Here is a 45,618-nt window from a genome sequence, read left to right as displayed (position 1 = left end):
CGGCATGGTGTTCCAAGAACGGCCAGAAAGCTGCGGGACATCATCCTGCACTCCGACCTGCCCCAGTGGGTAAAGGACGCCCCCTGCCACATCAAGCAGAACGCGGTCGTCGAGGCGTGGTTGGCGTTTCGCCGAAGCAAAGACGCGAGGTTTCGCAGTGTGCGGGACAGGTCGCATACGCTGCAATTCAACGCCGGCAACTTTCGCAATGGGACGTGGTATCCGAAACTCACCCGAGGTTTGGCGTTCCGTGCATCCGAGGAGATGCCCAGAGAGTGGGTACGTGGAACTGAGCTAATGCGGGTGAAAGACAGATGGTATGCCATCTTTCCTGAGCCCGTGAACGAGCAGTGTTCGTTAGCAAAGGGGGTGATCGCACTTGATCCTGGAGTAAGAAGCTTCCTTACAGGGTTTGATGGGGCGGGCTTTGTAGATATCGCCAAGGGGGACTTTGGTAGAATCGCTCGGCTGTGCTACCACCTAGACGATCTGCAATCTAGGCTGAGTAAAGCACCGAGACCCAAGCGTAGGCGAATGCGGCAAGCGGCGTTTCGTCTGCGGGAGAGAATCAGGAACCTGGTGGACGAGTGCCATCGCAAGGTAGCGGCGTTCCTAACGGATAACTACCGATTGATATTCCTCCCCACTTTCGAGTCAGCCAAGATGGTTGCCAAGGCAGGGAGGAAGTTTGGTAGCAAGACAGCAAGGGCGATGCTCACCTGGGCGCACTATCGGTTCCAGCAGTTCCTGAAGTTTCAAGCCAAGAAGAAAAACGTGGTCGTCGTGGAAGTATCGGAAGCGTACACCAGCAAAACCTGCACTAAGTGCGGGCACATCCACACGAGGTTAGGTGGCGCAAAGGTGTTTAGATGCCCAAAGTGCAACCATAGGCTACCACGAGATTGGCAAGGCGCTCTGGGTGTTATGCTCAGGGCTTTGCGGGATACCGCCTTTCTGTTTGGACTCCGTCCGAGTAGCGCGGTCGCGTCAGCGTCGCGTAGCGACAACGGAAACGGACAGAATGCTATCGCTTCACCGCTGAGCAGTAATGCTTAGCAGTGTTCAGCGTAAATGTATCAGGAACTGCCTATGAGATCCCTTTTCCCTCTCTGCCTGGCCGGAGCGCTGCTCTGGGGATCCTCGCTGCCCGCCCAGACCCAGGGGATTAGGCCCCTCTTTCCCGAACCTTCCCAAACCCCGCTGCCCCCCAGTCCCGATATTCCCACCCTGCCCATTGTGCCGGATCCCCGGCCTGTGCCGGCAACCCCTGCTCCCCAGCGACCGCTGCCCAGGGGGAGTTTTGAGGAGATCAGCCGCTACCTCCGGGATCTCAACCGCGCCAAAAACCTGGCCCGCCAAGCTGCCGAGATCGCCAATGGGGGCCTACAGCGCTATCGCGCCGAAGCTTCCATGCACGGGGCAGCCATTGACTCGCCGTTTGAAGAGTTTGAAGACGCCTGGATCTTCACCTTCCGGGGGGGAGAGCCCGGCTTCGTCCAGCCCAGCATTGAAACCCAGGTGCGGGTGGACAGGCGCACCTTTCAAACCACCATCCTCTACAACGGCCCCATCCGCTCTCTGCGCTAAGGGATCCCTGGCATAATCAAAAAAAGGCAAGGGATCCAAGCTATGACCAAGTTTGTCTTCGTCACGGGCGGAGTGGTCTCCAGCATCGGCAAAGGCATTGTGGCGGCTAGCTTGGGTCGCCTGCTCAAATCCCGCAACTACACGGTGTCGATTTTGAAGCTGGATCCCTATATCAATGTGGATCCCGGCACCATGAGCCCCTACCAGCATGGGGAAGTGTTTGTTACCGACGATGGCGCCGAGACGGACTTGGACTTGGGCCACTACGAGCGCTTCACCGACACCAACATGTCCAAGCTCAACAACGTTACCACCGGCTCCATCTACCAGGCCGTGATCCACAAAGAGCGGCGCGGCGATTACCAGGGCAGCACGGTGCAGGTGATCCCCCACGTCACCCAAGAGATCAAAGAGCGGATCCGGCGAGTGGCCCGCGAGACCAACCCCGATGTGGTGCTGGTGGAGGTGGGGGGCACGGTGGGAGATATCGAGTCTTTGCCCTTTTTGGAGGCCATCCGCCAATTTCGCAAGGATGTGGGCCGGGCCAACGTGGCCTATGTGCATGTTACCCTGGTGCCTTTGATCAAGGCGGCAGGGGAGATGAAAACCAAGCCTACCCAGCACTCGGTCAAGGAGTTGCGCTCCATTGGCATCCAGCCAGATGTGTTGGTGTGCCGCTGCGAGCAGCCCCTGCCCCGCAGCATCAAAGAGAAGATCTCCGAGTTTTGTGACGTGCCGGTAGAATGCGTCATCCAGGCGCAGGATGCCCCCAGCATCTACGACGTGCCTCTGGTGCTAGAGCAGGAGGGGTTGGCGCAGCGGGTTCTGGAGATTCTCAACTTGGATCCGCAGCAGCCAGATCTACGGGAGTGGGAGCTCCTGGTGCAGCGGCTGCACCACCCCCAAGAGCAGGTGGAGATTGCCATTGTCGGCAAATACGTGCGCCTTACAGATGCCTATCTTTCCGTGGCCGAGGCCCTGCGCCATGCTGGGCTAGCCCTCAATGCCGGTGTCACCCTGCGCTGGATCTCTTCTGAGGAAGTCGAGGAGCGGGGGCCGGAAGCCCTACTGGCTGGTGTGGATGGGGTAGTGGTGCCGGGGGGGTTTGGCAATCGCGGCATCGAGGGCAAGGTGGCTACCATCCGCTACGTGCGCGAGCAAGGCATTCCCTTCCTAGGGCTGTGTCTGGGCATGCAGTGCGCGGTGATCGACTGGGGATGTCACATTGCCCACCTGGAGCGGGCCAATAGCTATGAGTTTGATCCCGATACCCCCCACCCTGTCATCAGCCTGCTGCCGGAGCAGAAAGATGTGGAAGATCTGGGAGGAACCCTGCGGCTGGGCCTCTATCCCTGTCGCATCATGCCCAATACCCTAGCGGCCAAGCTGTATGGCGAGACCATCATCTACGAGCGCCACCGCCATCGCTACGAGTTTAATAACGCCTACCGCAGCCTTTTTCTAGACTCCGGCTATGTTATCAGCGGCGTCTCGCCGGATAACCGCTTGGTGGAGATTATCGAGCTGCCCAGCCACCCCTTTTTCATCGCCACCCAGTTCCATCCGGAGTTTCGCTCCCGCCCCAACCGCCCCCACCCCCTCTTTTTGGGGTTGATCGAAGCTGCCCTGCGCAGCCGCCCTCAGCCTCACCCCCTGCAGTTGCAGAAGATGGGCTAGTTGACAGATCCCTTGTCCAAAAGTGGGGGCACGCCTCTGGTCCTGGTTCTGCAGAGCTTTGCTGAACATAAACTGCTGCGGAATCCTGGGTTTCGCCTGTGGAGCAGCCGTGGCCTACTGCCTAAAACGAGGTCATCCAATCTGCCAAAATTTCCTGTCGGCGTGGATGGCGCAGTTTGCGCATGGCTCGTGCTTGAATTTGTCGGACGCGCTCCCGAGAGAGGCCGAAAAGCTGACCAATTTCGGAGAGAGTGTGTAGGTGGCCATCTTTCAGCCCATAGCGGAGCTTGAGAATCTCTTGCTCTCGGGGGCTGAGCTGCTCCAGCATCTCTTCCAGTTGGGCAGACAGCAGGTACAAGTCCATTTGCGATTCGGGAGTGGGGCCGTTGGCGGCCTCGATAAGCTGCATCAGCTCCCTATCCTCCTCTTTGCCAACTGGAGTATGTAGCGAAAGGGTTTGGCGACCGGCTTCCAAGAGGGTTAAGAGAGCGTCCAGCTTGTCGGGGGAAATCTCCAGAGCTTTGGCAATCTCTGCTTGGGTGGGGCGACGGTTTAGGGTCTCGGTCAGATCTCGCCGGATCCGCTTCACCTGGTTGAGCTTTTCTACCATGTGCACCGGGATCCGCACCAGGCGCCCCTGATTGGCAACGGCGCGGGTGATCCCTTGGCGAATCCACCAGTAGGCGTAGGTGGAAAACTTGTAGCCGCGTTCGCACTCAAATTTTTCTGCGGCCCGGATCAGGCCGATGGTGCCTTCTTGAATCAAATCCAGAAACGGCACACCGCGATTCAAATACTTTTTGGCAATCGAGACCACCAAGCGCAGGTTGGCCCTGACCAATTCCCGTTTCGCCCGTTCCCTGGCAGCTCCCCCCTCTGCAATCAGCCGTCCCAATTTCACTTCCTGCTCGGCATTGAGGAGTGGGTAGCGAGCCATTTCCCGCAAAAATACGCCCACTGAGTCTTCCGAAAGCGAGGCTTGGGTCGCTCGGTTGCCGGGTTTGCTGAGCCGTACCTCAACCCGCTTCAGTGGAGGAGGAGAGTTCTGAACAGCTACATTCGTCCCATTTGGTTGAGATTTCATACAAACTCAAGCTCAAGTTCACAAGCGGGTGTTAAGAACTTTACTCAGTACAGGATGGAGGCGGCTAACCTTTCAGCAAACCCAACTTCCTTCAGGGATCCCTGCAGACACAGGGCAGAGATCTCGCCGGATTTCAAGAGGCTACTCGATTTCTCTAGGTTCAGACTTCAGCTTTTGCTAAGGTGGGGCGCAGACTAAACACTTCCGTGATGGTAACGGTCAGCATCCGGTAGGATTGTTAAACTGACTACAGAGTTGACCTTGTTTTGCAGTGCACCATGCCACGCCAACGGAAGAAATCGGATTTGCCCAGCAAGATTTGTCTCACCTGTCAGCGACCCTTCACCTGGCGCAAAAAGTGGGCCGACTGTTGGTCGGAGGTGAAATACTGTTCTGAGCGGTGTCGCAATCATCGCCCCAAGGGATCCCTGCCTGCTTCCCGGCAAGACGGTTGGGACGGATAATGTTGTCTCAGGATCAGGACATAAGGGTTTGGATCTGTCGGGGTTGGCGATGCGGTTTCTCAAGTGGCTGTTGCACAATCCCCACGAGACAGAAGAGGAGGATCCCTTTTTGCGGGCCATTGCCCGCATCGAAAGCCTGATCTCGAAGCTGCTTTCAATTTTGATGATCGGGCTAATCACAGTAGCAGTGGTGGACTTGGCCCGGTTCTTGGTGGCAGATTTGTTGATGGAGCCAACTGGGTTTTTCTCCACCACTTTGATCGAGATCTTCGGCCTCTTTTTAAATATTTTGATTGCGCTGGAAATTCTGGAGAACATCACCGCCTACTTGCAAAAGCAGGTGGTGCAGGTGGAGCTGGTGATCGTCACCTCTTTGATTGCGGTGGCCCGCAAGATCATCATTTTCGATTTCGAGAAGCTAGGGGGGTTGGAGCTCATTGGCTTGGGGGCAGCGACGTTGGCCCTCTCGGTGAGTTATTGGCTGGTGCGGCGAGCCAAGCCTCCATCCAAGTCCGGGGAAAATTAGGCTAGGACAGAATCCTGGTAGGATAGGGGTGGAGCTTTCCTGCAAGAATTGTGCGTGCGCGATCTAAGTTGGCCAGCCTGGTGAAGTTAGCTGTGCTGATGGTGGTGCTTTGGGTGGGGTTGAGTGCTCTCCCTGTTTTGGCCCGCCCGCATTCTTCTCGCGATTTGCTCCTGGCACAACACTTGGGCAAACCCGTGAAAACCTACAACAATCCCCCCCCGATGGTGATCGACCCGGCCAAGTCCTACACGGCCACGATGGAGACCACCGCCGGCACAATGGTTCTGGAGCTGTTTCCTCAGGAAGCTCCCCTGGCCGTGAACAATTTCGTCTTTCTGGCCAACGATCACTTTTACGATGGCGTCATCTTTCACCGCGTGATCCGCGGCTTCATGATCCAGGGCGGGGATCCCACGGGTACGGGGCGGGGTGGGCCGGGGTACCGCTTTCCCGATGAGCCGGTGCAACGTCCCTACAGCCGCGGCACTTTGGCTATGGCCAACGCCGGCCCCAACACCAATGGCAGCCAGTTCTTCATCATGCATGCCGACTACCCGCTGCCGCCCAACTACACGATCTTCGGGCAATTGATCGAGGGAGAGGATGTGTTGGATAAAATTGCAACTGCGCCCACCGGCCCTCAGGATCGCCCCCTGAAACCGGTGGAGATCAAGTCGGTTCGCATCTTGGAATCCAATTAGGTTGGGCCAATCGGGTGGAACAGTTTGGTTAAATTAACTTGGCCTCTGGCCCCATTTTTGCAACTTGCCCCCAGGGGGACTCAGGTATGGAGTTCGCTAGGCCCCGGCGAATGTCCCCCCGCATTCTGGTTCTGGATTTTGATGGTGTGCTCTGCGATGGGCGGGCGGAGTATTTTGCCTCTTCCTGCCGCGTTTGTGCTCAGGTGTGGGGCTTGGCTCCTGCTCAGCTAGAGCCGCTGCGTCCTGCTTTTGACCGTCTGCGCCCGCTGATCGAGACCGGCTGGGAGATGCCTCTGTTGTTGTGGGGGCTACAGGAAGGGATCCGGGAGGAAGACTTGCGCCAAGACTGGCCGGGCTGGCGTCAGCAGTTGTTGCAGCAGTCAGGGATCCCTGCCCTCTCTCTAATCCAAGCGTTGGATCGGGTGCGGGATCGCTGGATTGCAGAGGATCTGCAGGGGTGGCTGGGGCTGCACCGGTTTTATCCGGGGGTGGCGGCCTGGATGCGCCAGCTTCAGGCTGCCGGGGAGCCGCGCTTGGCCATCCTCAGCACCAAAGAGGGACGGTTCATCCAGCAGCTCTTGGGCCGAGCAGGGATCCAACTGCCACGCCACCGCATTCTGGGCAAGGAGGTGCGCGCCCCCAAGGCCACCACTTTACAGCGGCTACTGGCTGCCGCCCAACTGCCGGCTGAGGAGCTGTGGTTTGTGGAGGATCGCCTGCAAACGCTGCGCCAGGTGCAGAGGGTGCCGGAGCTGGAGCAGGTTCTCCTGTTTTTGGCCGACTGGGGCTACAACCTGCCGGAGGAAAGGGAAGAGGCCGCTCGGGATCCCCGTCTCCATTTGCTCAGCCTGGAACAGCTTTGTCAGCCCTTTGACCGTTGGATTGCTTCTCCTCCCCCGCCGCGCCTTTCGATTAGTCCCGCCAGCTCGGAAGACTTGAGCCAGACTCGGCCCACCCCTGGCCGGAAACGCCCGGAAGCCGGTTTGGCCTCTCTGGTGCTGACCTTGGTAGAGCTGTTGCGGCAGTTGATGGAGGCGCAGGTGGTGCGGCAAATGGAGGCCGAGCGCCTTTCTGCAGAGCAGATTGAGCGGGCCGGCAGCAGCCTACAAGCCTTGCGGGAGCAAATTCGACACATCTGCAGCCTGTTGGAGATTGACCCGGCGGATTTGAACCTGGAGCTCGGAGATCTGGGCACCCTCCTGCCCCGCCAGGGGGACTACTACCCCGGACAACCCCACCGCGAGGGATCCCTGCTGGAACTCTTGGATCGGCTGATCCACACCGGCATCGTCATCGATGGGGAGATCGACCTGGGGCTGGCGGACTTGGATCTGATCCACGCCCGCCTGAAGCTGGTGCTCACCTCCAGCGCCAAGCTCTACTGAGCCCGTGGATTGAGAGTGCTGATGGAGACGATTGGGAGAAGAGATGCCTGAAGCGGGGAGAGAGACCAGAAATCGCGGTATGCTGGCTGTGGATCCCCTTAATCTCTCTTCATAGTCTTCTCCTATGGATGTCTTTGCCCCAACCGGAAACCTGTATGCCGGTGCCATTTGGCCAGAAGTGGTGGTTACCCTCACCCTCTTGCTCGTCTTGGTGGTGGATTTGGTCGGTGGTTCGGCGGCGCGCAAAAGTCTTCCGGCCCTCTCCATCTTTGGCTTGATCGGGGCCTTGGTGACCTTGGTGTTGCAATGGCAGCAGCCCCAGTTGGAGAGCTTCTTGGGCAGCTTTGCAGCGGATCCCGTCAGCATTCTCTTCCGTGGCCTGGTGGTGGGGACGGCGATACTGACCGTGATGATGGCGGAGCGCTACATCTCTCAGTCCGGAGCGCCCACAGGCGAGTTTTATGTGTTGCTGCTCACGGCCACCTTGGGGGGCATGTTCCTCTCCGGGGCGACGGACTTGATCCTGGTGTTTGTATCTCTGGAAACCCTGGGCATTGCCAGCTACCTGATGGCCGGCTACACCAAGCGGGATCCCCGTTCTTCCGAGGCAGCCCTGAAATATCTCTTGATCGGGGCCAGCAGCACAGCCATTTTTCTCTACGGCATGTCGCTGCTCTACGGCCTTTCGGGTGGGCAAACGAAGCTGGAAGCCATTGCCTCCTCTATGGGGGATGCCGGCTTGGCAGGGATCATCGCTTTGGTGCTCTGCATTGGTGGTATCGGGTTTAAGTTGGCGGCAGTGCCCTTTCACCAGTGGACTCCTGATGTCTACGAGGGATCCCCAACGCCGGTGGTGGCCTTTTTGTCAGTGGGATCCAAAGCAGCAGGCTTTGCCTTGGCGGTGCGCTTTCTGGCCACCGTATTTCCGGCCATGACGGAAGAGTGGCGGGCGGTGCTCTCGGTGCTGGCCATTTTGACCATGGTGCTGGGGAACGTGGTGGCCATTGCCCAAACCCGCCTCAAGCGGCTGCTGGCCTATTCTTCCATTGGACAGGCGGGCTTCGTTTTGATTGGCTTGGTGGCGGGCACCGAGGCAGGCTATGCCAGCTTGATCTTTTACTTGATGGTCTATTTGGCCATGAACCTGGGGGCCTTTTTGTGCATCACCCTGTTCAGCCTGAAGACCGGCACCGATGAAATTAGCGAGTACAGCGGCCTCTACCAGAAGGATCCCTTCCTCACCCTTTGCTTGAGCATTTGTCTGCTTTCGTTGGGTGGGTTGCCCCCTCTAGCAGGCTTCTTCGGCAAGTTGTACCTGTTCTGGGCCGGTTGGCAGGCAGGGGCCTATACCCTAGTGTTGGTGGGGTTGGTCACCAGCGTCATCTCCATCTACTACTACGTGCGGGTGGTGAAAACCATCGTGGTGAAAGAGCCGCAAGAGATGTCGGTTTCGGTGCAAAATTACCCCGAGACCAACTGGCAGGCAGAAGGTATGCCTGCTCTGCGGGTCGGTATGGTGTTGACTCTGGTGGCCACCATCTTTGCCGGGATTCTCTCCAACCCCTTGTTTACCTTGTCCATCCAGGCGGTGGAGCAAAGCCCGTTCTTAGGGTTCCCGACAGCACAAGCGCCCATTCCAGAGTCCGCGAGTCTTCAGGTGGCAGTCGATGGATCTTTGGGTTCATTGACTCAGCCCAGCCAAGGGTAGTCTGTAGTTTTTCAGGGATCCACCAAGCTGACCACAATGCGTCGGTTTTGCTTGCCTTTGCTTTCGATCTTGCTCACCACCAACTTGCCAATTTCTCCTGTCGCCCGTACATGAGTGCCGCCGCAGGGTTGCAAGTCCACATTCTCAATTTCCAGCAAGCGCACTTGCCCCTGTCCGGTGGGGGGCTTGACCGACATGGTGCGCACCAGGCTGGGATTGGCTTTTAGTTCTTCATCGCTAACCCAGCGGGGGTTCACGGCGTGGTTACCTTGTACCAAAGCATTGAGACGCACCCGTCAGGGTTTCTTTGTCGGGTTTTTCTCCAGGGATGTTAAAGTCCAATCGGCTTTTGCTTTCACCCACCTGACCCCCCGTAACGCCACCTTCTACCACTGCACAGAGCAGGTGTAGAGCCGTATGCATGCGCATGTGCCGATAGCGACGTTCCCAGTCGATGCTGGCGCTGACTGACTCCCCCAGACTGAGGGGTGGGGATCCCTCTGCCGGGATGTGGAGGATGCCCGTTTCCCCCTTTTGGGTATCGACAATCGGGATGACACGACCGTCCGATGTAATCAGGGATCCCGTATCGCCGGGTTGTCCACCGCCGGTGGGATAGAATACCGTCCGATCCAACTGGATCCCGTTATCCACAAGGGCAATTACCCGAGCCTGGCAGGTGGTGAGATAGGCCTCCGCCCGAAACAGTTCTTCCGTCATGAGTCATACAGTTGTGCTGTTGCAAACTGCCCTTCACCGTAGCCTATCCGGATCCCTGGGCTAAGTCAGGGCTTGCCGGGCCTTGGCGGAGATCCACTCGCTGATGAACACAGAAACGAAGATCACAAGCAGGATCATGCTCACCTGATTCCAGCGCAGGGTGTTGATGGAAGCATCTAGCTGTAGGCCAATTCCACCGGCACCGACCAATCCAACCACCGTAGACTCTCGCAAATTGATATCCCAACGGTAAATTGTTACCCCGAGGATGTTGGTGATCACCTGCGGCCAAATGGCATAGCTCAGTACCTGGGCACCGCTAGCCCCCGTGGAACGGATCGCTTCTACTGGTTCTTCGTTAATCTCTTCGATGCCTTCATAGATCAGCTTGCCCATAAATCCGACAGAGCGTAGGGCAATGGCTAAGGTTCCGGACAAGACCCCTGGCCCAAGAACAACCACCAGGATCAAAGCCCAAATCAGGGAGTTAACCGAACGGGTGCCGACGATGATGAACAGGGCGATGTAGCGCACCAGCAAATTGGGAGTGGTGTTGCGGGCTGCCAAAAAGGCCACCGGCACCGAAATCACAAAGGAAAGGGCCGTACCCAATGTGGCAATGGTGAGGGTATCCCAAAGGGGGCGCCAAAGCTGTGACATGTAGTCCCAACGGGGCGGTACCCCCCGCGAGAGCATTTCTCTTCCCTGGCGCGGTGCATCCAGCACAAAGCCCCAGGTGGTACGGTCTGCAATGAACTTAGCGCAGGCAAACATCAGTAACAGCAGAGCCAACCAGAAGGCATACTCAAGCAAAGTTTGCTTTTGATTGCGCCACTGCCAGGTCTTGATCCCACTGCTTTCCAGAACAGGCATTATTGCACCCTCTTGCGAATCCAACCAGAACTCAATTCCACCACCATCACCAGAGCGATAATCACAAGGATGATGGCAGAGGCCGTGTCATAGTCGTAGCGACGTAAGGAGGTGTTCAGGGTAGAGCCAATCCCACCGGCACCGACAATCCCCAGAATGGCCGCCTCCCGAATGTTGATGTCGAAACGATACAGAGTCAAGCCGATCATGCGGGGCAACACCTGCGGCACCACCGCGTAGCTGACCATTTGGAGCCAAGAAGCCCCCGTGGAGCGAATCGCCTCCACCTGTACTGCATCAATTTCTTCGATGTCTTCTGCCAAAAGCTTGCTGAAAAAACCCAAACTCCCAAAGGTGAGGGTGAGCACTCCAGCAAAAGGCCCAAAGCCAAACATGACCACAAACAAAATGGCGATGATCACCTCTTGGAAGGTGCGCGACAGGGCAATCAGGCCACGACAAACCAGGTAGACCGGCATTGGCACCAAGTTGCGTGCGGCCCCAAACCCCACCGGAACCGCGACAATAAATCCTGCCACGGTGGAAATGGCGGCCATGGTCACACTTTCCAGCATCCCGGTGACAATCAAGTTGCCGCGGGTGGTGAAATCGGGATGCAAAAAGGCCAACAAGAGACGGCCACTACGCTGCATACCGCGGGCTACCCGGGCTGGATCGAAATTGAGAGTAGAAAGCGCAAAGATCAGGTAAATGACCGCCCCAAGAATCAGTCCCCAGCGAACCCAAGGATTTTTAATCAAAGGTGGTGGCGACCATTGGCGCCCGCTCAGTGTCGTTGCCTGTGCCATGGGTGTGCTCCGCACTACTGACTTCTATTGACTTCTACTGACTTCTGCAAGGGATCCCTTAGTGGGTGGCTACTCCAGCCGAGACGGCTTCGTTTTCTTCGGAGTCTTGGGCTGGGCCAGAAGCATTCCAATCTTCTTCGCCGTAGATTTCGTTTAAGACGCTGGGGGTGAGGCGATTGGGGGGGCCATCATACACCACTTCCCCAAACCGCAAACCGACGATCCGCTGGGCAAACATTTGCGCTAGAGGCACATCGTGAATGTTGATGATCACCGATAGGCCCCGCTCTGAAGCCAGCTCGTTGATCAGGCGCATAATTTGGCGGGAGGTTTTCGGGTCCAAACTGGCGGTCGGTTCATCCACCAATAGCAGCTCTGGGTTTTGCAGGAGAGCCCGGGCGATTCCCACCCGTTGCCGTTGCCCCCCAGACAAAGCATCTGCCCGCTTATCGGGAAAGTCCGACAATCCCACTCGATCCAGTAAGCGGAAGGCTTCGTCGATGGTGGCTTGGGGAAACTTGCGGAACCAGCTTTGCCAAAAATTGACGTAGCCCAACTGACCCGAAAGAACATTTTCCATCACGGTCAGGCGCTCCACGAGGGCATATTCCTGAAAGATCATGCCGATTTTGCGTCGTGCTTGCCGCAACTCCCGGGTGTTCAAGCGAGTGAGGTCGATTCCATTGAGCCAAATGCTGCCACTGGTCGGCTCCACCAAGCGGTTGATGCAACGGAGCAGCGTACTTTTCCCAGCACCCGAAGGACCAATCAAGGCCATCACCTGCCCATCGGGAACTTCTAAGGTCACCCCTTTCAGGGCCATATCGCCTGTGGGGTAACGTTTGCTGAGGGAGTCGATACGTAGCATCTTGATAACCTACTTGAAGTGGACATTTGCAATTGCGGGCCTTCTAGAACCAGATGTTTGCAATCTTGAGAGAATTTTGAAATCAGAAGGGATCCCCTATGGCTTGCCCTGAACAAGGGATCCCGATTCTGTTCAGCCCACCTATTGGGGAGGGGCATTTTCTTGAATCAGCCGGATCACTTCCCAATCTTCCTTGTAGGTGATGGGAGCAAAGGAAGCTCGGTCAAAGGCTTCTGCCAACTTAGTGCCTGCAAAGTCAAAGGTATAGAAGGCCTCGCGGATTTTCTCCTGCAGCTGTGGATCCAAATTGTGAGCATAGCCAAATGGGCCGCTGGGGAAAGTAGCCGATTTGTAGAGGGTACGAAACTGATCGCACTGCACTTGTCCGGCGATGCACATGCGGTTGAGCACATCGTTGGCAATGGGGGCCGCATCGTAGTCTCCGTTGAACACACCCAAAATGGAGTTTTCGTGCCCCCCAGAGAAATTGGCTTCGTAGTCCACACCGTCCTTAAAGCCAGTTTCCGCCTCGATCAAAATACGGGCGCTGATGTAGCCGGAATTGGAGGAGGGCTGGGTGAAAGCAATGCGGCGGCCTTTGATGTCTTCTAGTTTTTCCAAGTCACTATCGATGCGAGTGATCACTTCCATTTCGTAGCCAAAGCTACCATCTTCCTTGGCAAAAACGGCGAAAGGCACATAGCCTGCTTGGTTCACAGCGCGGGGGGTACAGCCGGTGCAGGTGCCCATGATGTGTAAACGTCCGGCCCGCAGTGCCTCGGTTTGGGCGGCCTCGGAATCAACTGGCACAAATTGCACATCTTTACCGGTCACTTGCTTGAGGTAGTCGGTAAATTCCTGCCAGGTTTCTGAATAAACGGCGGGATCCTCGGAAGAAGTGTAGGAGATGAGCAAAGTGTCAGGATTGACAATTTGAGCGGGATCCGTCGGAGTATCCGCCACCAGATCCCCATCGGCATCACAATAGCGCTCATCCATGCCTGCCGGACGAGGGCAAGATTGAGCTTGAGCAGATTGATAACCCACTAGCACAGCAACCAAACCAGCCAGGGCAAGGCTTTTGGATAACAGACGAGCCACAGAGCAAAACGCCAACATTGCAAAAACCCCCGAATGCAAGATGAAGCAAACCGTTATCAGCTAAAAAACACAAAAGTGGGCGAGAAGATCCAGCTAATCAAGAGACTTGATGTGAATTCATAAGCTACAGAATCCAAAGAAGAGCTGCAAAACTCACGTCGCCTAACGAAACTTAATAATATAGTAGCGCTGTTTGACCCCTGTAGAGTTAAGACAGGTTTAATAGGAAGTTAAGAGTGGGTTATCACATACTCGTCGAGATGGGGTATGGACGGAACCAGCCAGTGCGATTTCTCTAGATTCAGCTCTAGATTCAGAACTATGTAAATCAGGGATCCTCTCTGGGCAGGGGATCCCTGAGGACTGCCTAAAGCGTATATTCCACGCCCTCTTCTTCCTGAATGCGACGGATGATCTCCCAGTTTTCTTGATAAGTAATCGGTGCAAAAGCTACCCGGTTAAAAGCTTGTCGCATGGCTGTGCCCTCAAACTCAAAAGTAAAGAAGGCTTCTCGGATCCTTTCTGCCAGCTCAGGGTGGAGATTGTGGGCATGGCCGAAAGAGCCGCTGGGGAAGGTCTCCGATTTGTAGAGGCTGCGGAACTGGCTACAATCCACTTGCTCGTTGAGGCACATGCGATTAAGCACATCGTTGGCAATGGGGGCGGCATCGTAGTCTTCGTTGAACACACCCAAAATGGAGTTTTGGTGGCTGCCAGAAAACTCGGCGATGTAGTCTCCTGCCTCATCATCCAAGCCTGTCTCTTGTTTGATCAAAATGCGAGCACTGATATAACCGGAGTTGGAGGAAGGATGGGTAAAAGCTACACGACGACCGGCAATATCATCGAGGGCTTGAATATCGCTATTCACATGAGTGATCACTTCCATCTCGTAGCCGATGGATCCATCTTCTTGTTGGAAAATGGCAAAGGGCACAAAGCCGGCAACATTCACGGCTACAGGAGTACAGCCTGTGCAGGTACCCATAATGTGTAGACGTCCAGCGCGCATTGCCTCGTACTGAGCAGCCTGAGAATCGGCAGGGACAAATTGCACCCGTCTACCGGTGACTTCCTCTAAGTGAGCGGTGAATTCAGCCCAGGTATTGGCATAGACAGCTGGCTCTTCTGAGGAGGTATAAGACACCAACAGCACTTCCGGATCTACCCACTCCGAGGGATCCTCCGGCAAATCGGCAACCAGATCCCCCACCCGATCACAGTAGCGGGCATCCATTTGAGGAGGGCGGGGACAGTCTAGACGAGCCTGAGAAAGGCTGCTGCCCAACCCCAAGGTGACAGCTCCCGCCAATCCAGCTCCCATCACCAGCTTTCCCAACGGGATCCGAGTTCCAAAAGAAGATAGTGTCATCATGAATAAAAGCTCCCAACTATGGCAATCAACAAGAGCATCTGACGAACCCAGAAGAGGTAAAAATTCCTCCTCTAGGCCCTAGAAGTCTTGCCTGAAAAGCAAAAACCATCTCAAATTCATTGAGATGGTTCATTCATTTGTATTTATGTCATATTACAGTTAATAAATTTTTAAGAAGAGTCTAGGATCTCGTTAAGGTTGCTCCATTAGCGCCCGCCAATCACAGCGATGTAGTTGGTCACCCATTCGTAGTAGGGCACGCAATCCATACGTCCATCGCCACAATCGGCCACAGGAGTTTTCCAGAAGAAGATGCGCTCAAAATTGTCGATGCCATTGGTCTTGCATCCCTCTGGCCCCAGCAGCTCGCTGGCCTGACAAGCGGCGGGCACCACCGGCACCGAGCCAAACCAAGCCGCCAGATCCCCCTGCACCTTCGGGTTCAGAGAATGTTCCATCCACAGGTAGGCACAGTTGGGGTGTTTGGCGGTAGCGCTGAGCATGGTGGTATCTGCCCAGCCGGTGGCTCCCTCTTCCGGTATCACACTGGCGACAGGTTGACCTTCGGATCGCAACAGATTGACCTGGAAGGGCCAAGAGCTGGAGGCCACTACCCCTTCGTTGACAAAGTCATCCACCTGCACCGCCGCATCGTGCCAGTAGCGTCCAACCAGTTGCCGCTGCTGTCGCAATAGAGCTAGAGCAGCATTGAACTGTTCGCGGGTCAGCTCGTAGGGATCCGTGATGCCCAATTCTGGGCGGTGGGCCTTCAGGTAGAGGGCGGCATCGGCAATGTAGATGGAGCCATCGTAGGCTTGGATGCGGCCCTTGTTGGATTTGCCGTCTGGCAGGATTTTTTCTTCAAACACCACATCCCAACTGGTGGGGGGTTCCGGGAAAACCTTTGTGTTGTACATCAACACGTTGGATCCCCATTGATAGGGCACGCCGTAATGCTTGCCATCCACGGTATGCCAGGGAGCATCCCGCAGGCGCGGGTCGATGGTCTCCCAACTGGGGATCAGGCGGGGGTTAATCTGCTGTACCCGTTCCCCTTTGATCAGGCGTAGGGTGGCATCGCCGGAGGCCGTCACCAGATCAAAGCCGCCCTCATTCATCAGGGCTACCATCTCATCGGAGGTTGCCGCCACCTTAACGCTGACTTGGCAGCCGGTTTCTTTCTCAAACTCGGTCACCCAGTCATAGGCGGGATCCGTTTCTCCCCGTTCGATATAGCCTGCCCAGGCCACAATCGAGACCGCCCCCTCTGGGCGGCCCAAGCGATACAGGGGCCCGCGAGCAGCATGGGCGGAATGGGAGGTCAGCAGCAGCGTGAGCAAGGCCAAGCCCAATGAGAGCAGAAGAGTTAGCCAGAGGCGAAACAGAATAGACCCCAGCTTCTTGGCCTGTAGGGGAATGAAGGGGTTCAGGTTGGCCATCACAGGCTTCTCCCAGGCAACAACTGCGCTGGCATCAAGGGTAGATCATTCCTCGAAGAGATCCCGCTACATTGAAAACAATCTCGACAACTCTCTATTCGACTCCACAGTTCTGGATCCCCCTCAATGGTTTCACTGTTGCCCAAGGATGGGATTCCGTCTCGCTCAAGCGACCAGCAGGGCGGGGTCAAAGCAATGGCACCGCAGGGAATCAAATGCCCTCTAGGCTGACGTTGAGAAAGCGGGCGATCTCGGCTGCTTGGTTTTCGATCTCCATCAGGGGGGGAGGCTGGCCCACTCCGGTGAGGGGGATGTCACCGCGTCCTTTCACCCGCAAGTAAATGGCTCGGCGGGGGTTAAGCCCCTCTCTCAGCTCCACCCGCAGGCTCTGCACCTCGGCAAAGTCATACTCCAGGCGGACTTCACGGTTTTTGCCCGGAAAGCCTCGCCGTACCAGAGTTATCTTCTGCGTGCGCCGGTCGAACTCGTTGTAGCCGCCCCCCAGGTTCCAATACAAACTCAACCATTGGTACAGTCCCGCCAGGGATCCCAGCACCCCGTAAAAGAGCATGGCAATGCCTTGGGGAATAAACACCAGGCTGGCGGGATCGGAAAAGGGGAGCAAATTGCGGTGGAGATAGCTGGAAAGGCCAGCCAAGGTAAAGCCCAGCCCTCCCCCCGTCAGCGCCACCGCCCAAAAGTACACGCTGGGCCGCCGCGACCCAATCACGGTGTAGCGCAGCAAATCGGCAGAACGGATTTCAGGAACAATGGCGGACACAGTTGGGATCCCTGCGGGTTTTCCAAGGTTGGCTTCTCTCATTTTATTAGGTGGCAAGGGCTCTCCCCGGCAGAGGGGCGCTCAGGGGACTGTCAAGAGCTAGAGCCGCCTGGGGAATGGGGGCGGAAGTCCTCTGCGCTGTACAGCCCCTCTCCCGAAGGGAGTTAGGGATAGTTTTTATTGTTATGGCTCCTTTTGCTCCTTGTAAGAGCCGTAGCAGGGATCCCTGCTGGAGCTCTGAGGTGTTCCATCTGCTGATAAAACCTGGACAGTATACGCCGATGGGATCCTCGCTCACTTCAGGGTTAGGGCTTACCCGGCGTGACGATCCTACCCTCTCCTGGGGCGACTTCCGGGGGGTTGGGTCGGGTCTGCCCAGGGGGCTCATCAACGGCATCCGAGGGAGAGGCAGGGGTGGGATCCGGCTCAGGAGAGGCCGTTTGTTGCGGTTCTGCGGCAGGGGGAGAAGGCTGAGGCTCAGGGGTTGGGTCTGGCAGGGCTGGCGGCTGGGGTAGGGCGTCTTGGGCTGTTCGTTCCCCAAAAGCCGATAAGGCAATGGCAGCTTCCCCGCGGCTGACCGGCTCGAAGGGGTTGAAGGTGCGGATGGGGCCAAAGGTGCGCAGCACGGTGGAGGCATTCTCCAGACTGCGATCCGCTACCAGAGCAGGAACAACCTCAGGAGGAATTTGCGCCGCATCGGTAAACCCCCAGCGCTCCTCCAGCTCTGCTCGGGATCCCTTGATCTGGCCGGGAGGTAAGTCCAGGGGCACCTTCATGCGGATTAACTCCGCCCGGGACAGCAGGCTGTTGGGGCGAAACTCTCGATTGGCATCTCCGGCAATTATGCCGGCAGCTCCCAGGGCTTGAATGTAGCGAAAGTTGGGATCCTCTTCCGGCACATCCAAAAAGAGGGGGCGTTCCGAGGGGGATCCCAGGCGGATCTGCCGACTGGGCTCGTCGGCGTGGATGGCGTTGTTGGCCAGCACCAGCCAACGGGCAAATTCTCCGCGACGAACGCTGCGCTGCGGCTGAAATTCGCTGCCGGGGATATCGGCAAAAACTCCCAACCGATCTAGGTATCCCACCGAACGGGCCACCAGAGATCCGGGCTCCAAGTCTGTAAAGCGGCTGCTGTCCGGGCTGGGCAGAGGTGAAGAGGGGGCGGGAGCAGTGGGGATCGAGATAGAGGGTGGGATGGATCCCGGCAAAGGTTGAGGCGAGGGAGATGCCGGCAGCTCAGGTTGGGCTGTGGGCAGACCTACTGGGCGTACAGCGCGCTCTAGCTGTTCTCCCCACTCGGTTCCCTGACAGGCCGACAACAGCCAGAGCAGCGGAATAAGGCTGCCGAGCTTGAGCCAGGGGCCAGGCCGCATAGGTTTAGACTGATGATGCACCGCTCTACCTTTCTCTATTGGTCTCTATTGAGCCCATTTGCGGCTAAACTCCTCCAGCACGTCCAGCAGGTTAAGCAGGCTTTGCATCGGCAGGAGATCGGCCAGGGGCAATTCTTTGCGCCCACCCCCCACTTTCACCGGGATCCCTTGCAAGATCTCTGTGACGGCGTCCTCATCCACCTTGCCTGCCATCACCTGGGGTGCCAGTCGCTCCGCCAAAAGGGTATGCAGGTGGGCATCGCGCAGGTAAAGATGCCAGCGGGCCACATCGATGTAAACTTCTTTACCAATGGCAGCGGCCAATTGCTCAATGTCTGGGTTGCTGGGCACTTTGGCCATCCCTCAGCTCCGTTGGTGGTTGCGTCTGCCCCTCCCTCAGATCATAACCCGAACCCAAGGACTCCTCAGGGAGGGCTGGCAGCAGAGCGATTGGGTAGAGGTAGGGCGAAGTTCTCTTGCAGCTGCCGCAGCATCAACAGGTGTTCCAGAGCTAGGCGATCCCGTTCTGTCCGCAACTGGCTCAGTTGGGCCTGAATTTGGCGGATATCGGCCTCGTTGGAGTCCCAGGTTTGCAAAAGGCGGTAGAGGCGCTCTTGTTGGTCGGCAATTTGCCGGTTTAGGCGGGCTAGGCGGCGGCTGAACTCCACATCCATTTCCTCTGCCAGCTCGGAATCCGGCAGCAGGGCCAGGCGATCCCAATGGATGCCCAGGTCGGCCAAGCTTGGCGGGGACGGATCCAACTCCTTGAGGAGGGGGAAATCCGGAAAAAGCAATGGATCTGTTTGATCGGGGGCGGGGGGTTGAGAGCGAGCCACCGGAGGGGTGAGACGGGATCCGGGTGAAGGCAGGTTCGTGGGTTGGGGGGCAGGCTCCTGTCCACTGGGAGAGGAGTGCAACTGCTTCGGACTCCGTCCCGCCGGCGCGGACGGCGTTGCCAGATGGCTACTGCTGGGATCTGCCTGGGCCGACAGGGATCCCAGACTGCATAGCCAAAGGCAGACTCCTAGCCCACAAGCCCAGCGAACTGCTTTTTCCACCCTGCGCTCCTCAGTCTTTCTCAAGCCTGCTCAGGTCATTCCCAGCCCACCTCGGCCCTGGTCGCGTTGGCGGGGCGAGATCCACGGTCGGGCATTGCCTCAAACAAAATCGAGTAGGCATCTTGCTTTTGCCCCGGCTCGAAAAGATAGCGTTGGGCAACACGAGCAGAGGCAGGCACGATGGCCACACGCACCGGCGGATCTTCCAGCGATACCAAAGGCTGGGGATGAGACCAACGCCATCCCGCCCAGCCCGCCCCTGCCAAGGCCACTACAGCCGCTGCCACCCGTCCCCAAGGGGTGCCCTTGCGTCGCCGCCAGCCCAGGTCGAGCATTGGCCTCCGATCCAGCTCATCGAACACACGGCTAATCAACAGCTCCGTCTGGATGGGATCCAAGGTGGGGGCCTTGAGGTTGGCCAAACCGGCCTGTAAAGCTGCCAGTTGGCTGTACAGTTGCCGCGCTTGGGGATCGCTGGCCAGCCAATCTTCCACCTGCCGCGCCTCTTGAGACGACAATTCCCCATCCAAGTAGGCGCTCAACTGTTCAAAGCGCTCATCCACCACCGGCAGCTCTTGCTGGGGATCCCTGGGGTCGGGGTTGGGGTTGCCGCGAACCATGGTCATTCACCATTAAGGTAGGGTTTTAGGGTGGATTGTAGGCGGGCGCGGGCGCGCGCAATGCGAGACTTAACAGTGCCCAAAGACACCCCTGTGATCTCGGCAATTTCCTCATAAGCCATTCCCTGAATTTCCCGCAGCAGGATTGTCTGGCGAAAGGCCTGCGGCAAGTCGCGGACGGCTTGGTGCAATCGCTCGTAGAACTCGCAGGTGGCGAGGTGCTCATGGGGACTGGGGCTCTCGCTGGGCAGCTCCCATTCCATCTCGCTATCCCGCATCTGAATCGGCGCATCCAGAGAAAGGGGCTGCTGCTGTCGTTTGCGCTTGCGCAGCTCGTCGTAAAACAGGTTGGTGGCGATCCGCCCCAGCCAGCTGCGAAATTTCGCCGGCTCCTGTAGGCGTTTCAGGTGGCGGTAGGCCCGGATCCAAACTTCCTGGGCCAAGTCATGCCGGTCCTGCCAGTCCGGGGCAAGATGATAGAGCACCTTGTCCACATGGGCCTGATGGCGACGCATCAACTCGGCAAAAGCCTCCCGATGGGGCTGGGATCCCTGCTGACAGATCAGCACCAGATCCACATCAGCGAGCTTTTCGGGCCGCACAGGCACGTTCTTCACCAAGACGGACCAGCGCTGGCCACTGATGTCGCTGAGGGCAGCATCCATAGGCATCCATAGGTTGTAACAACAGCAACAGCGGAGGGATCCCCTCCCAGACAGAACCTCTGTTGCCCAGACGAAATGGCAGAGTTTGGGTTCCCCCCACCCTCAACCGCAGGGTAGCTCTAGAGGCTCTGAGGGCCATACCGGCAAGACCACCTCCTCATTGGATCTTGGCGCACATGGCAGGACGGTGGACACAGGAGCACTTTTGCAGGATAGCTCTTGAGTTGATAACTGGGCTACAGTGGGCTTGCGGTATGGTAAAACCCCGACCCGGCATGACTTCCGATGCTCCTGTTGCCGTCCTCTCCGAGCTCAAGGCGGTGCCCATGTTGGCCGAACTTTCGGCGACGTCCTTGCAATGGTTGGGATCCCAGGTCAAGCTGCGGGATATCCCGGCGGGACAGGTCCTCTTCATGCAAGATGCCTGGGGCAGCGTAGTTTATCTGATCCTCGCCGGCTGGGCTAAGGTGCGGCGGGCTTTGCGGGCGCAAGACAGCACCAAAACCCTTGCCTTGCTGGGGCCGGGCGCTTGGGTGGGGGAAATGGCGGTACTGGACGAAGCTCCCCGCTCGCGAGATGTGCTGGCCCTAACCCCGCTGCGGGTGGCCGGGATCCCGGCGGCAACCTTCAAAGCACTGATGCTGCAGGAGCCGCAACTGTGCTACCAACTGGCCTGCAGCCTCTCCCGTCGCCTGCGCCTGGCCAACTTGCAGGCGGATCTCGACCAGCAGAGCCCCCCAGTGCGGGTGGTGCATACACTGGTGCAACTGGCGGAAGCTTTTGGCGAGAAGACCGCCCAGGGGATGCGCATTGTCTACCCTCCCCCCCAGGATTTGGCCGATATCAGCCAAGTTAGCCGGGAGACAGCCCTGGCGGTACTGAGCCGTCTGCAGCAGCAGGGGGTTATTCAGCCGCTGCCGGAGCAACAGTCTTTGCTGCTGATCCGGTACGCCAAACTGCTGGAGGCCACCCGTCTGCTTTAGATATTGAAGATATTGACCCATGTCTCCCCAACCGATTTCTCCCCATCCAGGACAAGAATCTGTCTGGGACTATCCGCGCCCACCTCGTCTGGAGCCCACCACAGAACTGGTGGAAGTTCTCTTCAATGGCGAGCTCATTGCCCAAAGCCGCCGTTGCTACCGCGTCCTGGAAACCAGCCACCCGCCTACCTACTACATTCCTCCCACCGACGTTCGACTGCAGTATCTCCGCCCCAGCTCTCGCACCTCTTTCTGTGAGTTCAAAGGGGCTGCCTGCTACTGGACAGTTCAGGTCGGATCCCAAACAGCCGTAGATGCCGCCTGGAGCTATCCGGATCCCAGCCCGGCGTTTTTGCCCATCCGCGACTACCTTGCCTTTTATCCAGGCCGTGTGCAGGAGTGCCGGGTAGGTGGAGAACGAGTCCGGCCTCAACCCGGAGATTTCTACGGCGGTTGGATCACCTCAAAGGTCGTAGGCCCTTTCAAAGGAGAGCCGGGTAGCTGGAACTGGTAGGGGCGGAGCAGCGATTCCCGAGGGGGGATCCCTTTTACCCACGAAAAGGACTACAGTTAAGTCGATGCGGGTAAGTTGTCCAAGGACTCCGTCCCGCTGGCACGAACAGGAGAGCGCGGACAAAAACCATGACGGTGCGGGTGCCCCTCGACTATTATCGGGTTTTGATGCTGTCGGCACGGGCAGATGAGCATCAGATTGAACAGGCATACCGGGAGCGGATCGATCTCAAGCCGGGCGAGCGCTCCTGGCTGTCGGGGTTCTCGCCACAGGCTGTGGAAGCTCGCGCCCAGATGATCCAAGAGGCGGCTTCTGTGCTGCTGAACCCTGAGGCACGACGAAACTACGACGAACACCTCATGCCAACGGATCCCACCTTGACGGTGGAGGAGGCGCACCTACCGGGAGTGCTGTGCTTGTATTGCGAAGCCGGAGAGTACCAGGCTGCGTTGGACTTGGCTCAACACCTGTTGGAGCAGGGCCACCCTGCTCGTTCCGATGCCATTTTGGCGCGGGCCATCGCTCGTCTGGAACTGGGTCGAGAAGCCTGGCAACAGGGATCCTATGAAGAGGCGGCGCGTTCCCTACAGGCGGGCTTGGCGGAGCTGGAGGAGTATCAGGCCTTTCCGCAGATGCAAGCGGAGATCCGCATCGATTTGGGCAAGCTGCGTCCCTATCGCATTTTGCAACTCCTCAGCCAAAGTGCTCCCGCCCAAGCTGGAAGACACACCGCTGATGGGAACGGGGAGCGACAGCAGGGACTGGCTCTCCTCAAAGCCATGCTGGACGAACGGGGCGGCATCGAGGGGATGGGGCAAGATGGCTCTGGCCTCAGCACCGAAGATTTCCTGCGCTTTATCCAACGGGTACGTCGCCACCTCACCCTCAAAGAACAGCAGGAGTTGTTCGAGCGGGAGGCTGAGCGTCCCTCGATGGTGGCCGCCTACTTGGCCGTGCAGGTGTTGCTGGCGGCAGGTTATCTGGAAAACCGCCCGGCTCTGGTGCGGCGTGCTCGCGGCTACCTGGCTCGTCTGGCGCAGCGGCAGGATGTGCATCTGGAGCAGGCCATCTGTAGTCTGTTGCTGGGGCAGACCGAAGACGCGCTCGCCCATCTGCGCTCCACCCAAGAAGTAGAGGCCTTGCAGTTTATCGAAGAACACTCCGCCGGTTCTCCCGACCATCTGCCGGGTCTGTGCCGCTTCACAGAAAAATGGTTTCAGGAGGAGGTGTTCCCGGAATTTCGCGGTCTGGAAGCCGCCCAAGTGACGTTGCAAGCCTACTTCGACAACCCCCAAGTACAAGCTTACCTGGACGAAATGCCCAGCCGCGAAGACCCGCCGGCAGGGATGCTCTCTCCCAGTGCTCCGCACCGCTGTCGCGAACAAGTCCCCCATCCCCCACCTCATTTGCCTGCCGTGGTGGGTCCTGAGCCAACCCAGGAATTGTATCGCCCACCCGCCCCTTGGCAACAGGGGGTGCCAGAACCCCCGCGCCTCTCGGATTTGCCCTCTTACCGCAGCACCCCCAAAGCAGGCGTCTCTGCTCTTGCGGATGAGAGTTCTAGTGCTCCGCACCGCTGTCGCGAACGCGCCCAAGACCGTTCCCCTCAGCGGGAGGGAGCTGGCGCGATCGGTTTGCAGGAAGTGGAACGTTACCGCCGCAGCCGCTTGGGATCCCGTAAGCGTCCTGCCCTTCCCGCCGTGGGCTTCGCACCGCTGACGCGAGTGGCCGGGGTGGTCGGTGTGGGCATTCTCTCCCTGCTGGTCATCTGGCAAATGCTGCGGGGCCTCTTCACGCCGCCGCCGGCACCACCGCTGGAGCAACCCCAGGTGCAAATTGAGCAGCCGCCGGTTGACATATCGCTACGCGACGCCTCCGCGAACGACAATCCCGGCCAGACAGAACCCGCTCCCCCGCCTGAGCTAACTGGCCCTCTGGCGGAGTGGCAAGGAGTACAACAGGTGCGGGTGGTCTCCAACGATGGCCTCAACATTCGCCAGCAACCCAGCCTGACGGGAGCCATTGTCGGGACAGCCCCACGCCAAGCCCTGCTGCGGGTGGTGGAGGTGCAGGCTGGGGAGGGACAGGTGCCCGTCTGGCTGCGCATTGAGCGAGATGGCGCGCCCGGGGGATGGGTCGCCGCCCAGTCGGGCTCCACCCGTCTGGTGGAACGGCTCTAGCTCTGATACATTTACGCTGAACACTGCTGAACATCACTGTTCAACTATGCAGCGATAGCATTCTGTTTGTTTCCAAACAGAATGGCGGTATCCCGCAAAGCTTTGAGTAGAATACCCAAAGCGCAGTTTCCGTGTCGTCTTACTACCAATTTTCTGCTTTGCTTTGGCTACCATGTTGGCAGACTCGAAAGTAAACAGAAAGATCAACTGGTAGTAATCCGTACTGAACATATTATACATTATTTTCAGTATAGTTGAGCTTATTATTGACTAGAGTCATGCTCCCTTGCTGCCAGCTGTTATTGCTCCGCAACGCTGCTGCGACCGCGCTACGGGGACGGAGTTCTCGGTCCCGCCCTTTTAAGGGGTATAGTCTGCTTCCTTCTCAACTGTTGTGGATATTCTGCGCAATGCCCCGCTGGGGATTTATCTGGAAGAGCCTCGCACCTGGCTACATTGCCTGGATCCGCGGGTTAAGCTGGCCTGGCTGCTCAGCTTTCTCCTCAGCCCCATTTTGGCCGGCAATGGTTGGCGCTTGGCCGTGGTGGTGGCTCTTCTGCTGCTAACTGTGGCGGCCCGTCTGCCGCGCCGGGTTTGGTCGGGCCAACTCTCCCTGGTGCTGGCCCTGAGCCTGCTCACCTTTGGGATCACCAGCTTGGCGCCGGATGGATTGGGGGTTTTTCCCCAACCGCAACGGCAGGATATGCAGGTGGTGGGCTATGGGCTGACCGGGATCCCCGCTGTTCCCGTTAGCGGTGCAGGGCACTTCGACTTGGCCGTAGAACAGGGATCCCCAGACCGTGCCTGGCGGGCGCAAACCCGTGCCTGGCAAACTCCTTATCGCTACCGCCTGGTTCAGTTTTCCCTATTGGGACGAACCTTTCAGGTCTCCCGCCGTTCTCTATCGGTGGCGCTGCGGCTGGGCACCCTCATTTTTACGTTGCTCTACGCTACCCATTTGTTTCTGTTGACCACGGCCCCCGAAGAAATTGCCGAGGGGATCGGCCAATGGTTGCAGCCTCTCAAGCGTTGGAGATGGCCGATTGCCGAAGTAATTCTCACCCTCACCTTGGCGCTGCGCTTTCTGCCTTTGGTGATGGAAGAGGTGCAAAACTTGGCGCGGGCGGTGCGAACTCGGGATGTGCGCTGGGGATCCCTGAGTTTCCGGGGCGGGATGCAAACCCTGCTGGCCTTGGTGGAGCGCTTTTTTGAAAACTTGCTCCTGCGTGCCGAACAGACGGCTATGGCAATGCAGGCCCGTGGGCTGACCGGCCCAGACCATCCCCTGCGCTGGCACCGCCTACAACTGCGGCGGCTGGATCGCGGCCTACTGGCTCTACTGCCCCTGTTTTGGCTGCTCAGAACCTTGTCCCCCTAAGGTGACCGGCAACACAGCTTTTTCCTACCCAGGGGGATGGGGCTCGTCGCTGCCCATCGGCAGGAGCAGCCGAGAGACACAACGCCCATCGGAAGAGAGGTAAAAGGAGAGCTGGCCCCCCATCCGCTGCACCACCCGTTGACACAGGCTGAGTTCCAGACCAGGACTCACCGATAGAGGCGACTTGAGCAGAGGATCTGCGTAGATCACCTGCTCTGGCCCCAACTGAAGGGCGGCCATCAGGTGAGGGTCGAAGCTGCCCTGATCCACCACCAGCAGCTCTGCATACCCAAAGTGCTCCGCACCGCTGTCGCGAACGCTGGCTTGGCTCCACAGATCCAGCCGCCCCCCTTCCGGGCTGCGCAAAATAGCGGCTGTCAACACCTCCCAGAGCACCATCTCCAGTCGTTCGGGATCCCCCTGGATGGTAAGGCTCATGTCCCCATGGGCCCGCGGCCACAGCTTGCGTTTTTGGGTCAGGGCCTCCACTCGGCGTAGGCTTTTGCGCACCAAGGTTGCCAAGGGCACCGACCGCGACTGCGGCTGCACCTGCCAAGTTTCCGACTGCAACAACGGCCTTGTGGAGACGGTCAGATCCCGCAGCCCTCTGCCAATTTCCACTACTTTTTGCCAGCGGGTGGCTTCGTCTCCGGGGATCTCCGGCACCTGACCCAGGCGGTGCAGGCTGTCCAGAAGGGCATTCTGCATATCCAGCAGGCGGCGGTGCTTGTACCAGTTCAACTCCCTGAGCACCTCCTGCCGCTCTTGCAAAGTTTGCATCCAGAGCAAGCGCCGCAGCGTCCAGCCGCAGGTCTGGGCGATCAGCATCACAGCCGCCCGCTCGTCGGGATCCCAAACCTTGCCCGCTTCTGCCCCCAAGATCAAAACTCCCAAAGCTCCCGCCTGCGAGGAGTTTGTCTCCCCCAGCGCCACCAGCAGCCAGGATCCCAGGCCGGCAGCAAAGTGCTCCGCACCGCTGACGCGACTGAGCCAAGTGCGGCTGGCAGGGGGGATCTGCTCCTGGGTGAGCGGCAGAGGTTCTGCCGACTGCAGCGCGTAGGCCAGTAGGGGATCTTGCAGGTCGATCTCGGTGGAGCCGGTCTCCGTCCCGGCAGCGGTAGTAAAAGGCCCCTGGAGCTGAGCCCGGCTTTCCCCCGGCTGCCAACTGACCACCAGCGCCAGAGGGATCCCCAGCAATTGGGCCGTCTGTCGGACGGTGGTGGTGTACAGATCTGACAAGGTGGCCGAGTTTTGCAAGGTTAAACAAGTGGTGATCAGGCCCTTGAGCAACTGCTCTTGTCGTTGCCGGCGTTGTTCTGACCGAATTTGCCGCAGGATCACCCCCACCTGTTGGGCGATCCCCCGCAGCAGTTGCCGCTCTTCCCGGCTCCAGGTCCGTAGCTGGGGATGCAACACCAAGAGCAGCCCTTCCACAGGTGTGGTGGCGGTACCGCCGACCCCGGTGTGGGTCAGCATCAAGGAACGAACCCCTGCCAGTTCCTGCCGCCAAGAGAGCAGGCGCAGATCTTGGTCGTAGTTTTCTGCCACGACCACCTCGCTGCGCATGAGATCCTGCCAGTCCTGGTCGCTCAGAGGGCTGAGCTGCTGTGGCAAAGTCTGCTTGCCTTCCCTGCGGTACTCGTAGAAGAGGCGGGGGATGGGGCTGTCGGGATCCACCGTCAACACGGCCACTGCACCGACTTTCAGGCGCTGGGCCAGGCCGACAACGGCTTGCTGGAGAGCCTGTTGCAGCTCCGCCGGGTTGTAAAGCGAGCGGCCCACCTGTTGCACAAACTCTTGGTCATCGGCCAACTGGCGAATGCGGCGATCCAGATTTTCTAGGGGGGCAGCCAAGGCCAACCCATTGGCGGCAGCAGCTACCAACTGTCGCTCAGCGGCTTGCCAGGTACGGGGCACATCCGATTGCACCCAGATGAACCCCAGCAGATCCTTTTCCAGCAAAATCGGGGCCGCCAAAACGGCCTGGGCCCGCAACTGCTGCATCAGCTTGGGGGGAACCTCAGAGCGAGTCGTCCCTGTGCCGCCCACCACCACCTGGCCATCGGCGAGGGTGTAGTACATGTCCCCCAATTCCCGCAGCGAAAGGCTGACCTCCCCTGTTGGCCCTGCTCCGACTTTAGCCCCTTTGGGAACAGGGGGCTGAGAGGACTCCGTCCCCCCGCTGTTGCCAACAGCTTTGGGGGCGCTTCCATGGGGGACGAACTGCCCCTGGCTGCGCTCGTGCCAATACACCTGAATGTGGACAGCGCCCAGAAAAGACTGTAACTCCTGCCTCACCAGGCTGACCCGTTCCTGCAGGGATCCCACCTGGCGCATCGCCGTTCCCAACCTCAGGAGTGGATCCTCAAGGCGCTTTTCGGTCTGCTGCTGCCAAGCGTTTTCCAACTCCTGCAGAGAGGCTGCCAACTGCCCCAGCAAAATTCCCAAGAGAGCCTTTTCGTCCTCATGGGTGGTAACCCCCCACATTTGGGATCCCAGCATCAGGATCCCCAAGCAGCGCCGCCGTCCTACTGCCGTTCGCGACAGCGGGCCGTAGGCCGAGAAGGGATAAATGAAACAGCCCTGGATCCCGCCCAGTCGCCTGGCCTCCCGCTGCCAAATGCCCATGCGCGGCTCCTGAGAGAGGTCGGGCAGGCTGATCGGTCGCTGCTCGATCACCACCTGCTCCAGGATCTCCCCCGGCTGTAGAGGATGCACCGCCCGCAGTAGGGTTTGATCCTCAAGAAGGGTCACTCCCCCCTGACCCACCAACTGGTGATTTGGATAGTCGTAAAAGGCCAGCCAGATCAGCGGCGCCCCAAACGCCGCCTTGACATACTCCAGCGTGAGCTGAACGAGGGTGTTGGCATCGCTCTGCTCCCGCATCTGCTGCAAGGTTGCTTGCAGGGCCACCAGGGGAGATATTGGCCCAGCTCTATCGGAATGAGGGGGAACAGACTGAACCATACCTGTGTGGAGCTATTCTGCGGGTTCCTCTGCAAGTCAATGCCCTCTCAGCCAGATCTCCGTCGGATCTGAGCCTTATTTGTTGCTGGGCAACGCTGAGGCAACAGGTGAGAAGAAGAGAGCCCGGACTTGTTGCTGTTTGGAACAACTTTGGCATACTCTCCGCCCCAAGGGGCAGGGATTCTCGACGTCGGGCCCCATCCTCGACGCAGTGAAAGATTTGGTTTTCATCTCTCACCCAGCCCCAGTGTAGTCTGTCTGCAGCCGTCCTTCATGGCTTCCTAACTTCCCTGGGGTTGGTCGCGGAACGCTTGGAGAGTGTCTCAATCTAGTTTGGAATGACTGTAATTTCAGGAAGGCTTCACCACTGGGATCCCGCGCAGCTTGTGAGTATGGGTCACCAAGCTCTGGACAAAGTGTTGAAAGCGCTGTTGTAGCTTCTCGTCTTTGAGATTGCCTTGCTCGTCAAAAGCGCTCCAAGCCCGACCGATGGCGATCTGCTCGGGGATCACCCAGCCATGCACCCAACGCACAATCAAGCGCATCTGGTTCAGGGTATTGCTGTTGCTCTCGCCGCCCAAAACGCTGATTAACCCAAAGACCTTGCCCTCCAGTTGCTCAAAACTCAACAGATCCAGTGCATTTTTCAGGCTGCCGCTGATGCCGCCGTGGTACTCCGGGCTGGCTAGGATGATCCCATCCGCCCGCTTCATGGTTGCTCTTAGGACTGCCACATCGGGATAATCCGCATAGGACTCCGAGCCATCCACAAAGGGCAACTTCATCTGCCGCAGATCGAGGATGTGCAACGGGATCCCCAACTTCTCAAACTCGCGCCGCGCCACCTCCAGCGCCTGGTACGTTAAGGAATTGGGCCGCAGGCTGCCCCCGATTGCCACGAAACGGGCCTCAGAGGCTTCAGCCATGGTGGTTTGAGGATCGACAGTAAGGGCTTGCAGAGGAGACATGAGCCGGGTTCCTGAGCAGACATTAGTTACGTTGCAAACAATCATAACTCATACCAACTCCGAGTTGTAAAGATTTCTTTAACTTTTCTGCTCCCCAACCCTAATGCATTCGCCGAAGCGTTGCATAAGCGATAACAGCCGGATTCCTATCCAAAACTGGGGATCTGGATACCCTTTAGCAAAGGGATCCGGGGCCAACGGATCACCTGCAGCAGGTTGGAAAAGTCATCCCGCCAGACGGGATCCCCGGCCTGGGGCAAAAGGGGCTGCCAGGGATCCAGTTCCTGCAGGACTCCAGAGTTTTGGGCCAAAGGGCTCCGCCCTGCTGAGGCGGTCGTCGAAGCGTCGCGCGGCGATAACAGCACCCAATGGGAAGGAGCCAGCCCCGCCTGGCGTTGCTCAGGGGAGAGATCCCGGTGGTCTTGGTGCCAAGCGTGAAGCTGCAGGGATCCGGCCAGGCCAGCCAACAGCGGGGCCAGGTCGAGGTGGCGGTTGGTGATGTTGAAGAGCAGCCAGCCGTGGGGCTTGAGCTTGCTCAGGTAGAGGGCCAAAGCCTCTTGCGTGAGCAAATGCACCGGCACTGCGTCAGAGCTGAAGGCGTCCATCACCATCAGGTCATAGCTGCCCTCTGGGATCCCCTTGAGGCTGAGCCGGGCATCGCCGAGGATGACCTGCACCCGCGCCCGCGTCTGGGCCCACCGGAGATAGGAAAAATAGCGGCTCGCCCAATCGACCACGGTGGGATCCAACTCGAAAAACGTCCACTCATCCCCTGGCTCGGCATAGGCGGCCAACGTGCCGATCCCCAGCCCCAACACCGCAATGGCGGGCGTGGGATCCACAGTCTGGGCTCTGAACGCCGCAAACACCTGCCCAACCGGCCCAGACCGAGAAAAATAGGTCAGCGGCTCCAGCGCTTTTTCCGGGTCCAAGTTTTGGCTGCCGTGTAGGGTGGTGCCGTGCAGAAGGCCACGAAAGGATCCCTGCTCAGTTTGGTATTCCACGATCCGGTTGAGGCCGAAGGCGCTGCGCTCGCTGTGGATCACCTGCAGTCCCGGCTGCAGCCAGGGTTGCCCCAGCAGCACAACCAACCCCGCCATTGCTCCCACCCAACCGACCTTGGCCTGCCAGCCAGGGGCTCCGCTCTGCTGCTGTGAACGGCTCTCCCCTGACACCAACAGCGCCAGCACCGCCCAGCCCAACGCCAAACCCACCCCAGCGCCCACCTGCAGCAACGCCTGCGGTTGAAAGTGCAACAGCAGCAAAGGCAGGAGCAGCCCCAGCCCCAGCCACAGGCCCACCCGCCCCCCCTGAGCCCCCAGCACGGCCAGCGACATCCCCAGCAACAGGGGATATTCCAGCACTGTCTCAAACACCTGCGGTGCCAAGAGGGCAGAGAACATTCCCCCTAAGCTCCCCCCCAAAGCCAGCCACAGGTAAAACTGCGTCAACTGCTCCACCGGCGGGCGACGGCAAGCCAACCGGCTGTGGCAGCCCCAGCTCACCAGCCCAAAGGTGGTCAGATGCAGCGGCAAAAGCAAAAAACCGGGCCTCACCCAGCCCAAGACCTGTACCCCCACCGCCCCGCAGGCCAGAAGAGCTGTTGTTCCCAAAACCCACTCATTGGGGTGGATCCCCCCGAAAGCCAGCATGAATGTCAGCAGATAGATCCCCAGGGGGATGGCCCACAACAGGGGCACTGCCGCCACGTCGGTGGTCAACAAGGTGGTGACCGCCACCAACAGGCCCGCCGGCAAAAAAGCCAGACCCGCCCAGCGCCAACGCTCTCGCCAGGAAACAGCCCAATTCCCCAGAGCAGCGCCGGATCCCTGGGAATCTGCCCCGCGTTCTTGTGGCTCCGCAACGCTGTTGCGACTGAGCAGCAGACCCACCCCGCTTAGCAGCACCAGGGCTGCCACCAGCTCGTAGGATCCCGTCCACAGGAGAGTTTGCCCAGCCAAAGACAGACGAGGCTCCAACACCAGCGGGTACCCCAGCAGCCCGCCCAAGCTGCCGGCATTGCTGGCCACATAGAGAAAATAGGGATCCAAAGCCTCCCGTTGCCCCGCGACCCCTCTTGCCGCCAACCCCCGTTGCAGCAACGGCGTCGTCGCCGACAGGAGAAACAGCGGCACTCCAGCTCCCAAAGTCAAGTCTGCCAACAGAGCGAGAGGGGGCCACCATCCTTCCGGTTGGCCGGGGATCCCCAGCTGAAAGGGCAGAAGCCTCAGCCCGACCAGCAGCAAGATCCCGTGGATCAGCACCCCCATCCTGGGATTGAGGCCGCGCCCCAGCCGATCTGCCCACAGGTAGCCCAAAAGCAGGGTGGCCTGAAAAAAGGCCAGGCAGGTATTCCACACCAGGGGGGATCCCCCCCACAGCAGCAGCAGCAACTTGCCCACCAACAACTGTCCCCAGAAGAGGCAAAAAGCGCTACTAAACAAGCTGAGGCCAACTAGCCAAATCAAAGCCGACCCACCGCAAAACCCTCAACTGCCAGTATTCCCCACTTTCTCCCGGAAGCTTGAGATGGGATTCACAGTCATTTCAGGTTAGCTAGACCGCCGAGAAGCCCCGCACTCTATGCGTCAGCATGAGTGCAGAAGTATGTCACGATCGCAACGCTGACGCAAACCCAAACTGCACTCCCAATGTTGCCATACAGCGCTAACGCGAACACAGAGCATCGCTGGCTCTGGCGTAACCAGCCCATTCGCTACCAACAGTCGGGATCCGCAGGCCCAGCCGTGTTGCTCATCCATGGCTTCGGGGCCAGCAGCGACCATTGGCGGAAAAATTTGCCGGAGCTGGGGCAGCACTGTCAGGTGTATGCGGTCGATTTGTTGGGGTTTGGGGGATCCGCCAAGCCCCTGCCGGGATCCCCTTTGCCCTACACCTTTGAGACCTGGGGATCCCTGGTGGCCGATTTTGTGCGGGAGGTGATGGGCCAGCCGGCCTACCTGGTGGGCAACTCGATTGGGGGCATCGTGGCTTTGCAGGCGGCGGTTCTGGATCCAGCCCAGGTTTTAGGGGTAGCGATGTTGGATCCCTCGCTGCGGCTATTGCACGAGCGGAAACGGGGCCAGGTCTCCTGGCTGCGCCGCCAGTTTACCCCTTTGCTGCAATCCCTGCTGGGGTGGCCCCCCTTTGGTCGTTTCTTCTTTGCTCAGGTGGCCCAGGCTAGGGCCATTCGCAATATCCTCCTCCAAGCCTACGGGCGCAAAGAAGCGGTTACCGAGGAGCTGATCCAGCTTTTGCTCAAACCCGCTTTGGAGCCGGGGGCGGCAGAGGTCTTTTTGGCCTTTGTGCGCTACTCTCAGGGGCCTTTGGCAGAAGATCTCTTGCCTCAGATCGTCTGTCCCGTCTTGATCTTGTGGGGGGAAGCGGATCCCTGGGAACCCATTGCTCTGGGGCGGGCCCTGGCAGAGTTTCCTTGCGTGGTGGGGTTCATCCCATTGCCGGGGGTCGGCCATTGCCCCCAGGATGAAGCCCCCGAGCTGGTCAACCCGCTGCTTTTGGATTGGATCCGGGATCCCACCAAAAAACCTGAAAAAGGAGTTCGTTCCGCCGGGATCCCCTCACCCCCCCTGCAAGAGGAGAGCTAGGAAGTGGCGCAGCAGGAGCTTCCCCGTGCTGGGGAATGGCATGGGCTGCCCTTGGAATCCTCGTACCTACGCCCGACCAAGGTGCTCCAGTTGATCCAGGTTGGGGCCCCTCAGCCGGAATGCCTGGCCAAACCCCTGGATGAAGCTACCAGTTTTGGGGACGATCTGACAGAAGTGAAAATCCGCCAAGCCCAGGATCATCTCGGCAATCTCGTACTTGGCGCGGTAGAGGGCTTCAAACCCCTGCGCCTGCGCCTCCTCGCGGCTGAGAAACTGGGCTTCTCCGCTCACCATCACCCGCGGCAGGGCGTGGTTACTGCGGGGATCCCCTGGGGTGGGCGGCTCGTGGATGAGCAGGCTGGCACGGGGATCTGCCCGCAAAGCCTGGGTGTGGCCAGAAAGATCGCTGATGACAATGGCAAAGCGCAAGGGATCCCGCTGCACCACAAAAGGCACCAACGACACCGCCGGGGATCCCTGCTCCAGCACCGCCAAGCTGGCCACCGGCTGGCCATCCAGCAGCATATTTAACTGTTCCAGCACCGACATGGTTGTCCTCCAGTCCCCTTGCTATTATCAGCTCCCCTGTACTGGGACAAGAGCCACAACCCTGCTTACAGGCTGTTCCTGGCCTGGTTGAACTCTGCCCGGCAGCTCGGAACATTGGGCGTCAACAACGTTGTAAATAAAACTTTACAATCCTATGCAAAGCGAGCTACGCTGGTGAAGAAAGCACAAGGAGAACCCTATGACCCGATATCGCTCCGTTGTCGTCGAAGAAGGTGGTCGGCTGAACAACTACGCCATCGAGCCGGAAATGTATGTGGACAGCACCCCCCGCGTGGGCTTCACCGACTATGCAGAGCGCTTGAACGGGCGTTTGGCGATGATCGGCTTTGTTGCCCTGATCCTGTTTGAAGCTCTGTCCGGTACCACCCTGATTGGCTGGCTGCAGTCCCTGGGCCGATAAGCCAAAGAACGCTTCCTAGGAAGAGGGCTGTCTCTAATCGCCGATTGACTGTTCGCGATAGTGGGACGGAGTCCTCACTTTGCTGCACAGTTCTCTACAACCTGATGTGCAAACGCTAGGCAGTTGTGCGAGTGTGCAGAGAGCGGGTGGTTAGGTTTATGTTTCTAGACCCCAGCTACCGTTTGAAATGTACCCCAAGCTCTGGGGGAAGTGACATACTCCCATCACTGACCCTACGGGTACAGTGTGGGCTTCTCGCTTCATTGGGGAGCCTACGCAAGAACCCTCTGCGAGCAGACACGGGATGTCCCACCGCGTAGCTGCACCAGATTCCGGCAAAAGCCGTTTTGTGCAACTACTCTCACCATACACCATGTGGGGGTATCTGTATCCCGACACTGACGCTACGGGTACAGTGCGGGGCTTAGCTAACCCCACACCCCGACAAGCTAACGCCTGTGGAGACTCCTCTGGCGGGGTGGTAGGTCTAAAACCTACCGCTAGTCAAGGGTTGCTGAAGCAGGAAGAAAGCAACAGCGCTGAGCAAAAATCTGTTCTGTTCAGTGCTGTGTAGGTCTTTCAGAGCGGCATCTCCCAGTGCAGCTCGACATGGGTATGGCCTTCCGGGGTGCGGGTGCGGTGCCAAGATCCCTTGGGTAGATAGCGGGCGATGGTGTTCATGGCCTTGCTGCCGTAGCCGCCGCTGAGGCCGGGAGCGTACTCGATACCATCGTTGACCACGGAAAGGCAGCAGTGGCGCTCCGTTTGGGCCAGCGACACTCTGACAAAGGAAGCATTGCCTTTGGGGGGTTGCACGTGGGCAATGACATTGCCGATGGCCTCTCGCAAGAAGCGCAAGATGTCTTCTCGCTGATCAAACCACTCGCCGGTGTTGGGCTCCTGCAGCGGTTGCAGTTGCCGCTCTACAGATAGCGTTAGGCTGCCCGATTGGATCAGTTCATCCAGATAGATCTCGATGCCTCGATGCAGCCCTTCTCGTAAGCTGGGGGAGATGCGCAGCTTGGCAGCTAGAGTGCGCACATCGTTGAGCTGATTCCGGATCCCGCGTCCGATCCTCTCCAGTTGCTCGAGCAGGTGGTCGTAGACGGTGGGATCGGGAGCTTTTCCCTGGTGCTGCTGCCATTGCAAGCTCTCCAAGTTGTCCATCACCACCTTCAGCTCCTGCAGCTCGCGATCGTGAATGTCGGTGGCTACTCGGTAGAGCAGCTTGCGAGCCTGGTCAATGGCGGCCTCCTGTTCGGCTCGGCGCAGGCGCTCCAGTTCCTGTTGCTGGGCCAAGAGCCGTTCTTGATTCTCCACAATGACCAAAGTGAGCAGCAGGCTCACCCCCGTTAGCCCACTGGCCAGGGCCGGCAAGACGAGAGGCCAAACCCAACGCCCCAGTAGAAACTGGGCCACAGCCCACCCTTCGTAAACGGCAAGCCCCACCACAGGCCGCAGGAGAAACTGCTGTTGCTTCCAGCCCCAAGGGCTCAAAAGTGCTCCGCACCGCTGACGCGAACGTAGGGGGGGACGATAAAGCACCAAAAGCAGTCCCGTTCCCACTCCCAGCAGCAAGACCACCGCAGCCGCCACCCCCTCTGGCACAGATTGGTAGACCTCTCCGGTGAGCAGGCTGGAGAGGACTTGCGCCTGCAGCTCCACCGCCGCAATCTGGGATCCATCCGCAGTCCGCACCGGGAAGGTTTCGGGGTAGCCGCCCACAAAACCCACCAGGACAATTTTGTCCCGCAATTGGTCGGCAACTTCGGGATCGAGGGGAGGGATCCCTTCTTGGCCGCGGCAGGCTTGGCTGGGGTTGATCATCGGGGCAACAGACCCGGATCCTGCCTGGAGAACAGCTGGAGGGCAAACCCGTTCGATGGGGATGATGGGGATCCCGTGCTGGGAGCCGAGGGGGTTGAATTGAATCGGCTGCAAACCCCGTTCTCGAAACCAGCGGCTGGCCCGCTCCGGGTCGTATTTGGCAAAAGCCAGAGCCTCGACCGAGGCGAACATCTGCTCCTCTTGGCTGTCGCGGCGCAGGTAGAGCCCCCGCAGCTGGGCCTGGCGCAGGATCCCGGCACTGTCTACCCGATGTTGCACCACCCCCTGCACATGTTCTGGCGGCACCAAGTACTCCAGCCGCAGGGAAGAAAAGGGCAGAAAATGGTTGTAGATGTTAATCTCGGAGCGGCCAAAGCTCTCGCTGCTGCGGGTGGCCAAGACCAAGCGATCTGGGTAGCGCTGTACCACCTGACGTAGAGGGGCATCTAAGTTCTCGTTGCCCAGGTTTTGCGGCACCACAAAGCTGCTGGGCAGGTTCAGCACCACCACCCTGGCCTTGGCTTCTTCCAATAGACGCAAGGTCAGGCCGGCGTAGTTGGCCCGTTCCAGAAGAAAGTCAACCTTTTGGCCAAGGTGCTCTGCACCACTGGTGCGGCCATTGCTTTCCCCCTGTCCGCTGTTCCCGTTAGCGGGAACGTGCTCTGCACCGCTGTCGCGATCGAGTCCTATACGACCATCAATGCCGACGATCACCACCTCTGGAGAAGGCTGCTGGGGACCACGCCAAGCGTACAGCCACTCCTGGGCGTCGCTCTCCATCCGCACCAACAAAGGATGCTGAGCAGAAAGGTTAAGCAGAGCAGCCCAACCCAAGCCCCAAGCCAACGCCCAGCCCAGCCGCCGCCGGGAGGGGGACAGTCGAGCCGGAGAAGTAGGGCTTTGGCCAGCGAGAAAGGGAGGGACGGGATCCGGCATATTGCAAAGGGCTTTGCACCGCTGACGCGACCACACGAACGGCAGTGCAGACGCGAGCCAGCTAAAAAGCGCTCCGCACCGCTGTCGCGATGGAGTTTTCTCTGCCATTTTGGCCGCTGCCGGCGGCTGTCGAGGGGATCCCTGGCCCCCCCGTTGCTGGGGGAAAACCGCAGCCTCAGTGGTGATGGTTGCGCACCCGCGCTGCTTCCTCAGGGCTAATGCCGAGGCGAGTGAGGTTGATGCGGCCTTTGTGATCGATGCTGCGCACCTTGACCACCACCTCATCCTCCACAGCCACCTCATCCTCCACCCTGCCGACGCGGTACTCCGCCAGTTGCGAAATGTGGATCATGCCTTCTTTGCCGGGCAAAAACTCCACAAAAGCGCCGATGGGGATGATGCGGGTCACCTTGCCCAAATACACCTGCCCCTCTTCCACCCGCCGCACCAGATTTTCGATCATCTCCCGAGCGGCTTCGGCTTGCCCCCCCACCGAGGAAGACACGGTGATCGTGCCATCGTCGCTGATGTCCACCTTGGCCCCCGTCGCTTCGGTGATGCCGCGCACCGTCTTGCCGCCAGGGCCGATAATCTTGCCGATATCCTCGGGATCCACCTTGAACGTGAGCAGACGGGGAGCTGTTTTGGCCAACTGGGGTCGAGGGGCGGCAATGGTCTCCAGCATCTTGTCGAGGATGAACTCGCGCCCGGCCTTGGCTTGCCGAATGGCCTGCTCCACCACGTCAACGGTGATGCCGGTGATTTTCATGTCCATTTGCAAAGCAGTGATCCCCGCCCGCGTACCGGCCACCTTGAAGTCCATGTCCCCCAGAAAGTCCTCGATCCCCTGGATGTCGGTGAGGATGCGCACCTCGTCCCCCTCCTTGATAAGACCCATGGCCACCCCGCTGACGGGCGCTTTGATCGGCACCCCAGCATCCATTAGGGAAAGAGTGGAGCCACAGACGGATCCCATCGAGGTGGAACCATTGGAGGAGAGCACTTCCGAGACCACCCTCACCACATAGGGAAACTCCTCTTCCTTGGGCAGCACCGGCACCAAGGCCCGCTCCGCCAGCGCCCCATGACCAATCTCCCGCCGCCCCGGGGAGCGTGAAGGCCGCGTTTCTCCCACTGAAAAGCCCGGAAAATTGTAGTGGTGCATGTAGCGCTTCTCATCCACCGGGTGCAAGTCGTCCAGCTCCTGGGCATCGCCGGGGGTGCCGAGGGTAGTGATGGAAAGGACTTGGGTGAGGCCGCGATTGAACAAGGCACTGCCGTGCACCCTTGGGATCAAACCCACCCGGCAAGAGACCGGTCGCACCTCGTCCAGCTTGCGTCCATCCACCCGCACCCCCTCCTGCAGGATCTGCTGGCGCATCAGCTTCTTGAGCAGAGCCTTGAACTGGTTGTCCAACTCTTTGGGGTTTTCCAGAAGATAGAGCCGCAAGGGATCCCCCTCTGGCCGTTCCTGGATTTGGGCCTCCAGCTTGGCCCTGAGCTCCTCCAGTTGTTGTTCCCGGCTGGTCTTGTCCAAAAACTGCCTGAGAATGGAGCGAATGCCCTCCTGAGCCTGCTCTTCTACAAAGGCAATCAGCTCCTCGTTTTTGGGGGGAGGGGGCAGCTCTACCGGGGTGATGTTGAGATCCGCCAGGACTTGCTGTTGGGCTTTGAGCAGCTCCTGGATGGCCTCAAAACCAAACTCGATGGCCTCCACCACATCCTTTTCCGGCAGTTGGTTGGCCCCGGCTTCCACCATGATCACGCCATCGGCACAGCCGGCCACCACCAGATCCAGATCGCCCGCCTCAATTTCGGCATAGGTGGGGTTGAGGATAAATTCATCCTTGACCAAGCCCACCCGCACCGCCGCCACGGGGCCGTTGAAGGGGATGCGAGCACCGTGAATGGCTAACGAGGCTCCCAAAATACACAACACATCGGGCGGCACCGTATCGTCCACCGAGAGGGTGGTGGCCACCACCTGCACATCATCCCGCAGCCATTCCGGGAACAACGGACGAATGGGTCGGTCTATTAAGCGAGAGATCAAAGTGGCCCGTTCCGGTGGCCGGCCTTCCCGCCGCAAATATCCCCCCGGGATCCGCCCCGCTGCGTAGAGGCGCTCTTCGTAATCCACCAACAGGGGCATAAAATCAACGCCAGGCCGGCCTGGCTGCCGTGTGGCGGTAACCAAAACCGAGGTTTCGCCCGAAGTCAGCCAAACCCCGCACCCTGCCTGGGGGGCCATCAGCCCAATATTGATGTCAATTTCCCGCCCATAAAAGGAAATCGACCGAGTGTATTCTGCCATGTAACGCTTCGCCTTCTTTTTTTCTTGCCGCTATCGTAGCATTCTCCTTTTGCTCCTTTTCAGCCCCCGCTGACCGGAGGGATCAGGACGACTTCGTCTCCCGCCGATAGGGGAGTGTCGGCAGCTACAAAATTGAGGTTGAGACCGAAGCGCGTTTGGGAGCGCCAAGGAGACAAGCTGGGGTAGCGCTGGATCAGTTGATCGCACAGTTGCCCGACGGTGGTACCAGGGCTCACCTGCAGGCACATTTCAGTTTGTCCGATCACTTCTTGATAGATGGCAAAGAGCTTCAGCGTGATGGGAAAAAGCTCATCGGAGGGCAAATTTTGGGCAGCAGCCATCGGTAGCGCTCCCACCTGCTTTGGACGGTCTTGTAAACCATCTTGGGCAAGCTTGGGCCTGGCCGTCCACCAGAATCCTCTGCCCATCTCCTGGCCATCAGGGATCCCTACAGCCACAGAAAAATCGGCTCCGGGGAAAAGATGCCGTCTTTCAGATTCCAGTGAACTGTTCTTTTAGCTCTGGCCGGGGATCCGGGGCAAGGCTAGGGTAGGTCAAAAGCTTGCTTTGCAGTTTGCAGCCAAACGGTTTCTGTGCTGATGCTAGAGCCACTGACCCCCTCCCAAATCAGGGCCTACTTGGATCGGATTGGCTACGTTGGCCCCACCCAGCCCACCCTGCAAACCCTCCGCCAGATCCACCGAGCCCACCTGCTGTGGGTGCCGTTTGAAAATCTGGACATTCATCGGGGTCGCGCCATTTGCCTGGAGCGGGATTTCTTGTTCCAAAAAATCGTCCGAGAGCGGCGGGGCGGCTTTTGCTTTGAGCTGAACAGCCTGCTGGCCGCTGCCTTGCAGGGAATGGGGTTTTCGGTACACCTACTCTCAGGACAGGTGAGCCGCGCCGTTCGCGCTACTCCGACGGAGTCCGATGTCCGCTTTGGACCTGAGTGCGACCACTTGGCTGTGCAGGTGAACATCGGCGATGAAGCCTGGCTGGCAGATGTGGGGTATGGGGAGGCCTTTCGCGAGCCGTTGCGGCTGGGGGATCCTGGGGTTCAGGCCCAGGCTGAAGGACGCTACCGCCTCACCCCTTGGCCAGGGGATCCCACCGCTCGTCGGTATTGGCTCGTTCAGCAGGAACAGCCGGATCACACCTGGAAAACTCTGTTTCTTCTGGATCGGATCCCACGCTCCCTGCAGGAGTTCGAGCCCATGTGCCACTTTCACCAAACTTCGCCAGAATCGATGTTTACCCGGCTGCGCCTTTGCACCCTGGCCACTCCGACCGGACGGGTCACCCTCACCGCCCGCGCCAATGGCTCTTTTAAGTGGATCGAGACCACCCCAGAAGGCCGCTGGGAACGCCCTCTCAGGGATGAGAAAGAGTATAAACAACTGCTCGCCTGCGCCTTCGGGATCTGCCTTCCCCCATCTCCTGCCGCCGCTGGGGATCCCAGGGGAAAGGTTGCAAGACCCAAGCCCAATGACGTCTCAACAGAGCCCACCCAAATCTTCCCCAAACAAGGCTAGAACCCCTGCCAGTTAATGTCCCAGTTAATGTCAGAATAATGAGGTAGTGTTTCGTTATCCCAGTAACCGTTATGGATGCTGCCGCGGTCGCCGGGTTTGATGGCCAAGCTTTGGATCATGTACTCATTTTCGACACCACCCTGCGAGACGGGGAGCAGTGCCCCGGCGCCACCCTCAACACCGAAGAAAAGCTGGCCATTGCCCGGCAGTTGGCCCGGCTGGGCGTCGATATCATCGAAGCGGGGTTTGCCTATGCCAGCCCCGGTGACTTCGAGGCTGTGCAGAAAGTGGCCGAGCAGGTGGGAACGCCCGATGGCCCCGTGATTTGCAGCCTGGCCCGCGCCCTCAAGCCGGACATTGAGGCAGCCGCTGCAGCCCTAAAGCCCGCTGCCAAGCCCCGCATCCACACCTTCATCTCCACCTCCGACATTCACCTGAAGTATCAGTTGCGCAAAACCCGCGCTGAGGTGCTGCAAATTGCCGAAGAGATGGTGGCCTACGCCAAGTCCTTCGTGGACGATGTGGAGTTCTCCATGATGGACGCCACCCGCTCTGACCCAGAGTTCCTATACCAGGTCATCGAGGCGGCCATTCGGGCGGGTGCCAAAACCATCAACATCCCCGATACCGTCGGCTACGTCATGCCGGAGGAGTTCGGCCAACTGATCAAGGGCATCCGCGAGAACGTGCCCAACATCAAGCAAGCGATCCTTTCTGTGCACGGCCACGACGATCTGGGCGTCTCGGTGGCCAACTTCTTGGAAGCGATTAAGCAGGGCGCCCGTCAGGTGGAAGTGACGGTCAACGGCATTGGTGAGCGGGCCGGCAACACAGCCCTGGAAGAGTTGGTGATGGCCCTGCATGTGCGGCGCAGCTACTTCAACCCCTACTTCGGCCTGCCGGTGGACTCCGAGAAGCCCCTCACCCACATCAAAACTCAGGAGATCTATCGCACCTCGCGCCTCGTCTCCAACCTCACTGGCATGTTGGTGCAGCCCAACAAGGCTATCGTCGGCTCCAACGCCTTTGCCCACGAATCTGGCATCCACCAGGACGGCATGTTGAAGAACCGCCAGACCTATGAGATCATGGATGCCCAGACCATCGGCCTGCAATCGAGCACCTTGGTGTTGGGCAAGCACTCGGGCCGCAACGCCTTTCGCACCCGCCTCAAAGAACTGGGGTTCGAGCTGTCGGAGCAGGATCTGAACAAGGCCTTCTTGCGCTTCAAAGAGCTGGCTGACAAGAAAAAAGAAATCTCCGACCTGGATCTGGAAGCGATTGTTAACGACGAAACTCGCCCGGTGCCCGAACTCTACCGCCTGGAGCATGTCCAAGTGGTGTGTGGCAATCGAGAGGCTCCCACTGCCACGGTGCGCCTGGTAACCCCGGAAGGAGAAGAGCGGGTGGACGCTGCCGTGGGCACAGGCCCGGTGGATGCGGTGTACAAGGCCATCAACCGCATCGTCAATATCCCCAACAAGCTGATCGAGTTTTCTGTCCAATCGGTTACTGCCGGCATCGACGCCATTGGGGAAGTCACCATCCGCCTGCGCCACGAAGACCGCATCTTTTCCGGCCATGCCGCCAACACCGACATCATCGTCGCTTCGGCCCAAGCCTACATGAATGCCCTCAACAAGCTCTACTCTGCGCTGCATGCGGCACGCTCGACGGCTGACCAGCGCGAGGCTGCTGCCCAGAAGATCTGAGGGAAGGGTTAGGGAATCCCAGTCGTTTCCAACAAAGCTGGGATCCTTCGCTGCTGACCCTCACCCCCAGCCCCTCTCCTCTTGGGGAAGAAGGGAGCCCACGCTCAACCTAACCCTGTTGCAAATGACCCTATGGGCTGGCCGAAGGGATCCCATCCGCAAACACCCGCCCGATCACTTCCTCGATGGGCGGGTCGGTTACCGTTAGATCCAGCACATCCAGCTCTGCCAAGAGCTTGGCCACCGTTTGGGTGAGCTGCTCCCGCTGCACCCACAGCCGCGCCTCACAGCTGCCCGGATCCCCGTCCGTGCGCACCTCTCCATAGAGCTGCAGTTGGGCAACAGGGCAAGGGCGAGCCAATTTCAACCTCACCTCTCGGTAGGGGGCAAAGCGCTCCAGCAATGCCTCGAGGTCGCCATCGTACATGAGCTGCCCCGCGTTGATGACCAGCACCCGTTGGCACAGCGCAGTAATATCGGCCATGTAATGGCTGGTCAACAGCACCGTTGCTCCATAGCGGCGGTTGTAATCCCGCAGAAATTGCCGCACGCCGGCCTGGGCGTTGACATCCAACCCCAAGGTGGGCTCGTCCAAAAACAAGATCTGCGGGCGGTGCAACAGAGCCGCCAACAGCTCCGCCTTCATCCGCTCCCCCAAGGAAAGCTTGCGCACTGGTTGCTTCAGCTTGCTTTCTAGGTCGAGCAGCTCCGCCAGCTCCCCCACCCGCTCCCGAAACTCCTTCTCAGGGATCTCGTAAACGGCAGCGTTGATGCGCAAAGAGTCCATTGCCGGCAGATCCCAAATGAGCTGCTGCTTCTGCCCCATCACCAGGGTGATCTGCCGCAAAAACGCCGGCTCCCGGCGGTAAGGCACATGACCCACCACTTGCACCGTGCCGCCGGACGGATAGATCAAACCAGTCAACATCTTGAGGGTAGTGGTCTTGCCCGCCCCGTTGGGCCCCAAAAATCCCACCATCTCCCCCGGCTGAACTTGAAAGCTCACGGACTGCACCGCCGGGATGTGGCGATAGGTGCGGCGAAAAAAGTGGCGCAGGGTGCCAACCACTCCGGGATCCTTGACGGCCACCGGGTAAACCTTGCTCAGGTTGTGGGCAGCGATGATTGGCTCCAACCGGGTCGGCACATCAGGCAACATCTACCCCCACCCCTACAAAACGGCCAGATCCGCTACCCCAACCCCAAGAACAGAGCTTCCAGAGCTGGGCATACCGGATCTGCAGAGGGCTATTTCTCAGTATCCGAGGGAAAGCAACGAACGAATAGGGGAACTACAGCAGTCCTACGTCCATCCCAGGCTTACCCGTGGCCAGCTCCACCTTCAGGATGCGGCCACCCGATTTCTGGATGCGCTGCTGTTCCCGAAACCAGTTCTCATAGGGCACCAGCTTGGTGAAGTAGGTATTTTGCAGCTCCCGCTGGGTGCGAATTCGGGTTTGGCTGGGCACACAGGCCGTGATCTTGAACATGCGCATGATATGGGATCCCCGCTCAACAACAAAATGGGCTATCTTGACCAGCAAAACAGGCGACTCACCCCAGAAAGCTCGCGTACTTCAGCTAGCACACCAGATCCCTGTGGCAAATCGCCCGCCGTGCTCGTTGAAGAATGCACCTCCCCTGAGGCAATGACGCCGGGAGTTAGCTCAGGCCAGAGCAGATGTAATCGAAGTACACCCCCATTTCCTTGCCGGCCTCAGCACCCACCAGAGCGGCAGTTACCTCTTTCATGGCTTGGATGGCCTGGATGGTTGCCCCAATGGGCACTCCCAGGGAATTGTAGGTCTCCTTGAGCCCGTTCAGCACCCGCTCGTCCAGAATGGAGGGATCCCCGGCCAGCATGGCGTAGGTGGCGTAGCGCAGGTAGTAGTCCATGTCGCGGATGCAGGCAGCATAGCGACGGGTGGTGTACATGTTGCCGCCAGGACGGGTGAGATCAGAGTACAGCAACGCCTTGGCAGCAGCATCCTTGACGATGGTGGAGGCATTGGCCGCGATGGTGGCAGCCGCCCGCACCCGCAGCTCGCCTGTGGCGAAGAAGGCTTTCAACTTCTCCATGGCCGAGCTGTCCAGATACTTGCCTTGAACATCGTAGCTGTTGATTACAGCAGTAATTGCGTCTTGCATGATGAGCTTCCTAAATCCAAATCGACGAACAGCAAAGGGTTGTGCGGCAAAAACAATGAGGGATTAGCTCATTGCCCCCACCACAAAGTCGAAGTAGTAGCCGGCTTCAGCCGCATCGTCAGGAGAGAGCAGACCCATGGCCACCTGCTTCATTTGACGAATGCTCTCGGCCACCGCCGGAATGGGTGTGCCCAGGGAGTTGTACATCTCGCGAACACCCACCAGGCCGATCTCTTCGATTGGGGTGACATCGCCGGCAATGACACCATAGGTGATCAGGCGCAGGTAGTAGTCCATATCCCGCAGGCAAGTCGCCGTCATCTCTTCCCCGTAGGCATTGCCCCCCGGAGAGACAATGTCAGGGCGCTTCTGGAAGAGCTGGTCGGCAGCTTGTTTGACGATGCGCTCACGAGACTCGGTTAAGACTTGAGCAATGCGCAACCGCTTCTCACCCGAGGCAACAAAGGACTTGATCCGATCCAGTTCCCCCGGGCTGAGGTAGCGGGCCTCCGCGTCCGCGTTCACAATCGATTTCGTAACAACACTCATGGATATCCATCCTCAAGTCGATTTTTTAAAGAGTATGACGAGCATACCCGCAAGTTATTTTCCGATATGCTTGCCGTCTGCCATCTCAGATCTTCACACTTCTTAAAATCTCTCCCAGAAAAGGGACAGTCCCATTCCCGCCCCGACAGGGCAGTTCCCTCCCCAAAGTCCGGCAAGAGAGGGGCTACAATCTCACTTAGACTCACTTAGAATGAAGGCTG

At 58.9% G+C, this 45,618-nt stretch carries 42 protein-coding genes; 16 read left to right on the top strand and 26 right to left on the bottom strand.

Annotated elements, in window-relative coordinates:
• From ACVWXW_RS06030 to ACVWXW_RS06020, 3 genes are all read left to right on the top strand, one after another.
• Window positions 1-1,056 (top strand): RNA-guided endonuclease InsQ/TnpB family protein (locus ACVWXW_RS06030; protein WP_457403180.1); only part of this gene is annotated, 1,056 nt, incomplete at its 5' end.
• 33 nt (window positions 1,057-1,089) lie between these two features.
• On the top strand, window positions 1,090-1,587 hold the full coding sequence (locus ACVWXW_RS06025; protein WP_457403179.1) for a hypothetical protein: 498 nt from the start codon (window positions 1,090-1,092) through the stop codon (window positions 1,585-1,587).
• A 42-nt stretch (window positions 1,588-1,629) separates the two neighbouring features.
• Complete coding sequence (locus tag ACVWXW_RS06020) at window positions 1,630-3,264, top strand: CTP synthase (protein ID WP_414329188.1); 1,635 nt, start codon at window positions 1,630-1,632, stop codon at window positions 3,262-3,264.
• A 121-nt stretch (window positions 3,265-3,385) separates the two neighbouring features.
• Here ACVWXW_RS06020 and ACVWXW_RS06015 read toward each other — a convergent pair whose 3' ends face one another.
• Complete coding sequence (locus tag ACVWXW_RS06015) at window positions 3,386-4,348, bottom strand: sigma-70 family RNA polymerase sigma factor (protein ID WP_457403177.1); 963 nt, start codon at window positions 4,346-4,348, stop codon at window positions 3,386-3,388.
• 278 nt (window positions 4,349-4,626) lie between these two features.
• On the opposite strand from ACVWXW_RS06015, the gene ACVWXW_RS06010 reads away from it, so the two are divergent.
• The 5 genes from ACVWXW_RS06010 to ACVWXW_RS05990 all read left to right on the top strand — a co-directional run bounded on the left by ACVWXW_RS06010 (window position 4,627) and on the right by ACVWXW_RS05990 (window position 9,132).
• Window positions 4,627-4,812, top strand: a complete 186-nt coding sequence (locus ACVWXW_RS06010) for a DUF2256 domain-containing protein (protein ID WP_041437321.1) — start codon at window positions 4,627-4,629, stop codon at window positions 4,810-4,812.
• Window positions 4,813-4,861: 49 nt separating this feature from the next.
• Entirely contained in the window at window positions 4,862-5,338 is a 477-nt protein-coding gene (locus ACVWXW_RS06005) for a phosphate-starvation-inducible PsiE family protein (protein WP_457403190.1), read from the top strand.
• 221 nt (window positions 5,339-5,559) lie between these two features.
• Window positions 5,560-6,039 carry a peptidylprolyl isomerase gene (locus ACVWXW_RS06000; RefSeq protein ID WP_414356714.1) on the top strand — a complete coding sequence of 160 codons (480 nt, stop codon included), beginning with the start codon at window positions 5,560-5,562 and terminating at the stop codon, window positions 6,037-6,039.
• 110 nt (window positions 6,040-6,149) lie between these two features.
• On the top strand, window positions 6,150-7,424 hold the full coding sequence (gvpJ, locus tag ACVWXW_RS05995; RefSeq protein ID WP_457403175.1) for a gas vesicle protein GvpJ: 1,275 nt from the start codon (window positions 6,150-6,152) through the stop codon (window positions 7,422-7,424).
• Window positions 7,425-7,548: 124 nt separating this feature from the next.
• Window positions 7,549-9,132, top strand: coding sequence for an NAD(P)H-quinone oxidoreductase subunit N (locus ACVWXW_RS05990; RefSeq protein WP_457403174.1), 1,584 nt, complete (start codon window positions 7,549-7,551; stop codon window positions 9,130-9,132).
• 11 nt (window positions 9,133-9,143) lie between these two features.
• On the opposite strand, the gene ACVWXW_RS05985 is transcribed toward ACVWXW_RS05990, so the two are convergent.
• The 14 genes from ACVWXW_RS05985 to ACVWXW_RS05920 all read right to left on the bottom strand — a co-directional run bounded on the left by ACVWXW_RS05985 (window position 9,144) and on the right by ACVWXW_RS05920 (window position 20,814).
• A complete protein-coding gene (locus ACVWXW_RS05985; RefSeq protein ID WP_202943694.1) occupies window positions 9,144-9,389 on the bottom strand; it encodes an alanyl-tRNA editing protein in 246 nt (81 codons plus the stop codon).
• Between the two features lie 7 nt (window positions 9,390-9,396).
• Window positions 9,397-9,852, bottom strand: coding sequence for an alanyl-tRNA editing protein (locus ACVWXW_RS05980; protein ID WP_457403173.1), 456 nt, complete (start codon window positions 9,850-9,852; stop codon window positions 9,397-9,399).
• A gap of 60 nt (window positions 9,853-9,912) precedes the next feature.
• Complete coding sequence (phnE, locus tag ACVWXW_RS05975; protein ID WP_011433084.1) at window positions 9,913-10,725, bottom strand: phosphonate ABC transporter, permease protein PhnE; 813 nt, start codon at window positions 10,723-10,725, stop codon at window positions 9,913-9,915.
• Window positions 10,725-11,534 carry a phosphonate ABC transporter, permease protein PhnE gene (gene phnE / locus ACVWXW_RS05970; RefSeq protein ID WP_011433083.1) on the bottom strand — a complete coding sequence of 270 codons (810 nt, stop codon included), beginning with the start codon at window positions 11,532-11,534 and terminating at the stop codon, window positions 10,725-10,727. Before phnE (ACVWXW_RS05970) ends, phnE (ACVWXW_RS05975) begins: the two co-directional genes overlap by 1 nt.
• A 58-nt stretch (window positions 11,535-11,592) precedes the next feature.
• Complete coding sequence (gene phnC / locus ACVWXW_RS05965; protein ID WP_011433082.1) at window positions 11,593-12,402, bottom strand: phosphonate ABC transporter ATP-binding protein; 810 nt, start codon at window positions 12,400-12,402, stop codon at window positions 11,593-11,595.
• A gap of 141 nt (window positions 12,403-12,543) precedes the next feature.
• Entirely contained in the window at window positions 12,544-13,521 is a 978-nt protein-coding gene (gene phnD, locus ACVWXW_RS05960) for a phosphate/phosphite/phosphonate ABC transporter substrate-binding protein (protein WP_457403171.1), read from the bottom strand.
• Between the two features lie 349 nt (window positions 13,522-13,870).
• A complete protein-coding gene (phnD, locus tag ACVWXW_RS05955) occupies window positions 13,871-14,827 on the bottom strand; it encodes a phosphate/phosphite/phosphonate ABC transporter substrate-binding protein (protein ID WP_457403189.1) in 957 nt (318 codons plus the stop codon).
• A 257-nt stretch (window positions 14,828-15,084) separates the two neighbouring features.
• Window positions 15,085-16,317: an ABC transporter substrate-binding protein gene (locus ACVWXW_RS05950; protein ID WP_414356713.1), complete on the bottom strand. Its 1,233-nt coding sequence runs from the start codon at window positions 16,315-16,317 to the stop codon at window positions 15,085-15,087.
• Window positions 16,318-16,528: 211 nt separating this feature from the next.
• Entirely contained in the window at window positions 16,529-17,098 is a 570-nt protein-coding gene (locus ACVWXW_RS05945; RefSeq protein WP_457403169.1) for a photosystem I assembly protein Ycf4, read from the bottom strand.
• Window positions 17,099-17,403: 305 nt separating this feature from the next.
• Window positions 17,404-18,471 carry an S-layer homology domain-containing protein gene (locus ACVWXW_RS05940; RefSeq protein WP_457403167.1) on the bottom strand — a complete coding sequence of 356 codons (1,068 nt, stop codon included), beginning with the start codon at window positions 18,469-18,471 and terminating at the stop codon, window positions 17,404-17,406.
• A gap of 45 nt (window positions 18,472-18,516) precedes the next feature.
• Complete coding sequence (locus ACVWXW_RS05935) at window positions 18,517-18,831, bottom strand: DUF3181 family protein (RefSeq protein ID WP_011433076.1); 315 nt, start codon at window positions 18,829-18,831, stop codon at window positions 18,517-18,519.
• Between the two features lie 65 nt (window positions 18,832-18,896).
• Window positions 18,897-19,529: a hypothetical protein gene (locus tag ACVWXW_RS05930; RefSeq protein WP_457403166.1), complete on the bottom strand. Its 633-nt coding sequence runs from the start codon at window positions 19,527-19,529 to the stop codon at window positions 18,897-18,899.
• Window positions 19,530-19,564: 35 nt separating this feature from the next.
• On the bottom strand, window positions 19,565-20,149 hold the full coding sequence (locus ACVWXW_RS05925; protein ID WP_457403164.1) for an anti-sigma factor family protein: 585 nt from the start codon (window positions 20,147-20,149) through the stop codon (window positions 19,565-19,567).
• Between the two features lie 2 nt (window positions 20,150-20,151).
• Entirely contained in the window at window positions 20,152-20,814 is a 663-nt protein-coding gene (locus ACVWXW_RS05920; protein ID WP_414343224.1) for a sigma-70 family RNA polymerase sigma factor, read from the bottom strand.
• A 254-nt stretch (window positions 20,815-21,068) separates the two neighbouring features.
• On the opposite strand from ACVWXW_RS05920, the gene ACVWXW_RS05915 reads away from it, so the two are divergent.
• The 4 genes from ACVWXW_RS05915 to ACVWXW_RS05900 all read left to right on the top strand — a co-directional run bounded on the left by ACVWXW_RS05915 (window position 21,069) and on the right by ACVWXW_RS05900 (window position 25,869).
• A complete protein-coding gene (locus tag ACVWXW_RS05915) occupies window positions 21,069-21,797 on the top strand; it encodes a Crp/Fnr family transcriptional regulator (protein WP_457403162.1) in 729 nt (242 codons plus the stop codon).
• A gap of 19 nt (window positions 21,798-21,816) precedes the next feature.
• The gene (locus ACVWXW_RS05910; RefSeq protein WP_011433071.1) at window positions 21,817-22,311 is read left to right on the top strand and encodes a DUF427 domain-containing protein; all 495 of its coding nucleotides are present in this window, start codon (window positions 21,817-21,819) and stop codon (window positions 22,309-22,311) included.
• A gap of 128 nt (window positions 22,312-22,439) precedes the next feature.
• Window positions 22,440-24,491, top strand: coding sequence for an SH3 domain-containing protein (locus ACVWXW_RS05905; protein WP_457403161.1), 2,052 nt, complete (start codon window positions 22,440-22,442; stop codon window positions 24,489-24,491).
• A 394-nt stretch (window positions 24,492-24,885) separates the two neighbouring features.
• A complete protein-coding gene (locus tag ACVWXW_RS05900; RefSeq protein ID WP_414357909.1) occupies window positions 24,886-25,869 on the top strand; it encodes an energy-coupling factor transporter transmembrane component T family protein in 984 nt (327 codons plus the stop codon).
• Window positions 25,870-25,893: 24 nt separating this feature from the next.
• Here the strand turns inward: ACVWXW_RS05900 and ACVWXW_RS05895 are convergent, their stop codons facing one another.
• From ACVWXW_RS05895 to ACVWXW_RS05885, 3 genes are all read right to left on the bottom strand, one after another.
• Complete coding sequence (locus tag ACVWXW_RS05895; protein ID WP_457403160.1) at window positions 25,894-28,836, bottom strand: GAF domain-containing protein; 2,943 nt, start codon at window positions 28,834-28,836, stop codon at window positions 25,894-25,896.
• A 350-nt stretch (window positions 28,837-29,186) separates the two neighbouring features.
• Window positions 29,187-29,762, bottom strand: a complete 576-nt coding sequence (locus tag ACVWXW_RS05890; RefSeq protein ID WP_457403188.1) for an NADPH-dependent FMN reductase — start codon at window positions 29,760-29,762, stop codon at window positions 29,187-29,189.
• A gap of 188 nt (window positions 29,763-29,950) precedes the next feature.
• Window positions 29,951-32,206 (bottom strand): spermidine synthase, encoded by a 2,256-nt coding sequence (locus ACVWXW_RS05885; RefSeq protein ID WP_457403159.1) that lies wholly within the window; start codon window positions 32,204-32,206, stop codon window positions 29,951-29,953.
• A gap of 249 nt (window positions 32,207-32,455) precedes the next feature.
• Here ACVWXW_RS05885 and ACVWXW_RS05880 point away from each other — a divergent pair, with 249 nt between their 5' ends.
• Window positions 32,456-33,409, top strand: a complete 954-nt coding sequence (locus tag ACVWXW_RS05880) for an alpha/beta fold hydrolase (protein WP_457403158.1) — start codon at window positions 32,456-32,458, stop codon at window positions 33,407-33,409.
• Window positions 33,410-33,475: 66 nt separating this feature from the next.
• On the opposite strand, the gene ACVWXW_RS05875 is transcribed toward ACVWXW_RS05880, so the two are convergent.
• Complete coding sequence (locus tag ACVWXW_RS05875) at window positions 33,476-33,958, bottom strand: pyridoxamine 5'-phosphate oxidase family protein (protein WP_414399942.1); 483 nt, start codon at window positions 33,956-33,958, stop codon at window positions 33,476-33,478.
• Window positions 33,959-34,157: 199 nt separating this feature from the next.
• Here ACVWXW_RS05875 and ACVWXW_RS05870 point away from each other — a divergent pair, with 199 nt between their 5' ends.
• On the top strand, window positions 34,158-34,379 hold the full coding sequence (locus ACVWXW_RS05870) for a high light inducible protein (RefSeq protein ID WP_011433062.1): 222 nt from the start codon (window positions 34,158-34,160) through the stop codon (window positions 34,377-34,379).
• Between the two features lie 579 nt (window positions 34,380-34,958).
• On the opposite strand, the gene ACVWXW_RS05865 is transcribed toward ACVWXW_RS05870, so the two are convergent.
• The 3 genes from ACVWXW_RS05865 to ACVWXW_RS05855 all read right to left on the bottom strand — a co-directional run bounded on the left by ACVWXW_RS05865 (window position 34,959) and on the right by ACVWXW_RS05855 (window position 39,797).
• A complete protein-coding gene (locus ACVWXW_RS05865; RefSeq protein WP_457403155.1) occupies window positions 34,959-37,142 on the bottom strand; it encodes a CHASE2 domain-containing protein in 2,184 nt (727 codons plus the stop codon).
• 175 nt (window positions 37,143-37,317) lie between these two features.
• Complete coding sequence (locus tag ACVWXW_RS05860; RefSeq protein ID WP_457403154.1) at window positions 37,318-39,456, bottom strand: polyribonucleotide nucleotidyltransferase; 2,139 nt, start codon at window positions 39,454-39,456, stop codon at window positions 37,318-37,320.
• Window positions 39,457-39,515: 59 nt separating this feature from the next.
• Complete coding sequence (locus ACVWXW_RS05855) at window positions 39,516-39,797, bottom strand: MoaD/ThiS family protein (protein ID WP_457403153.1); 282 nt, start codon at window positions 39,795-39,797, stop codon at window positions 39,516-39,518.
• 258 nt (window positions 39,798-40,055) lie between these two features.
• Here ACVWXW_RS05855 and ACVWXW_RS05850 point away from each other — a divergent pair, with 258 nt between their 5' ends.
• On the top strand, window positions 40,056-40,988 hold the full coding sequence (locus ACVWXW_RS05850; protein ID WP_457403152.1) for an arylamine N-acetyltransferase family protein: 933 nt from the start codon (window positions 40,056-40,058) through the stop codon (window positions 40,986-40,988).
• Between the two features lie 71 nt (window positions 40,989-41,059).
• Entirely contained in the window at window positions 41,060-42,700 is a 1,641-nt protein-coding gene (locus ACVWXW_RS05845; RefSeq protein WP_457387587.1) for a 2-isopropylmalate synthase, read from the top strand.
• 130 nt (window positions 42,701-42,830) lie between these two features.
• Here ACVWXW_RS05845 and ACVWXW_RS05840 read toward each other — a convergent pair whose 3' ends face one another.
• The 4 genes from ACVWXW_RS05840 to ACVWXW_RS05825 all read right to left on the bottom strand — a co-directional run bounded on the left by ACVWXW_RS05840 (window position 42,831) and on the right by ACVWXW_RS05825 (window position 45,397).
• A complete protein-coding gene (locus ACVWXW_RS05840) occupies window positions 42,831-43,859 on the bottom strand; it encodes an ABC transporter ATP-binding protein (protein ID WP_011433056.1) in 1,029 nt (342 codons plus the stop codon).
• Window positions 43,860-43,992: 133 nt separating this feature from the next.
• Complete coding sequence (locus tag ACVWXW_RS05835) at window positions 43,993-44,196, bottom strand: phycobilisome linker polypeptide (RefSeq protein ID WP_011433055.1); 204 nt, start codon at window positions 44,194-44,196, stop codon at window positions 43,993-43,995.
• Window positions 44,197-44,362: 166 nt separating this feature from the next.
• Window positions 44,363-44,848 (bottom strand): allophycocyanin subunit beta, encoded by a 486-nt coding sequence (gene apcB / locus ACVWXW_RS05830; protein ID WP_011433054.1) that lies wholly within the window; start codon window positions 44,846-44,848, stop codon window positions 44,363-44,365.
• Window positions 44,849-44,911: 63 nt separating this feature from the next.
• Entirely contained in the window at window positions 44,912-45,397 is a 486-nt protein-coding gene (locus tag ACVWXW_RS05825) for a globin family protein (RefSeq protein ID WP_414331342.1), read from the bottom strand.
• Window positions 45,398-45,618 lie beyond the last annotated feature (221 nt).

The sequence above is a fragment of the Thermostichus sp. MS-CIW-30 genome (assembly GCF_054058015.1).
This window is presented reverse-complemented; position numbering and strand designations above follow the sequence as displayed.

What these genes read in the sequence shown, in the direction of transcription:
- ACVWXW_RS06025 (WP_457403179.1), top strand. Translation starts at nt 1,090, where the DNA reads ATGAGATCCCTTTTCCCTCTCTGCCTGGCCGGAGCGCTGCTCTGGGGA.
- ACVWXW_RS06020 (WP_414329188.1), top strand. Translation starts at nt 1,630, where the DNA reads ATGACCAAGTTTGTCTTCGTCACGGGCGGAGTGGTCTCCAGCATCGGC.
- ACVWXW_RS06015 (WP_457403177.1), bottom strand. Translation starts at nt 4,348, where the DNA reads ATGAAATCTCAACCAAATGGGACGAATGTAGCTGTTCAGAACTCTCCT.
- ACVWXW_RS06010 (WP_041437321.1), top strand. Translation starts at nt 4,627, where the DNA reads ATGCCACGCCAACGGAAGAAATCGGATTTGCCCAGCAAGATTTGTCTC.
- ACVWXW_RS06005 (WP_457403190.1), top strand. Translation starts at nt 4,862, where the DNA reads ATGCGGTTTCTCAAGTGGCTGTTGCACAATCCCCACGAGACAGAAGAG.
- ACVWXW_RS06000 (WP_414356714.1), top strand. Translation starts at nt 5,560, where the DNA reads ATGGTGATCGACCCGGCCAAGTCCTACACGGCCACGATGGAGACCACC.
- gvpJ (WP_457403175.1), top strand. Translation starts at nt 6,150, where the DNA reads ATGTCCCCCCGCATTCTGGTTCTGGATTTTGATGGTGTGCTCTGCGAT.
- ACVWXW_RS05990 (WP_457403174.1), top strand. Translation starts at nt 7,549, where the DNA reads ATGGATGTCTTTGCCCCAACCGGAAACCTGTATGCCGGTGCCATTTGG.
- ACVWXW_RS05980 (WP_457403173.1), bottom strand. Translation starts at nt 9,852, where the DNA reads ATGACGGAAGAACTGTTTCGGGCGGAGGCCTATCTCACCACCTGCCAG.
- phnE (WP_011433084.1), bottom strand. Translation starts at nt 10,725, where the DNA reads ATGCCTGTTCTGGAAAGCAGTGGGATCAAGACCTGGCAGTGGCGCAAT.
- phnE (WP_011433083.1), bottom strand. Translation starts at nt 11,534, where the DNA reads ATGGCACAGGCAACGACACTGAGCGGGCGCCAATGGTCGCCACCACCT.
- phnC (WP_011433082.1), bottom strand. Translation starts at nt 12,402, where the DNA reads ATGCTACGTATCGACTCCCTCAGCAAACGTTACCCCACAGGCGATATG.
- phnD (WP_457403171.1), bottom strand. Translation starts at nt 13,521, where the DNA reads ATGTTGGCGTTTTGCTCTGTGGCTCGTCTGTTATCCAAAAGCCTTGCC.
- phnD (WP_457403189.1), bottom strand. Translation starts at nt 14,827, where the DNA reads ATGGGAGCTGGATTGGCGGGAGCTGTCACCTTGGGGTTGGGCAGCAGC.
- ACVWXW_RS05950 (WP_414356713.1), bottom strand. Translation starts at nt 16,317, where the DNA reads ATGGCCAACCTGAACCCCTTCATTCCCCTACAGGCCAAGAAGCTGGGG.
- ACVWXW_RS05940 (WP_457403167.1), bottom strand. Translation starts at nt 18,471, where the DNA reads ATGCGGCCTGGCCCCTGGCTCAAGCTCGGCAGCCTTATTCCGCTGCTC.
- ACVWXW_RS05935 (WP_011433076.1), bottom strand. Translation starts at nt 18,831, where the DNA reads ATGGCCAAAGTGCCCAGCAACCCAGACATTGAGCAATTGGCCGCTGCC.
- ACVWXW_RS05925 (WP_457403164.1), bottom strand. Translation starts at nt 20,149, where the DNA reads ATGGTTCGCGGCAACCCCAACCCCGACCCCAGGGATCCCCAGCAAGAG.
- ACVWXW_RS05920 (WP_414343224.1), bottom strand. Translation starts at nt 20,814, where the DNA reads ATGGATGCTGCCCTCAGCGACATCAGTGGCCAGCGCTGGTCCGTCTTG.
- ACVWXW_RS05915 (WP_457403162.1), top strand. Translation starts at nt 21,069, where the DNA reads ATGGTAAAACCCCGACCCGGCATGACTTCCGATGCTCCTGTTGCCGTC.
- ACVWXW_RS05910 (WP_011433071.1), top strand. Translation starts at nt 21,817, where the DNA reads ATGTCTCCCCAACCGATTTCTCCCCATCCAGGACAAGAATCTGTCTGG.
- ACVWXW_RS05905 (WP_457403161.1), top strand. Translation starts at nt 22,440, where the DNA reads ATGACGGTGCGGGTGCCCCTCGACTATTATCGGGTTTTGATGCTGTCG.
- ACVWXW_RS05895 (WP_457403160.1), bottom strand. Translation starts at nt 28,836, where the DNA reads ATGGTTCAGTCTGTTCCCCCTCATTCCGATAGAGCTGGGCCAATATCT.
- ACVWXW_RS05890 (WP_457403188.1), bottom strand. Translation starts at nt 29,762, where the DNA reads ATGGCTGAAGCCTCTGAGGCCCGTTTCGTGGCAATCGGGGGCAGCCTG.
- ACVWXW_RS05880 (WP_457403158.1), top strand. Translation starts at nt 32,456, where the DNA reads ATGTTGCCATACAGCGCTAACGCGAACACAGAGCATCGCTGGCTCTGG.
- ACVWXW_RS05875 (WP_414399942.1), bottom strand. Translation starts at nt 33,958, where the DNA reads ATGTCGGTGCTGGAACAGTTAAATATGCTGCTGGATGGCCAGCCGGTG.
- ACVWXW_RS05870 (WP_011433062.1), top strand. Translation starts at nt 34,158, where the DNA reads ATGACCCGATATCGCTCCGTTGTCGTCGAAGAAGGTGGTCGGCTGAAC.
- ACVWXW_RS05865 (WP_457403155.1), bottom strand. Translation starts at nt 37,142, where the DNA reads ATGCCGGATCCCGTCCCTCCCTTTCTCGCTGGCCAAAGCCCTACTTCT.
- ACVWXW_RS05860 (WP_457403154.1), bottom strand. Translation starts at nt 39,456, where the DNA reads ATGGCAGAATACACTCGGTCGATTTCCTTTTATGGGCGGGAAATTGAC.
- ACVWXW_RS05855 (WP_457403153.1), bottom strand. Translation starts at nt 39,797, where the DNA reads ATGGCTGCTGCCCAAAATTTGCCCTCCGATGAGCTTTTTCCCATCACG.
- ACVWXW_RS05850 (WP_457403152.1), top strand. Translation starts at nt 40,056, where the DNA reads ATGCTAGAGCCACTGACCCCCTCCCAAATCAGGGCCTACTTGGATCGG.
- ACVWXW_RS05845 (WP_457387587.1), top strand. Translation starts at nt 41,060, where the DNA reads ATGGATGCTGCCGCGGTCGCCGGGTTTGATGGCCAAGCTTTGGATCAT.
- ACVWXW_RS05840 (WP_011433056.1), bottom strand. Translation starts at nt 43,859, where the DNA reads ATGTTGCCTGATGTGCCGACCCGGTTGGAGCCAATCATCGCTGCCCAC.
- ACVWXW_RS05835 (WP_011433055.1), bottom strand. Translation starts at nt 44,196, where the DNA reads ATGCGCATGTTCAAGATCACGGCCTGTGTGCCCAGCCAAACCCGAATT.
- apcB (WP_011433054.1), bottom strand. Translation starts at nt 44,848, where the DNA reads ATGCAAGACGCAATTACTGCTGTAATCAACAGCTACGATGTTCAAGGC.
- ACVWXW_RS05825 (WP_414331342.1), bottom strand. Translation starts at nt 45,397, where the DNA reads ATGAGTGTTGTTACGAAATCGATTGTGAACGCGGACGCGGAGGCCCGC.